This is a genomic window from Halorubrum sp. Atlit-26R (genome assembly GCF_003666015.1).
GTDB lineage: Archaea > Halobacteriota > Halobacteria > Halobacteriales > Haloferacaceae > Halorubrum.
The window spans coordinates 1-55,197 of the sequence record NZ_QPLT01000020.1; the positions used below are offsets into that span (position 1 = coordinate 1).

General features: G+C 69.1%; 53 protein-coding genes (1 of these 53 only partly in view). 21 read left to right on the forward strand and 32 right to left on the reverse strand.

All coding sequences use genetic code 11. The annotated features are described in order from the left end of the window. Positions 1-601: 601 nt before the first annotated feature. Positions 602-1,474 (reverse strand): zinc metalloprotease HtpX, encoded by an 873-nt coding sequence (htpX, locus tag DVK07_RS16815; RefSeq protein WP_121598105.1) that lies wholly within the window; start codon positions 1,472-1,474, stop codon positions 602-604. Between the two features lie 140 nt (positions 1,475-1,614). Between htpX and DVK07_RS16820 the strand changes: the two genes are divergently transcribed. After that, positions 1,615-2,553 (forward strand): NAD(P)-dependent oxidoreductase, encoded by a 939-nt coding sequence (locus DVK07_RS16820; RefSeq protein ID WP_121598106.1) that lies wholly within the window; start codon positions 1,615-1,617, stop codon positions 2,551-2,553. Between the two features lie 32 nt (positions 2,554-2,585). On the opposite strand, the gene flaJ is transcribed toward DVK07_RS16820, so the two are convergent. The 11 genes from flaJ to DVK07_RS16875 form a co-directional block, all read right to left on the reverse strand. Further along, entirely contained in the window at positions 2,586-4,322 is a 1,737-nt protein-coding gene (flaJ, locus tag DVK07_RS16825; protein WP_121598107.1) for an archaellar assembly protein FlaJ, read from the reverse strand. 23 nt (positions 4,323-4,345) lie between these two features. Then, on the reverse strand, positions 4,346-6,019 hold the full coding sequence (locus DVK07_RS16830; protein ID WP_121598108.1) for a type II/IV secretion system ATPase subunit: 1,674 nt from the start codon (positions 6,017-6,019) through the stop codon (positions 4,346-4,348). 116 nt (positions 6,020-6,135) lie between these two features. Beyond that, positions 6,136-6,885, reverse strand: coding sequence for an ATPase domain-containing protein (locus DVK07_RS16835; RefSeq protein WP_121598109.1), 750 nt, complete (start codon positions 6,883-6,885; stop codon positions 6,136-6,138). 1 nt (position 6,886) lies between these two features. After that, positions 6,887-7,381 carry a flagellar protein G gene (locus tag DVK07_RS16840; RefSeq protein ID WP_121598110.1) on the reverse strand — a complete coding sequence of 165 codons (495 nt, stop codon included), beginning with the start codon at positions 7,379-7,381 and terminating at the stop codon, positions 6,887-6,889. Further along, positions 7,382-7,855: a flagellin gene (locus DVK07_RS16845; protein WP_121598111.1), complete on the reverse strand. Its 474-nt coding sequence runs from the start codon at positions 7,853-7,855 to the stop codon at positions 7,382-7,384. Continuing rightward, positions 7,845-9,728 (reverse strand): FlaD/FlaE family flagellar protein, encoded by a 1,884-nt coding sequence (locus DVK07_RS16850; RefSeq protein ID WP_121598112.1) that lies wholly within the window; start codon positions 9,726-9,728, stop codon positions 7,845-7,847. The genes DVK07_RS16845 and DVK07_RS16850 overlap by 11 nt, the downstream gene beginning before the upstream one ends. Positions 9,729-9,897: 169 nt before the next feature. Further along, positions 9,898-10,485 (reverse strand): chemotaxis protein CheD, encoded by a 588-nt coding sequence (locus DVK07_RS16855; RefSeq protein ID WP_017343760.1) that lies wholly within the window; start codon positions 10,483-10,485, stop codon positions 9,898-9,900. Next, the gene (locus DVK07_RS16860; RefSeq protein ID WP_121598113.1) at positions 10,482-11,672 is read right to left on the reverse strand and encodes a chemotaxis protein CheC; all 1,191 of its coding nucleotides are present in this window, start codon (positions 11,670-11,672) and stop codon (positions 10,482-10,484) included. The genes DVK07_RS16855 and DVK07_RS16860 overlap by 4 nt, the downstream gene beginning before the upstream one ends. Beyond that, positions 11,672-12,028 (reverse strand): chemotaxis protein CheY, encoded by a 357-nt coding sequence (gene cheY / locus DVK07_RS16865; RefSeq protein WP_004597560.1) that lies wholly within the window; start codon positions 12,026-12,028, stop codon positions 11,672-11,674. Before cheY ends, DVK07_RS16860 begins: the two co-directional genes overlap by 1 nt. A gap of 97 nt (positions 12,029-12,125) precedes the next feature. Next, entirely contained in the window at positions 12,126-15,869 is a 3,744-nt protein-coding gene (locus tag DVK07_RS16870) for a carboxypeptidase-like regulatory domain-containing protein (protein ID WP_121598114.1), read from the reverse strand. A gap of 87 nt (positions 15,870-15,956) precedes the next feature. Further along, on the reverse strand, positions 15,957-17,387 hold the full coding sequence (locus DVK07_RS16875) for a hypothetical protein (RefSeq protein WP_147441197.1): 1,431 nt from the start codon (positions 17,385-17,387) through the stop codon (positions 15,957-15,959). 268 nt (positions 17,388-17,655) lie between these two features. Here DVK07_RS16875 and DVK07_RS16880 point away from each other — a divergent pair, with 268 nt between their 5' ends. Beyond that, positions 17,656-18,111: a zinc ribbon domain-containing protein gene (locus DVK07_RS16880; RefSeq protein WP_121598116.1), complete on the forward strand. Its 456-nt coding sequence runs from the start codon at positions 17,656-17,658 to the stop codon at positions 18,109-18,111. A gap of 25 nt (positions 18,112-18,136) precedes the next feature. Here DVK07_RS16880 and DVK07_RS16885 read toward each other — a convergent pair whose 3' ends face one another. The 4 genes from DVK07_RS16885 to DVK07_RS16900 form a co-directional block, all read right to left on the reverse strand. Then, a complete protein-coding gene (locus DVK07_RS16885; protein ID WP_121598117.1) occupies positions 18,137-18,895 on the reverse strand; it encodes a hypothetical protein in 759 nt (252 codons plus the stop codon). Between the two features lie 84 nt (positions 18,896-18,979). After that, entirely contained in the window at positions 18,980-19,663 is a 684-nt protein-coding gene (locus DVK07_RS16890; protein WP_121598118.1) for an archaellin/type IV pilin N-terminal domain-containing protein, read from the reverse strand. Positions 19,664-19,665: 2 nt separating this feature from the next. Beyond that, positions 19,666-20,262: an archaellin/type IV pilin N-terminal domain-containing protein gene (locus DVK07_RS16895; protein WP_121598119.1), complete on the reverse strand. Its 597-nt coding sequence runs from the start codon at positions 20,260-20,262 to the stop codon at positions 19,666-19,668. A 328-nt stretch (positions 20,263-20,590) separates the two neighbouring features. Beyond that, positions 20,591-20,929 (reverse strand): hypothetical protein, encoded by a 339-nt coding sequence (locus DVK07_RS16900; RefSeq protein WP_121598120.1) that lies wholly within the window; start codon positions 20,927-20,929, stop codon positions 20,591-20,593. A 186-nt stretch (positions 20,930-21,115) separates the two neighbouring features. On the opposite strand from DVK07_RS16900, the gene DVK07_RS16905 reads away from it, so the two are divergent. Further along, positions 21,116-21,454: a helix-turn-helix domain-containing protein gene (locus DVK07_RS16905; protein WP_004597591.1), complete on the forward strand. Its 339-nt coding sequence runs from the start codon at positions 21,116-21,118 to the stop codon at positions 21,452-21,454. Positions 21,455-21,481: 27 nt separating this feature from the next. Here the strand turns inward: DVK07_RS16905 and DVK07_RS16910 are convergent, their stop codons facing one another. After that, positions 21,482-22,213, reverse strand: coding sequence for an ATPase domain-containing protein (locus DVK07_RS16910; RefSeq protein WP_121598121.1), 732 nt, complete (start codon positions 22,211-22,213; stop codon positions 21,482-21,484). Between the two features lie 166 nt (positions 22,214-22,379). On the opposite strand from DVK07_RS16910, the gene DVK07_RS16915 reads away from it, so the two are divergent. Further along, positions 22,380-22,943, forward strand: coding sequence for a HalX domain-containing protein (locus DVK07_RS16915; protein ID WP_121598122.1), 564 nt, complete (start codon positions 22,380-22,382; stop codon positions 22,941-22,943). A gap of 169 nt (positions 22,944-23,112) precedes the next feature. Next, complete coding sequence (locus DVK07_RS16920; RefSeq protein ID WP_121598123.1) at positions 23,113-24,630, forward strand: molybdopterin-dependent oxidoreductase; 1,518 nt, start codon at positions 23,113-23,115, stop codon at positions 24,628-24,630. Positions 24,631-24,655: 25 nt separating this feature from the next. Here DVK07_RS16920 and DVK07_RS16925 read toward each other — a convergent pair whose 3' ends face one another. Further along, positions 24,656-26,074 carry a DHH family phosphoesterase gene (locus DVK07_RS16925; protein WP_121598124.1) on the reverse strand — a complete coding sequence of 473 codons (1,419 nt, stop codon included), beginning with the start codon at positions 26,072-26,074 and terminating at the stop codon, positions 24,656-24,658. 158 nt (positions 26,075-26,232) lie between these two features. On the opposite strand from DVK07_RS16925, the gene DVK07_RS16930 reads away from it, so the two are divergent. The 3 genes from DVK07_RS16930 (at position 26,233) to DVK07_RS16940 (ending at position 31,085) form a co-directional block, all read left to right on the forward strand. Continuing rightward, positions 26,233-27,546, forward strand: a complete 1,314-nt coding sequence (locus DVK07_RS16930; RefSeq protein WP_121598125.1) for an O-acetylhomoserine aminocarboxypropyltransferase/cysteine synthase family protein — start codon at positions 26,233-26,235, stop codon at positions 27,544-27,546. After that, on the forward strand, positions 27,543-28,841 hold the full coding sequence (gene metX, locus DVK07_RS16935; RefSeq protein ID WP_121598126.1) for a homoserine O-acetyltransferase: 1,299 nt from the start codon (positions 27,543-27,545) through the stop codon (positions 28,839-28,841). The genes DVK07_RS16930 and metX overlap by 4 nt, the downstream gene beginning before the upstream one ends. Positions 28,842-29,432: 591 nt before the next feature. Further along, positions 29,433-31,085, forward strand: coding sequence for a long-chain fatty acid--CoA ligase (locus DVK07_RS16940; protein WP_121598127.1), 1,653 nt, complete (start codon positions 29,433-29,435; stop codon positions 31,083-31,085). Positions 31,086-31,123: 38 nt separating this feature from the next. On the opposite strand, the gene DVK07_RS16945 is transcribed toward DVK07_RS16940, so the two are convergent. Continuing rightward, on the reverse strand, positions 31,124-31,582 hold the full coding sequence (locus DVK07_RS16945) for a DUF5807 family protein (protein WP_121598128.1): 459 nt from the start codon (positions 31,580-31,582) through the stop codon (positions 31,124-31,126). 336 nt (positions 31,583-31,918) lie between these two features. Between DVK07_RS16945 and DVK07_RS16950 the strand changes: the two genes are divergently transcribed. Continuing rightward, positions 31,919-34,429, forward strand: a complete 2,511-nt coding sequence (locus DVK07_RS16950; RefSeq protein WP_121598129.1) for a DEAD/DEAH box helicase — start codon at positions 31,919-31,921, stop codon at positions 34,427-34,429. 44 nt (positions 34,430-34,473) lie between these two features. Further along, positions 34,474-34,614 carry an antitoxin VapB family protein gene (locus tag DVK07_RS23720; protein ID WP_233565499.1) on the forward strand — a complete coding sequence of 47 codons (141 nt, stop codon included), beginning with the start codon at positions 34,474-34,476 and terminating at the stop codon, positions 34,612-34,614. 92 nt (positions 34,615-34,706) lie between these two features. Here DVK07_RS23720 and DVK07_RS16960 read toward each other — a convergent pair whose 3' ends face one another. Then, positions 34,707-35,795 carry a molybdopterin-dependent oxidoreductase gene (locus tag DVK07_RS16960; protein WP_121598130.1) on the reverse strand — a complete coding sequence of 363 codons (1,089 nt, stop codon included), beginning with the start codon at positions 35,793-35,795 and terminating at the stop codon, positions 34,707-34,709. Between the two features lie 61 nt (positions 35,796-35,856). After that, entirely contained in the window at positions 35,857-36,684 is an 828-nt protein-coding gene (locus tag DVK07_RS16965) for an MBL fold metallo-hydrolase (protein ID WP_121598131.1), read from the reverse strand. A 152-nt stretch (positions 36,685-36,836) separates the two neighbouring features. Between DVK07_RS16965 and DVK07_RS16970 the strand changes: the two genes are divergently transcribed. Continuing rightward, complete coding sequence (locus DVK07_RS16970; protein WP_121598132.1) at positions 36,837-37,874, forward strand: succinylglutamate desuccinylase/aspartoacylase family protein; 1,038 nt, start codon at positions 36,837-36,839, stop codon at positions 37,872-37,874. A 25-nt stretch (positions 37,875-37,899) separates the two neighbouring features. Here the strand turns inward: DVK07_RS16970 and DVK07_RS16975 are convergent, their stop codons facing one another. The 3 genes from DVK07_RS16975 to DVK07_RS16985 form a co-directional block, all read right to left on the reverse strand. Continuing rightward, positions 37,900-38,385 carry a Tfx family DNA-binding protein gene (locus DVK07_RS16975; protein ID WP_121598133.1) on the reverse strand — a complete coding sequence of 162 codons (486 nt, stop codon included), beginning with the start codon at positions 38,383-38,385 and terminating at the stop codon, positions 37,900-37,902. 136 nt (positions 38,386-38,521) lie between these two features. Further along, positions 38,522-38,995, reverse strand: coding sequence for a TRAM domain-containing protein (locus tag DVK07_RS16980; protein ID WP_121598134.1), 474 nt, complete (start codon positions 38,993-38,995; stop codon positions 38,522-38,524). A 145-nt stretch (positions 38,996-39,140) separates the two neighbouring features. Then, on the reverse strand, positions 39,141-39,488 hold the full coding sequence (locus tag DVK07_RS16985) for a hypothetical protein (protein ID WP_017343734.1): 348 nt from the start codon (positions 39,486-39,488) through the stop codon (positions 39,141-39,143). Positions 39,489-39,620: 132 nt separating this feature from the next. Here DVK07_RS16985 and DVK07_RS16990 point away from each other — a divergent pair, with 132 nt between their 5' ends. The 3 genes from DVK07_RS16990 (at position 39,621) to DVK07_RS17005 (ending at position 41,672) form a co-directional block, all read left to right on the forward strand. Beyond that, positions 39,621-39,860, forward strand: coding sequence for a hypothetical protein (locus DVK07_RS16990; protein WP_121598135.1), 240 nt, complete (start codon positions 39,621-39,623; stop codon positions 39,858-39,860). Further along, positions 39,857-40,699 (forward strand): 3-keto-5-aminohexanoate cleavage protein, encoded by an 843-nt coding sequence (locus DVK07_RS16995; RefSeq protein ID WP_121598136.1) that lies wholly within the window; start codon positions 39,857-39,859, stop codon positions 40,697-40,699. Before DVK07_RS16990 ends, DVK07_RS16995 begins: the two co-directional genes overlap by 4 nt. A gap of 556 nt (positions 40,700-41,255) precedes the next feature. Next, positions 41,256-41,672, forward strand: coding sequence for a hypothetical protein (locus DVK07_RS17005; protein WP_121598138.1), 417 nt, complete (start codon positions 41,256-41,258; stop codon positions 41,670-41,672). Between the two features lie 782 nt (positions 41,673-42,454). On the opposite strand, the gene DVK07_RS17010 is transcribed toward DVK07_RS17005, so the two are convergent. Next, the gene (locus DVK07_RS17010; RefSeq protein ID WP_121598139.1) at positions 42,455-44,356 is read right to left on the reverse strand and encodes a biotin carboxylase N-terminal domain-containing protein; all 1,902 of its coding nucleotides are present in this window, start codon (positions 44,354-44,356) and stop codon (positions 42,455-42,457) included. Positions 44,357-44,488: 132 nt separating this feature from the next. Between DVK07_RS17010 and DVK07_RS17015 the strand changes: the two genes are divergently transcribed. Next, positions 44,489-44,698, forward strand: a complete 210-nt coding sequence (locus DVK07_RS17015) for a hypothetical protein (RefSeq protein ID WP_121598140.1) — start codon at positions 44,489-44,491, stop codon at positions 44,696-44,698. A 316-nt stretch (positions 44,699-45,014) separates the two neighbouring features. Here the strand turns inward: DVK07_RS17015 and DVK07_RS17020 are convergent, their stop codons facing one another. Both DVK07_RS17020 and DVK07_RS17025 read right to left on the reverse strand, forming a co-directional pair. Then, positions 45,015-45,335 (reverse strand): hypothetical protein, encoded by a 321-nt coding sequence (locus DVK07_RS17020; protein WP_121598141.1) that lies wholly within the window; start codon positions 45,333-45,335, stop codon positions 45,015-45,017. Further along, positions 45,335-46,879, reverse strand: a complete 1,545-nt coding sequence (locus DVK07_RS17025) for an acyl-CoA carboxylase subunit beta (protein ID WP_121598142.1) — start codon at positions 46,877-46,879, stop codon at positions 45,335-45,337. Before DVK07_RS17025 ends, DVK07_RS17020 begins: the two co-directional genes overlap by 1 nt. A 319-nt stretch (positions 46,880-47,198) precedes the next feature. Here DVK07_RS17025 and DVK07_RS17030 point away from each other — a divergent pair, with 319 nt between their 5' ends. From DVK07_RS17030 to DVK07_RS17050, 5 genes are all read left to right on the forward strand, one after another. Next, the gene (locus DVK07_RS17030; RefSeq protein WP_121598143.1) at positions 47,199-47,837 is read left to right on the forward strand and encodes a 50S ribosomal protein L1; all 639 of its coding nucleotides are present in this window, start codon (positions 47,199-47,201) and stop codon (positions 47,835-47,837) included. Next, on the forward strand, positions 47,834-48,880 hold the full coding sequence (locus DVK07_RS17035; protein WP_121598144.1) for a 50S ribosomal protein L10: 1,047 nt from the start codon (positions 47,834-47,836) through the stop codon (positions 48,878-48,880). Before DVK07_RS17030 ends, DVK07_RS17035 begins: the two co-directional genes overlap by 4 nt. Positions 48,881-48,896: 16 nt before the next feature. Then, on the forward strand, positions 48,897-49,244 hold the full coding sequence (rpl12p, locus tag DVK07_RS17040) for a 50S ribosomal protein P1 (protein WP_121598145.1): 348 nt from the start codon (positions 48,897-48,899) through the stop codon (positions 49,242-49,244). 123 nt (positions 49,245-49,367) lie between these two features. Next, on the forward strand, positions 49,368-49,559 hold the full coding sequence (locus tag DVK07_RS17045) for a hypothetical protein (RefSeq protein WP_121598146.1): 192 nt from the start codon (positions 49,368-49,370) through the stop codon (positions 49,557-49,559). A 61-nt stretch (positions 49,560-49,620) separates the two neighbouring features. Continuing rightward, a complete protein-coding gene (locus DVK07_RS17050) occupies positions 49,621-49,836 on the forward strand; it encodes a hypothetical protein (RefSeq protein WP_017343722.1) in 216 nt (71 codons plus the stop codon). Positions 49,837-49,967: 131 nt separating this feature from the next. Here the strand turns inward: DVK07_RS17050 and DVK07_RS17055 are convergent, their stop codons facing one another. The 5 genes from DVK07_RS17055 to DVK07_RS17075 all read right to left on the reverse strand — a co-directional run bounded on the left by DVK07_RS17055 (position 49,968) and on the right by DVK07_RS17075 (position 54,418). Next, the gene (locus DVK07_RS17055) at positions 49,968-51,173 is read right to left on the reverse strand and encodes a DNA primase (protein WP_121598147.1); all 1,206 of its coding nucleotides are present in this window, start codon (positions 51,171-51,173) and stop codon (positions 49,968-49,970) included. Positions 51,174-51,261: 88 nt separating this feature from the next. Continuing rightward, positions 51,262-51,912 carry an HVO_2922 family protein gene (locus DVK07_RS17060; protein ID WP_121598148.1) on the reverse strand — a complete coding sequence of 217 codons (651 nt, stop codon included), beginning with the start codon at positions 51,910-51,912 and terminating at the stop codon, positions 51,262-51,264. 88 nt (positions 51,913-52,000) lie between these two features. Next, a complete protein-coding gene (locus DVK07_RS17065) occupies positions 52,001-52,654 on the reverse strand; it encodes a protein sorting system archaetidylserine decarboxylase (protein ID WP_121598149.1) in 654 nt (217 codons plus the stop codon). Beyond that, positions 52,651-53,700: an AAA family ATPase gene (locus tag DVK07_RS17070; RefSeq protein WP_121598150.1), complete on the reverse strand. Its 1,050-nt coding sequence runs from the start codon at positions 53,698-53,700 to the stop codon at positions 52,651-52,653. Before DVK07_RS17070 ends, DVK07_RS17065 begins: the two co-directional genes overlap by 4 nt. Positions 53,701-53,761: 61 nt before the next feature. Continuing rightward, on the reverse strand, positions 53,762-54,418 hold the full coding sequence (locus tag DVK07_RS17075; protein ID WP_121598151.1) for a DUF4013 domain-containing protein: 657 nt from the start codon (positions 54,416-54,418) through the stop codon (positions 53,762-53,764). 172 nt (positions 54,419-54,590) lie between these two features. Here DVK07_RS17075 and DVK07_RS17080 point away from each other — a divergent pair, with 172 nt between their 5' ends. Further along, positions 54,591-55,197 carry the 5' end (the start) of an ABC transporter substrate-binding protein gene (locus tag DVK07_RS17080; protein WP_121598152.1) on the forward strand. 731 nt of this gene lie beyond the right edge of the window, so 607 of the gene's 1,338 nt are visible here — the first part of the coding sequence; it begins with the start codon at positions 54,591-54,593; the stop codon falls past the right edge of the window.

Below are 55,197 nucleotides of genomic sequence, written 5' to 3' on the forward strand. Positions count from 1 at the left end.
CCCAGCGTGGAGTCCTATCTCGCTCCACAAACGACAAGTCGATCCACGCGATACCTTCGGTGAGGCGTTCGATTTCGGCCATAAGCACTCTGAAGTCGAACGCCTCATCCTCTAACTTTACGCGACCCGCGACTCTTCGTGATCATTTATAAATGAACTGCGGTGGCGCGTGCCTGCGAGCGGCCGCCATCGGCGGCCGCGAGTCAGCACGCGCGAGGGAGTCGGCCGCCCGAGCGAAGCGAAGGGCGGTCGACGAGGCTGGGGAGGCGTGAGGCGCGGTTGCGGTGCTGTCCGGGGCGGGACTCGAAGGGGCAGCCGGGAGGGCGGCGCAGGCGACGTAAGCACCGCAACGAGTGAGCGGAGCGAACGAGTGAGGAGCGCAGCGAGCGTGCGCCGCCCTCCCGGCTGGGGCTTCGGAGGTGTTCGTCGTCGACCTGTCCGCAACGTCTTATAAATGATCGACTGGGGCTTCGGAGGTGTTCGTCGTCGACCTGTCCTCAGCGTCTTATAAATAAGCGGCTGGGACTTCGGCGATGTCTGTCACCGACCCACGGTCAACGCCTTATAAAGGACTGACTAGAACCATCAGTCAATCTCCGTTTCAGACCGTCTCCATCTCCTTTTCCAGCTCTCGGAGCTTCTCGATGCGGTTCTCCGTCGAGGGGTGCGTCGAGGCGATCTTCCCGACGAAGCCGGCCTTGATCGGGATGATGAAGAACGCGTTCATCTCCGCCTCCTCGCGGAGGTCCTCCTTGGGCACCTTGTCCATCCGGCCGTCGATCGTCATCAGCGCGGAGGCGAGCGCACCGGGCTTCCCGGTGATCAGCGCCGCGCCGCGGTCCGCGGAGTACTCGCGGTACCGCGAGAGCGCGCGGATAAGCAGGAAGGAGATCACCCACACCAGAAGCGACGCGACGATCGCGACGATGACGGGCGCGCCCTGGCGGTTGTCGCCGCCGAGCAGCCACCCCCACCGCACGATGAAGAAGGCGATGGTCGAGAGGAACGACGCGATGGTCATCACCATCACGTCGCGGTTCTTGACGTGGGCGAGCTCGTGGGCGAGCACGCCGTCGAGCTCGTCCTCGTCGAGCGCCTGGAGCAGCCCGGTGGTCACCGCGACGGTGGCGTTCTTCTTGTTCCGCCCGGTCGCGAACGCGTTCGGCACCTGCGTGTCCGCGACCGCGACCGTCGGCTTCGGGAGGTCGGCCTGCTGGCTCAGCCGCTCGATCCGGCGGTGGAGGTCCGGGTACTCGTCGGCGCTCACCTCGCGGGCGCCCATGCTCCGCAGCGCCAGCTTGTCGCTGAAGAAGTACTGCGCGAGCGAGAACGCGCCGAACATCGCGAGCGTGAAGATGATCCCGACGTTGAACACCTCGATCAGGACGCCGATGAACACGACGTAGAGGGCGAAGAGGAGGAACATCGTGAACCCCATCCGTCCACGGAGTCCCCAGTCTGTCTTCCAGTCCATACCCGGAAGTTACCGCTCGGCGCGTTAAAGGTTGCCGGAGCGGGAGGCCGTGGTCGCCGATCGACGCCCGTGTCGACGAGCGGCGAGCGCGGCGAACCGACGAACAACGCCCTTTTTCGGGCGCTCCCCGAGGGACGGACATGGAGACAGTCCTCGTCACCGGCGGCCGCGGCGCCTCCGGGCGCTGGGTCGTCGACCGCCTCGCCGGCGACTACGAGGTCGTCGTCGTCGACTACGACCACCCGGGACTCGGCGTCGACCCGGCCCCGAACGTCTCGTTCCGCGCGGCCGACCTCGCGGAGCGCGACCAGGCCCTCGACGTCGTCGCCGCCGTCGACCCCGACGCCGTCGTCCACTGGGCCGCGATCCCCGTCGCCGGCACCCACCCCGAGGGGCGGGTGTTCGAGACGAACGCGCTCGCCGCGAAGCACGTCCTCGACGCGGCCGGCCGGGCGGACGCCCCGGTCGTCCAGGCCTCCAGCGACGGCGCCTACGGCTTCTTCTTCGCCGACCCGACGCCGTTCCCGGACGAGCTGCCGGTCACCGAGGCCCACCCGCTCCGCCCCGAGGACCCGTACGGGCTCTCGAAGGTGACCGCGGAGGCGGCCGCGGGCGCGGTCGCGCGCCGCCACGACGTGCCGGCCGTCTCGATACGTCCGTCGTGGATCCAGTACCCCGGCGCGTACGCCTGCCGCGCCGACGAGTACGTCGACGACCTCGACGCCGGCGCCGGCAACTTCTGGTCGTACGTCGACGTCCGCGACGTCGCCGACCTCGTCGCGGCCGCGCTCGCGGACCTCCTCGGCGACGACCCCGCCGTCGCCCCCGGCACCCACGAGGCGGTCAACTGCGTCGCGGGCGACAACGCGCTCGGCCGACCCCTACTCGACCTGCTGCGCGAGTCCTACGGCGAGATCCCGACCGACTGCGCGGTCGACGAGAGCGCGATCGCCGAGGGCGACGACCGCGGCGTCTACGCGATCGAGAAGGCGGCGCGGCTGTTCGGGTGGACGCCGTCGCGCTCGTGGCGCGACGCGGCGGACGCGGCGGTCGCCGAGCCGACGCTGTTCGAGGAGTGAGTCGAACGGGGCCGGAGACGGAAACCCCGCGCTCAGATCGACAAGATTGCGTTGACGAGCGTCCGCGTCGCGATGGCGGTGCCCGCGCCGAGCCACGTCAGGAGGACGAAGTGGATGTAGCCGTTCGCGGGGTTGCCGCCGTCGATCCGGCGGATCATCTGCGAGGAGAGCGCGGCGTTGAAGAGGACGACCGTCAGGAGGAGGTACTCGATGAGCGGGATGTCGTAGGCGCCGGGGTAGACGATCTGGCCGATGTCCATCTGGTCGAGCCCGAAGTCCGAGGTCAGGTCGGCTAAGATCGCGACGATCTCCAGTCCGATGAAGAAGGCGAACGTCGCGGCCGCCGTGATCCCGTACAGCAGCCCGATGAACGTCATCGCCGCCTGCCGCCGCTGCTCGCGGAGCTGGTTGACGGCGTTCATGTTCTTCGAGATCAGCTCGCCGAGCATCTTCGGGTCCCCGCCCATCCGCCGGCCGACGAGGTACATCTCGGAGAACTTCTGAATGAGGTACGAGCGCGTGTCACGCGTGAACGCTCGCCACGCTCCTTCGGTGCTGATCCGCATGTTGAGCCGGCGGTAGAGCCGCTCGATGGCCTCGGAGAGCTCGCCGAAGTTCTTGTCGCGCAGCGTCGTCAACACGTCCGTGGTCGTCGACTGCTTCGCGCTCTCGGTCGCGCCCAGCGCGCGCACGAACGAGGGGAACTCGCCGTCGCGGGCGGTGATCGCCTGCTCCTCCTGCCGGAGGACCACCCCGGTGACGATGAGCGGCGAGATGGGGACCGCGAGGTACAGCGGGAGCCGGACGTCGTCGAGGAAGAAGAGGAGGCCGGGGAGGCCGGGGCCGTATCCGAACATCCCGGCGGCCGTGATCCCGATGAGGACGAAGGTGAGCCCGCCGCCGCCGATCAGCGACCCCCACAGCTTCAGGTCGCCCGGCGACCGCTCGTCCGGGTGGTACCAGATCGGGTCGTACGGCGACGTCGCGCGGATCATCGCGTAGAAGCCGAGCTGGACGAAGACGAAGAGCACGATGACCGCCGCCACCGTCGCGGTCGGGTCGTTGCCGGTGAGGATCGGGAGGACGACGGCGAACACCAACGCGAACGTCATCGAGAGGATCATCGACATGTAGAGGTCCTTCATCACCTCCAAGTTCGAGAGCGCGGACTCGTAGCGGGTCTCGTACTGCGCGAGCATCACGTCCTGCTCGGAGACGAGGAACTCCTCGAGCGACTGGCCCGCGCCCATCGTGTAGCCGAGGCGGTCGAAGAAGTCGGCCATCGCGTCGGAGGGGACCTCCTGCGCGCGGCGGCGACAGGCGTCGTCGAGGCTCTGGTTCCACGTGTCGACGAGGTGGACGACGCGGCCGATCTCCTCGGCGGCGACGCCGTACTCCTCCTCTTGCGCCAGCGTCCGGAACACCTCCATCCGGTCGATGTTCGTCGTCGACAGCACCGTCATGTGGGTCATCACGAGGTGCAGCTGGTTGTCGATCTTCGTCTCAAGGCTTGAGAGGTAGATCTTCGGGTAGATGACGGCCGCGAACAGGACGAGCCCGCCGAACATCGGGATCGGGACCCGGGCGGCGAAGGGGAGCGGCAGCGCGACCAGGCCGACGACGCTGCCGAGGAACACGAACACGGCCGGCAGCAGCACGAGGCCGACGTACTTCCCCTTGGAGATGTCGAGCTGCTCGTACGACTCCATCACCTCGGAGGTCAGCTGCGCGGCCGTCGCGAGCCCGTCGCCGAACTGTTTCACCGCCATCGCTTAGATCGCCCCCATCGTCGCTACCTCGTGTTCCGGTGCATGTCGAAGGGGAGGCCCTCGACGCCGTCGCGCTGGAACGAGTTGATCGCGTCGTTCACCTCGTGGTAGCCGAGGATTCCCTCCTGGATCATCCGCTCGATGAGCTCCGCGCGGAAGTCGAGGTCGTCGTAGATGTCGCGGGTGTCGGCGTACCCCAGCAGGGTCGCGATCTGCTCTTCGAGCACGTAGGAGTTGTTCATCCCCTGGAAGACGATCTCGTCTTCGACGGGGTCCCAGCTGAACACCTCGCGGGTGACGACCCCCTCCATCTCCTTGGAGTACCCCTCGATCTCCTGGACGCTCGTCACGCGGCGCAGGACCTGGTCGCCCTGTTTCACGCGGTTCTGGAACAGCGCCACGTCGGCGTTGTCCATGAACGTCTCCGGGACGTTGATCGGCTCGGAGGTGAACCGCTGGATCATCGAGACGATGTCCGACGCGTGGAACGTCAGCATCACCGGGTGGCCGGTCTGGGCGGCCTGGAACGCCATGCGCCCCTCTGCGCCGCGGACCTCGCCCACGATGATGTAGTCGGGACGCGACCGCAGCGCGGCGGCGACCAGGTCGAACATGTCGACGTCGGAGGAGCCCTCGCCGCCGCCCTCACGGGTCAGGAGCTGCTGCCAGGTGCTGTGCGGCGGGATGACCTCGGCGGTGTCCTCCGCGGTGTATATCTTCGAGTCGTCCGGGATGTACGAGAGGATGGCGTTCAGCGTCGTCGTCTTCCCGGACGCCGTCTCCCCGACCACGAACACCGTCTGCTCGTTCTCCAGACAGAGCCAGAGGTACGCCGCGAGTTCGGGCGACAGCGTCCCCCAGTTGGTGATCTGGTTGATCGACAGCGGCACCTCCTCGCCCTGCCGGATGGTGAGCGAGGAGCCCTTCAGCGAGACGTCGTCGGAGTAGATGATGTTGATACGCGACCCGTCCGGCAGCGTGGAGTCGACGATGGGGTCGGAGTCGGAGAGCGGGTCGCCGATGCGCTCGCCCATGTTGCGCAGCCAGTTGTCGAACTCCTGGGGCGTCCCGAAGTCGACGGTCGTCTCCAGCATGCCGAACGTGCCGTGGTCGACGTGACACTCCTTGGGGCCGATGACGTGGATGTCCTCGTTGGCCGGGTCGCGCATCACCGGTTCGAGCGGGCCGAGCCCGACGATGTCGCGGTTGAGCCGGTAGCGGATGTTCTCGTACGTCTCCTCGGTGACCGACAGCTTCCCGAAGTTCTTCAGCTTCGAGAGGCCCTTACGCCAGCCGGAAGTGGTGTCGTCGACGTGGGTGACCTCCTCGAGCAGCTCCTCGATGAGGTCGTCGTACTCGGCCTCGTTCTCCGGCGCGGTGTGCTGGCCGCTCACGGTGAGCAGCCGGTTTTTCACCTCGTTGAGGATCTCCGCCTGCGGGCCGGACACCTCCGGCTCGATGGCGTAGTACTTCGTGTCCTGCCCGAGGTCGCCGTAGATGTGGCTGTAGATGGGGCCGCCGACCGGGTAGATGACGTTCGGCCGGGCGGACTCGTACTCGTCTTTCGGCTCCTCGATGAACTGCGGGAACTCCCCGGTGATCTGCTTGAACTCGCGGAGGTGCTCCCGGAGGTGCGGCCGCCGCATGGCCGCCTTTCGGAGCTCTTCGGACGGTTGTGCGGTGCCGTGTTCGGTCATGTCCTACACCCGGTCGTCGTGGCGGGCCTACGCCCGGTCGTCGTGGCGGGCCTACGCCCGGTCGCGGTGGTCGCGGTCCGCGCGCGCGGACCGGCTGTGCGTCGAGCGGTCATGTGTCAGGCGACGCTGCGGCTCTCGATGACGATTCCGGTTCCGGAACGGACCGAGAACCCGATCGTGTCGCCGACCTGTTCGCCCATGCCCGCGAACCGCTTCACGTTGATCTGCCGGCGGATGTCGTTGCCGACCTCGATCATCTCGAGCTGGAGGAACACGTCCGCGATCGACCGGAACGGGCCGATGGCGTCGTCGTCGACCGCCGAGGGGTCGACGGTGAGCACGACCACCTTCCCCTGCGAGATGATCTCGCGGAAGAAGGAGATGATCTCCAGGGCGGCCTGCCGCTCCTCGTTCTTCCGCACCAAGGCCTCGAAGGTGGGGTCGTTCCGGAAGATGGCGTCGAACGTGTCGAGGAAGACGACGTCGGAGTTCCACATCGCCTCGGCGTCCATCAGCCGCTTGAGCAGCTCCTTGCGCTCGCCGTCGCCGTCGGAGAAGGCGCCGCCGGAGTCGAAGTCGGCGTGGAGGAAGAGCAGCTCCTCCTGTAAGAGGGGCTTCACCATGTCGTACTCCAGCGAGTGCATCTGGTCGATGAACCCGCGGACGGTGAGCTCCGTCGACATCATCGTCACCGACGCGCCCTCCTGAACGAGCCCGTAGGCGAACCGCTGGGAGATGGCGCTTTTGCCCGCCCCGTAGTCGCCCTCCATGAGGACGATGCTGCCGCGGGGGATGCCGCCGCCCAGCTCCTTGTTGAGCCGGTCGCGGTCGCCGAGGCCCAAAGAGAGGAGGTTGTCGTGAGGCATCTCAGTTACCCCCCTCCACGCGGAACTGGAACAGCTCCTCGTCGCCGTTCACGGAGAGGTAGACGCGGTGGTCGCCGTCGACGAGCCCGCCGTCCTGCCCCTCGATCTCGCTCACGTCTATCGTGAGCCGCAACACGTCGCCGCGGCTCCACGCGTTCGCGCCGTCCGCGGAGACCAGCTCCCCGGAGAGCGCGTCCGGCCGGACGTACGCACCGTCGAAGACGACGTCGAGGTCGGAGCCGTCGGGCGCCAACCGATACGTCCCGGTGTTCTTTATCAACAGCGTGACGTTCTCCTCGGTCGCGTTGTACACCCCCGCGCTGGGGTCCGAGATGACCGTCACGTCGGTCCGGAGCTGCTCGGTCGCGTCGAGGCCGGCGTCGTCGACGGCGGCGCTCACGCGGTCGACGCCGGTCGTGATCGTGCCGACGACGCCCGCGGCGATCACAAGGCTCGCGATGAACAGGATGAGATGCGAGACGGGAACGCTGGCCATCTACGCGCCCACCTCCGTGACGGTCGCGGCGTCGCGGACGCCGGACTCGACGACGAGGACGACCCGCGTGCCCTCCTCGATCGTCGTCTCCGTCTCGCCCTGTGCGACCCTCACCGACAGCGTCTCGTCGCCGAGCCAGAGCGCGGTGTCGCCGTCGCCGTCGACGGTCGTGTCCGCGTTCGCCCCGCCCACGTCGACGTACTCGTTGCCGACGACGAGCGTCGCGTCGCCGGCGACGAGCCCGATCGATCCCTCGTTGGTGGCGTTAACAGTGAGGACGCCGGAACTGACGTTGTACGTCGCGTTCGTCACCGCGAAGTCGGTGTTCTGCCGCTCGAGCGCGCGCTCGTTGACGCCGTGTTGGGCGTCGGAGACGCGGTCGAGCCCGTTGGCCGCCACGGGGTAGAACGTCGTGAACGCGAAGAACAGCCCCGCGACGATGATGGCCGTGGACGCGGAGACGCTAACGCCCATCTCCCCACCCTCCGTCGGCCGGATCGGCGCGGTCGGAACGGGGATTCGGATCGTTCATCGGTCGCGTGGAACCGTTCCGGTCGCGCCGGTCGTCGCGGCGGTCCGCGTCCGCCTCGCGTCCCGCGCCGCCGTGGTCCGTGCCGTTCGTGCGTCGCTCGCGCTCGTCGGGCGCGTCCCGCCGGCCGGGCTCGTCGTGACCGTTCCGCTTCGATTCCGGCCGATCGTCGCGGTCGTTGCGACCGTTGCGACCGGAATCGACGCGTCCGCCGCGGCGGCCGCCGCGGCGTCCGTTGACGGGCCCGCCGCCGACCATCGAGCCGCCGGCGAGGTCGTCCCAGCGGTCCAAGAGGACCGTGTGGCTGCTGGTGCCGTTGAGCTGGGTCACGTACCGGAGGCTGCGGGTGTGGTGCTCGCGGACGAGCCGGTCGGTTCCCGGCCGGTCGACGAGGTTGCGGTCGATCGTCCCGAACCCGGAGAGGAAGTCCCGGAGCCGCGCCGCGGCGTCGGGACCGATCCACTCGATCCGCTCGTAGTAGTTGATCGCGCGCACCGCGTCGGTGACGTCGCTCTCGGAGACGAGGAACTCCAGCCACTCCATCACGAGGAGGTCGCCGACGTAGTCGCCGGGCAGCTCGGTGAGGTACGGCTTGCCGCGGCCGTTCCCGCTCGAGAGGTCGTCTTTCCCGACGTACTCGAAGCCGCCGGAGGCTTCCGCGGGATCACCGCCGGGTCGGCGGTCGGGCGCCGGCTCCGGATCGACGCCGTCCGCCGGATCCGGGTCGGCCGCGCCGCCCGCCGGCTCCGGATCCGCCGGTTCGCCGAACTCGTCGCCTCCGGCCCCGAGGTCGTCGCCGCCGAGGTCGTCGTCCCCGAGGCCGCCGTCGGCGTCGTCGAACGAGTCGGTTTCGTCGCCGGGGTCGGCGAACGAGTCGTCCCCGTCCTCGAACGGGTCCTCGTCCGCGGCGTCGTCGCCCTCCTCGGCCCAGTCGGCCTCCCCGGAGTCGTACTCTTCTTTCAGTTCGCTGAAACTCTTTCCATCGTCGTTCATGTCGTCTCCGTCGTCCGCCGTTTCGGTCTCGGACGCGGCGTCGTCCGTGCTGTCGTCGTCCAGTTCGTCGAACTCGTCGTCGAGATCGTCGTCGAGGTCGTCGAACCCGTCGTCGTCGAGGTCGTCGAACTCGTCGTCGCCGTCCGCGTCGTTGTCCAAGTCGTCGAACTCGTCTCCCTCCTCCTCTTCGTCGAGGAGGTCGTCGTCGAAGAACCCGTCCGCGTCGGCGTTCGCGACGTCCTCGTCGAGGTCCTCCTCCTCGCCGCCGTCCTCGTCGTCGAAGATGCCGAACGAGCCCTCGCCGCCGCCGGCGACGCTGTCGAAGCCGCCGGAGTCGTCGACGAACGGGTTGATGCCGCGGGTGACCATCTCGTAGATGTCGAGGAGGTTGCGGACGTCCTCCTCGATGTCGTCGACGGCGTTCGATATCTCCTCGTTCTCCGAGCGGACCGTCGAGACGGTCGAGGAGAGCGACGCGACCTCGTTTTCGAGCTCGTCGAGCCGGTTCTCCAGCTCGTCGGTGGCCGCGCCGCCGCCACCGCCGCCGCCGTCGTCGAACTCGTCGTCCCACTCGTCCATGCCGTCGAAGTCGTCGAAGCCGTCGCCGCCTCCGCCGCCACCGCCGCCGCCCATGCCGCCACCCATCCCTCCGCCGCCCATGTCGCCGCCGAAGGGATCGTCGTCGCCGTCCATACCTCCGGAACCGTCGTCGTCGGATCCGTCGTCGTCGAGGAACCTGTCGAGGACGCTCGCACCGACGAGCCCCAGCGTGGCGACTGCCCAGGCGGCGGTTGGAGCTCCCCACACCGGTAGTTCGAGGCCCATTACCGTGTACCACCCGCAGAACCCACTTCAATTCACCCCTCAAAATATCAGCCATGAGAAAGCACGGCGCAGCGTGTACATCGCTGGTTGAGGGGCACGGGCACGGAGAGATCGGAGCGCGATCGAACGCGGAAACGGGCCGTAGCCGGGACGGAACGGCCCAGTCCGGTCAGATCGCTCGTTCGAAGCCGTCCGCGGCCCGGACGACGAGCCGGCCGTCCGGCCCGAACCGGACGGTCCGGCCCACCGCGTCGCCGACGTCGCTGGCGACGACGGGGACGCCCGCGGCGTCGAGCACTTCGCCGACGCGCTCGACGTTCCGCGGGCCGACCGCGTCGGTGAGGTCCAGCATCTCGGCGCCGCCGGCGACTCGGGCTTCCAGGCGGCGGGGGTCGGCGCCGGCGTCGTCGAGCGCCCCGATCAGCGAGTCGATCCCGGTATCGACGTACTTCGCTGGCCGGGAGATCGCCTTCGTTCGTCCCTCCCCGGCGGGCAACATGGCGTGGAGGAGGCCGCGGACGCCCGCCCGCTGGTCGACGAGCGCGACCGCGACGCACGAGCCGAGCCCGCTGGTCGTCAGGACCGCGTCGTCGCTCGTGACCGCGAGCTCGCCCACGCCCACCTTGATCCGGCCGGGGTCGTCGCCAGCCGCGCCGCCGGTGACGGTCGCCGGCTCGGCGTCGGCGACCGCGTCCCCGCCGCTCTCCGTTCGGTCCGCCGGCTCGTCCGGCCGATCGTCGGAGAGCGAGCGGGTCACGGCTCCGAGAGCCGGTCGAGCGCCCGGGCCAGTTCGCGCTCGTCGGGGAGCGCGTACACGTCACAGCGCGCCTGAATCCCCTCCGTCTGGATCGCGGTGTCGATCACGAACCCGTAGTCCTGCCGCTCGCTCAGCTTCGCGACGAGCGGGCTGATCGTCGACGCGCCGATGTCGTGGACGAACTCCGGCGGCGAGTGAGTGATCGACGTGCCGAGGACGTTCGCCCACCCGTCGATAAACCCGCTCGTCATCACGTTGCCGAGCTCGCAGAGCGCGTTCTGGGCCATGTCCCCGAGCGGCTCGTCGGGCTCCATCGGTAACATTGCGTCCGCGACCGCCGCCGCCGACGACTCCTCGAAGAGGATGGCGAGGTAGCCGCTCGGCTCGCCCTGGAGCTCGAACACCGTGCCCGCGTGCGGCTCGGTGCCGACCTCCGCGGGCACGTCCGCGAGCGGGACGAACCGGAGCCGGCTCACGTCGACGCTGGTCTCTAACCCGGTCATCATCGCGATGTTGTCGGCGGCGTTCGCCGACCCCTTCTTCGCCAGCGACGAGAACGTCGACAGCGACTCGTACGGCACCGCCGTGCTCGAAGTGCCGCCGTCCGCCTCGCCGCCGGCGGTCGCCGCGGGCGCCGTCTTCCCGACGATGAGGTCGCGGAACGGCCCCGAGTCGGGCAGCATGTAGATCGAGAAGTCGAGGTCCGTCGTCGTCGCGTCGAGGCGGCTCTCGAAGAGGAACACGCCGTCACCGGCGAGCGCGCCGTCCGGCAGCACCGCCGCGCCGTCCGCCTCGAAGTAGCGCGGCGGCGACATGTCGATCGCCTTCCCGAGGTAGTTCGCCCAGCCGTCGAGGAATCCCCCGAGCGCGATGTTGCCGACCTCCGTCACCGCGCTCCGCTCCATCGACTGCCCCCCGGGGAGCAGCGAGAGCAGGGCGTCGACGTTGGCGGCGTCGAACGCGAGGACCGCCTCGCCGTCTAACCCGCCGCGGAGCCCGACGCTCACGCCGATCGACTCCCGGCCGGCGAACGACTCCGCGAGGTCCTCGCCGCTCGCGACGCTCGCGCCCGTCACCTCCACGGCGAGGTCGGTCCCGGTGAGGTCCGAGAGCGCGCCGGCGGCCTGTTTCGCCCCCCGCTCCGCGAGGCGGTTACAGGCGCCGAGCGCGCGGACGTCGACGCGCATTATACCGCCGAGCCGATGGCGTCGAGCACGTTCGGCTTCTGGAACGGCTTCGTGATGTACCCCTCCGCGCCCGCCTTGATCGCCGCCTTCATCTTCTCCTCCTGCCCGACGCTGGTGCACATGATCACCGTCGCGTCGGGGTTCTCTTCGAGGATCTCCGTCGTCGCCTCGATCCCGTCGCGGATCGGCATCACGATGTCCATCATCACGAGGTCCGGCCCGTGCTCCTCGTACATGTTCACCGCCTCCACGCCGTTCTCCGCCTCCCCGACGATCTCGAACTCGCCTTCGAGGATCTCCCGGAGGAGGTTCCGCATGAACTCCGAGTCGTCGGCGATGAGTACCCGCGTAGCCATTGTTGTCTGAAACCGGGCGCAGCGATCACTTAATCGCTCCCCCGCGGTTCTCAGCGCTGAGAACGGAGCGGGACGCGACCGGTTCCGGCCGCCGGAGTCACACCCAGTGGCCGAGGAGGTGGACGGCGCCGACGAGGACCGTGCCGCCGAGCGCCTCGCGCGTTCCAATGCCAAATGGTACCGCCGGCACTGAGTTAGATTGACTATCATCACCGTTTGGACCGTTTCCACCATCGTCTGAGTTGTTTTCGTCAGCATCAGTGCCGTTCCCGGTAGTAGATGCTGAGTTCGACGTAGTTCCGGTCGCCGGTGATTCGCTCACTGTCTGGGTAGTCCCGTTGTCACCGTCTTCCTCGGTGATGTTTCCATCACTCGTCTCCGTGACTGTCAACTGTCCTGTCTCTTCGTCATCGTCTGTCCGGAGGGCATACTCGTACTGCCCCGGTGGAAGGACAACGAACTGGTCAGAAAGATCGAGTGTCGTCGACTCCGTGCTGTCGAGTGTCGTCGACGTTTCCGTCACAGTTTTGCCATCAATAGAGAACTCAACCATCTGTCGGTCGGCAATCTCGCCCGTGTTGGTGACCTCGCCCGCTATTGAGTCCAAACGGTCGCCCTGAGCGACCGTCGTTTCTGCTGTGAGGTTGCTGACATCGAAGTAGGCCGGAGCGTCAAGATCATCAACCACGATCGCACCGCGTTTGTCCAGCAGTCTGTTCCCGACGAGCCGTTCGGGTGTGTAGAACTCAACTTCAACGCGTTCACCGGGCTCCAGGTCGGAAAAATCGTGAACGACCTCAAACCCGCCGTCCTCGTCGATGGTGACATCTTCGACGGTAATCGTCGTCGGCTCGGGACGGTCGCTCGCGATCAGCTGGACCGTGACGTCCGAGTTGGGAGCGATGTTCGTGTTCCCGGCGATCACCCCGTTCTGACTGGACGGGATCATCAGTTCCCTGTCGAGACCCGTCTGGCGGTACTCAACGTACGGCTCCTCGAAGACAAATGAGTCGTTCGTCCGCACCGTCGTGTCGTCGTCACCGAAGTACGGGTAGTGTTCGAGGGCGTTGCTCTCCTCGACAGCCGGGTCGAACGGGGCGGGTTGTTCCCCGTCGGCGAGCGAGTAGTCCTCAAACTGGTACCGTTCGTCTTCGGGAGACTCGTACGCCATCTCGAAGGCAAGCTCATCGCCGTCACGGGGTTGGTTATCGAACGGATCCGATCCACGGGTATCGATCACGAAGTAAAGGCCGCCGACGACTGGATCGTCACCGATGGCATCGCCACTCTCCCACTGGAATGCGCTGTCATCTGGGAGTATATAGAGGTCGCTGCTGGCGACATCGGTGAACCGAAGCGTCGATCCTGGGTTGTTCGGCGCACCGAGCGACTGGTGCGTGAGTTCCGCATGGATGCCCTCGTGGCGTTCGAGCAGTGTCGCGAACTGCTTAGTGCCGATGTTCCCGGGGGCGCTCTCCCCGGAATCGACGCCCTCGTTGATCGCGGGATGGTCAGTATCGCCCGCCAGAAGTGCGCCGAAGGTCCCGCTTCCGCGCACCTCGACGAGGATCCGGTCGCCGCGGGCGATCGTGTCGGTCTCGGTGGCGTCGGCGCGGAGCGACCCGATGTCGCCGAGCTGAAGCGGCCCCGACTCCTCGTCGAACCGGTCGAGCTGGTCAGCCGGGCCGGGCGGGAGGACGTACGTGTTCACCTCGCCGAGCACCGGTTGCGTGAGGACGAGGTTCGACCGGTCGACCGGGTGTCGGAAGTCGGGGACATCGTCGTCGCGGATCATCACGGTTCCGGTCCCGCCGGCGACGAGGCGGTACCGGCCGGCCTGAAGGGGACTCCCGCGCGCGGTGAGCCCAACCTCATCGCGGAACTCGGCGAGCGTGTCCGCCACCTCGGTGCCGCGGTGGTTCTGGAACGTCACGTCGGAGAACGTCCCCGCCGGGTCCACGCCCTCGTCGTCCGGGTCATTCGCGGCGCCGATGCTGTGCGCGTAGCTTGTCACCTCGCCGTCGGAGATGGGGATGTACACATCCTCGGAGGGTGCGTCGGTGCCGACGAGCCGAGTGTTGATCACGAACGACGCGTCGCCGGTCACGTGTAGGACATCGAGGTGGTTCTGGAGGCTGCGCTCTCCCGCCTCCCGGTCGCCGCCGACGAGGAGGTACGCCTCGTCAAGCGTGTCATCCATCGTGACATCGACCACGACGAAGTCACCCGCTGGCGACTGGTACCGGTCCTGTGAGAACTCGACGGCGCCGCTCTCGAAGGCGTTCGACACCGCGAACGACGACGAGGCGTTCTCGCCGAGGGCGCTGACTTCGGCGGTGTAGTCGCCGTCGTCGATCTCGCTCCGGGCCGGCAGCTGGAACGTCTCCGTGTACGACGACTCCGGCTCGTGGCCGACGGTCACCGTCCTGTTGTCGATCGTCGACGACGGCCCCTCGACCGCGACGTTCACCTTGTCTTCCACCTCCTCGTCGAAGGTGTATCTGACCGTCACCGTCTCCGTGGCCTGTCCGAGGTCCGTCCACACGTCGTCCACCGACAGCCGCACGTCGGTCGCGCGGGGCAGGTCGAAGTCTTGTTCGGTCTCCGGCTCCCCCGTCCGCCCGACCTCCACGGAGTGACTTCGGGTCTCGTAGTCGGCGTGCTCCGCGACCACCGTGTGCGTCCCGAACGGAACGTCCGAGAGCTGGTACCGCCCGTCCGAGCCGGTCGTCGCGCTGCCATCCACGCTGCCCTCGATCCGGACCGACACGTTGTGCAGCCCGTTTCCGTTCGGGCCGATGACACGCCCCGTGATGTCGTTGTCCACGTGAGTGAGATCGAAGTTCTCCGTCAGCCCGTCCTCGGGGATCGACCCCGACATCGTCTTCGTCTCGAACGTGTCGGCGCTCGCCACGACATCGCGCTGCCCGCCAGTCGTCGTCGTCGACGGGACCTTGCGTATCTCGTAGGTCCCGTCCCCGTCGGTTTCGGCTTCCAGAGAGTTCTGGTCGATACCGGGCCAGATGGTCGTGTCCGCGTCGACGAAAACCGTCGCGCCCGCAATCGGTTCCTCCTCGGTGTTTGTGACCGTCCCGTCGACGGTCGTGAGGACGGGAGCCAGATCGACGTTTCGGGTGGCCGTCCCGTCGTTCGGGACCGTCGCCTCCTCACCCGGATCGGACTCGTTCTGAGTCGAGGTAAACCCGTCCTGAGTTGCATTGACCGAGACATCTCCCGTCGGGACTTCAATCTCGTACCGACCGTCTCCGCCGGTCTCGGTCGTGATCACGGACTTATTATTCTGGTTGGTCTCGACGTGCCATTCGTACTCGTCCGCAGTGGCTTCTATGATCTCTCGGTCCGTCTCGTTGTCGTGTTGGACCGTGACGGTGACTTCGGGGAGCGGCTCGCCCCCCATCGGACCGGACTCGCCCACGATCGTTCCGGTCAGCGTTCCCATCTTTCGCGTCAGGGTGACATCTTCCGTCACCGGGGAGTTCGTCGTCGACACCGCGACGTCGGTGCCCAGCTCTTCGTACTTATCGTGGGTCACCACCAGCTGCTGTTCGTCGTACGGGACCTCGTCGATCTCATAGTTCCCGTTTTCGTTGGTCGTGTTCGTCAGGTCCGGGTGGTTGTCAACCATCACCGTCACCGTCGCGCCGGAGATCGGCTCGTCGGCGGCGTTGGTGACGGTCCCCTCAACGGTGCCGTTGGCGCCGGACTGCGCCGCGCCCGACGGGACAGACGCCGCCAGGCCGACGGCACAGCACACCAGCAGTCCAACGACCAGCAAGCGGCGGGAACCGGGGGGGCCGCCGGTCGACGTGACGGAATCCATCGGATACGGCGAGGTATCGAACGGGAGAATTTAAGATATCGGGTGCAGTTCTCGCCCGCTATAATCGGGGCGGCGGGCGTGACGACCTCAGCGACGACGCCACGCGACGACTCCGGCCCCGGACAGGAGGGTGAGCAGCGCCCCCGCGCCCAGCCGGAGATCGACATCGATCGCGATGGGACCGTCGCCACCGCCGTCGTCTTCACCGTCGCCGTCGCTGGCGTTACCGTCGTTCTCGTCACTTCCGTCGTCCTCGCCACCGCCGTCCTCGTCACCGCCGTCACTTCCGTCGTCCGATCCATCGTCGGAGCCGTTCGGGTCAGTCACCGTGACCGTCCCGTTGGCCGAGTCGCCGTCGGTGTCGACGGTGAACTCGTACTCCCTGGGCTCGCTCGGCGCCGAGAGGGTCGTGGAGACGGCGGTCGACGCGCCGGCAGGGAGGGACAGTTCGATCGCGGTCCGTCTCCCGTCGCCGAGCTGGAACGTCACGTCCCGCTCGCTCATCGTGCTCCACCGGTTCCGGACCGTGGCGGAGAGCGTCACCGTCGCGCCCGGTTCGACCGGGCTCGGGGTAGAGACCTCGGTTATCTCGAACGGACCGGTCTCGATGCCGCTCGCCGAGATCTCCGCGGTGTCCGTGACGCCCGTGTCGGACACCTCGACGGTGACGGCGCGGGGGATCGACTCGGCCTCGCCGAAGTCCGACCGGAGCCGCCCGTCGGCGAACCCGCGCAGGACGATCACGTCATCGTCGGCGTACATCCCGTAGCCGTCGCCGCGGCGATCGATCGGGGGTCGGTCAGCGTGCGGCGCGTTCCGGTCCCTGAGCAGGCGGTCGCGGATGAACGCGGACTCGAGATCGTCGAACGTCAGGCCCGGGGCAGTGACGTTCACGTTGTACCGGGCGCGATTCGACGTCAGCTCCAGTTCGAGGTCCGTCTCGACGGTCCCGTTGCCGGTGCCGCTCCCAACCAAGCGCACGTCGAGCGTCTGCACGAGCACCTCGAACGGGGCGGCCGACTCCGCCTCGGTGGTTCCGGTGATCGTCCCATTGTCGACCGCGACCGCGCTTGTCCGCTCCCCCGCCGGGACGAGGACATACGTGCCCTGAAGTGACGCCGTGTCGATCCGAACCGGGCCGTCGAGCTCGAACTCGCGGACAAGGGCTCCCAACTCGTCCGCCTCGTCGTCGTACTCCCGGAGGTGTAGTCGGTCACCCTCGACGATTCCGTTGGGATCGTCGAACGCGACCGTCTGTCCCTGCCAGAACGTCCCGCCCGAGCTGAGATTTCGGTCCGCGTCGTCGATCGTGTGGAAGCCGTCCGTACCCGCCGCGTGGAGGGGAGCCGTCCCGTCGGCGCGATCGAGTCCGTGACCCGCCGCCGCAGCGGTCCCCGAGGCGAGGGCGAACAGCACGACCAGCAGCAAGAGGAGCAGCGTTCCGACGGCGCGCTCAGACATGGTCACGCGATCGAGGGCGTCCCGCCGCGCGTCGAAGTTCCGACCGAGCGCGGTCACGGTCTGAGAGTCCGGGCATCCGGTCCGGAGGGACGATAACCGGTCGCATGGGTCGGACCCATCGTCGCCGCTCGTTTCGCGAGGTCGATACCGCTGCAGCGGGTCCATCTGCGTCGACGTGCGGGAGTAACGAATTAAAATGTACGGCTTCGAATATTACGGTTGATAACCGACCCGGACCGGCGGAGGGAGAGAACCCGAAAGTCAGAGATGGGCAAGCGACGGTCTTCCGAAGAATTAATCCGGACCGTCTGCCGTACACACTACGATGAAGACCTGTCCCCGGTGCGACTCGTCACTCGACGACGAGGCTCGCTACTGCGTTGAGTGCGGCACCCCCCAGACGGAGGACGCCGCGGATGAACTCAACGAGTTCGTGCAGCGGCAGGCCCAGCAGGTCGCGGCCGAGTCCGAGGGCGGTGTCGACGGCGACGAGGACGGCGGGTCGGGCTTCGTCCCGACCGAGGAACTCACCGACCGCGAGCAGCTCTGGCGCCGCGGGTGTTACGTCCTCGGGTACGGAACGATCGTCGTCGCGCTCACGCTCGTTCAGAACAATCCGCTCAGCGCCTTACCACTGATCCTCGCCGGGATCGCGATCCTGCCGCCGATCCGGCGGCTCACCGCGGAGCCGCTCGGCAGCCCGCTCAAGCGCGAGGTGATGGCGGGGATCTACGCGGTGTTCGCGCTGATCGGAATCGCGCTGTTCGTGCTGTTGGGGTAGCGGGCACGTCGCTCTCTCCCCCGTATCACTCGATCCTGAACCCGCCCTCTTCCTCGGCCGCCCGAACTAGGTCGCCGATGCTGTCGCTCGCGGAGAGTCCCTGACTCGCCGCGAACCGTTTTATCATCACCGGTGGGATGTCGACGGTCGTCTCGGAGGCCGCAAGCAGCAGCCCGATCGCCTCCGGCGTCGGCGAACTCGGGCCGGCGTTCGACGCGAACCACGTGACGAGCGTGTCGAACGTCGCCGTCACGTCGTTCGACACCATCCGCTGGCGGGTGGTGTCGCCGTTCGCGTGGAGCGTCGCGTCGATGCCGTAGTCGAAGCCGTCGCCGTCGAAGGAGTTGGCTAACCACCGGCTCACCGCCTGTCGGTCGACCGCGTTACCGCCCGCTGCGGCCTGGTTTCGACGCCGTCCCTGCGCGTTCGGCGGTGGTTGGCCGCCGCCGGGCTGTCCGCCGCCGCCCGGTTGGCCTCCGGACTGCTGGCCGCCGCCGGGCTGTCCGCCGCCGCCCTGCGGCCCGCGCTCGCCGACGCCGGGCCCGGCTGCGCTCGACCGCGGGTCGTCGCCGGCCGGGCGCCGCTCCTCCGGGCTCGCCGGGTCGGCGGCAGTGAACCCGGAGGCGTCCTCGGGCGGGGCGCGGCGCTGCCCGCGCGAGCGACCGACGTTGGGGCGGCCGTTCGTCCCGACGACGTAGCGGCCCTCCCCGATCTCGACGACGTTCTCGTCGTCGGTGAAATCGAGCTCGTCCGGGTCGGTCGGTACCGCATCGTCGTCACTCATGGGTCGTGGTAGCGCGCGCCGAAAAATAGGTGTTGCGGGCGGCCGAGCCGCCGACGTTGTGGTTACCGCGCTGTTCGAGGCTCGCTAGAGCCGGACCGCTTCGCCGCCCTCGGTGAAGAGGTCGGGCGCGCGGAGGTCGACGCTGGTCGTCGCGCCCGAGGGCGAGACGATGTCGAGCGACGACTGCTGCCCCTGACTGAAGGCGTCGTCCGTCTCCCCGAACGGTTCGGTCTCGGGGTTGAAGACGACCGTGAACCGCTCGTTGTCGTTCAGAACCGCTTCGGACGCGGTTGTGTAGTTACCGGTCGAGTTTTGGACCGCGAACGTACCCTCTGGAATGTCGCTGACTCCCATAGAGGAATCATCTAGGAGCGTATCGCCATTGTCAGCCCCATTCCCCGTGGCGTTGTCATTGTCGGTGAAGATCAGGTTCTCCTGTCCGTTAGGCCCGACCGCCTGTATCGTCGCTGAACTCAGGTCGATCTGATTGGAGCCCGCCGCACCGGCAACGCCGACGCGGATCTCGGAGAGAGTCTGCGGATCAGTATTATCGTTGACAATACCGACAGTACTCGTCACGTCGATCCGCTCGGAGACGAGGTCAGTGCTCTCTTGTCCGGTCGCTTCCGCCTGTGACTGGAGGAACCCAGCCGTGTTGATCAGGACGCCGGCGGCGATCGCAGCGACAAGCACCATCGCGATGAACACGATGAGCGTGCCGATACCGACCTGGCCGCGGTCGTCGTCGTTGTTAATGAACTCGAACATTGTTACAGCCTCACCGAAGTCTGGTCACTCGTCAGCGTCGTCGGGACACGAATCTCCGTCGTCGTCGTCGCGCCCGAGGCGGTCGTGAACGTCACCGATAGCTGGTCGCCGGATTCGAGGTTCGCGTAGTCGACGTTCGTCGCCGTCAGGTTGACCCGAACCTCCGCCCGGTCGCTGCTGTCGGTCAACACGACGTCGCTATTCCCTGGATCGGTGAAGATCTGTACTGCGGCATTTCCGTTGACGTCCCCCAACTCACTGAGCTGGAACGACTCCTGACCGTTCGCTCCGATGAGCTGTGTGCTCACCTGATTGAGGTCGATGCTGCCCGCACCGGGAGCCTTTGCGACAACGAAGTCGATCTGGTCAACCTCTTGTGCGTCGGTCACGTTGCCCGACTGACTCACGACCTGAATCCGGTCGGAGACCTGACTTGTACTCTCTTCGCCCGTTGCTTCCGCCTGCGTCTGGAGGAACCCAGCAGTGTTGATCAGAACGCCGGCGGCGATCGCCGCCACCAGCACCATCGCGATGAACACGATGAGGGTCCCGATCCCCACTTGACCGCGTTGTTCCTCGTCCGTGATTGCTTCGAACATTGGTTGTGTTGCGTCGGCCCCCGGCCTGCCCGGCGGGCGTTATCGATAGCGATGGGGAATTCCTACTTAAGATCACGTACCCGGTTATCCAGTTTGATAAACAACTTACGTCGTTCGGTTTTCGTGTTTATTGTGGCCAAGTAATTACAGAACTAATTAACGAAATCGACGACGGATTCTCAGGGTTGGATCTGAGGAGCCCGCGCGTGTCGCGGGCGCTCGGCGACGAACCAGCGGGGAAAACGGACGGAGACCGGCGACGAGGAACGAAGACCGACGGCCGCGGTCGCAGGAGGGGAGAACGGTTCCCCTCCTATGCCGCTCGGCTTCACCGATCGCGGAGGCGCGACAGCTCCGACTCGGGGATAACGAACTCCCGGGTCCCCGGCTCGTAGACGGCGAGGCTCCCGGCGACGAGCGCCATCGACGCCGCCAGCAGTCCGGTGTTGACCAAGAGCAGCGCCTCAGCGTTACCGAATTCGGTTCGGAAGGCGGCCGCGGGCGTCCCCACCGCCGCGACGACGACGAGTCCGAAGCCGACCGCCAAGTACGCCATCGCCGTGCGGCCGGACGAGCGGTACGCCGCGACCGCGAACGCGACGAGCGTCGCGCTCGCGCCGGCCAGCACGGTGGTCGTCATCAGGTACAATCCCTCGATGAGCTCCATACCCACTCTGCTCGAACGCCGGTGATAAACCCACGGTGGCGGGTATCAGCGGCGATAACACGACTCGACGGTTCGGACCGTCGAAGCGGTCGCGGTCCCCGCCCCGCACGGCGAATCGGGACGTTCGCCGGATGAGACAATCACCGGTACCATTATAAGAGATAAAAATCAATCTCGATAACGTGAATGGTGGGGGACGATCTGATTACCGTACTCGGTAACAAATACAACACGGACATCCTGACGGCGACGGGCGACGCGAAGTCGGCGCAGGACCTCAGCGACCAGTTGGACGTCCCGATCGCGACGTGTTATCGACGCATAAACGAGCTGGAGGAGGCGGACCTCCTCGAACTACACGACCGGCCGCTCTCGGACGAGCACCGACGCGTGAAGGTGTACCGCCGGAAGGTCGACGGGGTGGAGGTCGACTTCCGCGACGGGCTCACCGTCGAGGTGGAGGAGCGGTCGGCGGTGAAGAACCGCCTCGACGACGTGTGGCGCGACCTCTCCTCTCGGGAGTAGCGAGGTGGCCGGCCGGCGACCGGACCGTCAGAACGACGGCTGGTCGTCGGAGCCGCCCATCATCGAGAAGCCGCCCGCGCGCTCGTGGACCGTGATCCCGCCCTGCCCGATCTCCATCGGGAAGATGTCGGTGTCGATGTCCTGTTTCCGCATCTTCGCCACCCAGACGTAGCGGTTGACGCCGGAGTCGGTCGGCGTCTGGATGAAGTAGATGTTCCCGTCCGTGAGGAAGTTCTCTAATCCGACCTCCGTGTCCGGGAAGACGGCGCCCTGCTCGTTGATCAGCAGCGAGGTGAGCCCGTTGGCCTTGAGGATGTCCGAGAACTTCAGCAGGTACGTGCGCTTCTCCTGTTCGGCGTCGAAGAACAGCTGGAACATCGACAGCGAGTCGAGGACGAGCCGGTCGAACTCGCCGTCCTCGACGGTGTCGAGCAGGCGGTCGACCGCGGTCGAGAAGTCGGTCTCCCGTAACATCTCGCGCTTGTCGAGGATGACTATGTCGCCGTCGTCGACCATCTCGTCGAACCCCTCGAAGCCGACGGACTCGGCCGCGCCGCGGATGTCGGCCTCGTCCTCCTCGAAGGAGACGTAGACGCCGCGCTCGCCGTGTTCGGAGACGCCGTGGTGGAGGTACTGGATGCCGAAGATGCTCTTGCCGGTACCCGGGTTGCCGGAGACGAGGACCGTCGACCGCTGGGTGATGCCGCCGGTGAGAATGGAGTCGAGCCCCTCGACCCCGGTGGAGACGAGTTCTGACATTCGTCTCCCCCTAGACGGTCGGAGTATATAAAAGACGGTTCAGTGCGTCGGAACGGATGGCTCGGTACGTCGGGCGCACGAAGGGCGACAGTTTTATCTCTCGACACGCCGCCCGTTCGTGTATGCCCGGTGAAGCGTGTCCGGTCGCTCCCGGCGGTGATCGGCGGTGAGCGACCCGTCGGTACTCGTCGTGGAGGACGAGCCAGACATCGCGGCGCTGTACGCCGGCTTCTTGGAGGAGCGGTACGACGTCGACGTCGCCGAGACCGCGGCCGAGGCGATCGACCGGGTCGACGCCGCCGTCGACGTGGTGCTCCTCGATCGCCGCCTCCCCGACGGGAGCGGCGACGACGTCTTGGACCACATCCGCGGGGAGGGGTACGACTGCCGCGTGGCGATGGTCACCGCGGTCGAGCCCGACTTCGACATCATCGACATGGGGTTCGACCTCTACCTCACCAAGCCGGTGAGCCGCACGAAGCTGCTCGCGGCCATCGACACCCTCCTGACCCGCAGCGAGTACGACGACCTCGTCCAGGAGGCCGCCGCGCTCGCCAGCAAGCGCGCCGTGTTGAGCTCGCAGAAGCCGGCCGCACAGCGCGAGGGGAACGACGCGTACGCCGACCTCGTCGACCGGTTAGAGGAGCTCGACGCCGACATCGACGACCTCGGCGAGTCGCTGTCGACCGACGACTACCGCGCGATGTTCCGCGACCTCGGCGAGGCCTGACGCGACGCCGTCCGTCTCGACGTCGCTCGCCTCAACGCGATCGCTCGCGGCGCTCGCTCCGACCGCTTTTCTCGCCGTCGCGGCTGTGCGTACTCCGGCAACGCCGACGGTACTGTAGGGGGTTTCGGCCGAGGCCGCAGTTCAAGTGACTGTGGCCCTAACGCTACTCGTGATCAACGTTACCGAGCGGCGGGAAACGCTCCTCGCCGCGGCCGCCGGCGCGGCCGCGATCTCCGGCTCGTACCTCGTCGCGGGGTGGACGCCGTCGTTCGTCGTCAGGCCGGTCGACCAGACCGTCGTCGACCTGACTCCCGGACCGATCGTGACGGCGACGATCGAGACGCTCGGCGAGGCGGGCCACCTGATCCACATCGCGCTGGCGTTCGCGGTCGCTGTCGGACTGTTCGGGGCGGTCGCGTTCGCGGGCCTTCGGCTCGCCGCGCGCACGGACCGGCGAGCGGTCGGCGCCGCGGTCGCGGGAGGGGGGTCCTGGCTGCTCGCGGCCGGCCTGACGAGCGTCTCGACGGGCGCGCTGGGCGCGGCGCTCCCCGCGGCGGCCGTCGTCGGGGTCGGGTGGCTGCCGTCGTCCGCAGCCCCGTCCGGAGGCGACACCGACGCAGTGAGGGACGCACCGGCCGTCGTCGACGCGGTGCGCCGGCGGACCCTCGGGCTCGTCGCCGGGGCGCTCGGGTTCGTCGCCGCGACCGCGGTGGGCCGGCGAGCGCTCGCGTCGGAGGACGAGCCCCTTCCCGACGCCCCGCGGTCGGAGGGCGCGGCCGCGCGGCTCCGAGAACTCGGATCGGCGTCGCTGGCGGTCGAAAGCGACGGCCTCCAGGGGATGGTGACGCCTATCGGCGAGTTCTACAACGTCGACATCGCGGAGTTCGACCCGGAGGTCGCCGCCGAGGAGTGGTCGCTGACGTTCACCGGCGAGACCGGCTCCGAGCGGACGGTCGACTTCGACGAGCTGATCGAGCGCCCCGCCGAGGACCGCGCGGTGACGCTGCGGTGCGTGGGCGAGGACCAGAACGGCCGCCGTATCGGCAACGCCGTCTGGACGGGGACGCCGATCCGCCCGCTGCTCGAATCCGTGGACCCCCAGGGCGACTGTAACTGCGCCATGCTGCGCGGCGAGGACGGGTACTACGTCGAGTTCCCGGTCGACGTCCTCGCCGAGGGGTTCCTCGCGTGGGGGATGAACGGGAAGGAGCTCCCGACGAGCCACGGCCACCCGGTCCGGGTGTTGATCCCGGGCCACTGGGGCGAGACGAACGTGAAATGGCTCTCGGAGATCGAACTGCTGAACGTCGAAGACGACGGCTACTGGGAGGAGCGCGGCTGGGAGGGAACCGGCGAGGTGACCACCGTCGCCAAGCTCTGGGACGAGGGGGTCACGGAGCTCGGCGACGGCCGGATCGAACTGGCCGGCCACGCCTACGCCGGGACCCCCGGCGTCGAGCGCGTCGAGGTGTCGACCGACGGCGGCGACTCGTGGACCGACGCCGAGCTCTCCGATCCGCTCCCCGACGCGGACGTCTGGCGGCAGTGGCGCCACGTCTTCGAGGCCGACGGGGAGCGCGAGGTCGTCGTCCGCGCGGTCGACGGCGAGGGGACGCGCCAGACCCGCGAGGAGTCCGGCCCCGTCCCGAGCGGCGCGTCGGGCTGGGTCCGCCGGACGGTCGGGTGACGACCGGGCGTCGTCTGCGTCCCCGTTAAGAGAGCTGTTCGCCGACGATCCGGTCCGCCTCGGCGAGGAACGCGTCGCGCTCGTCGATCGGGATGGTCGCGCCCGCGGCCACGTCGTGCCCGCCGCCGTCGCCGCCGACGGCCTGGCTCGCTTCGCGCATCACTACAGAGAGGTCGAGCCCCTGCCGCACGAGCGCGTGCGAGCCGCGCGAGGACACCTTCAGTTCCTCGGCGCTCTCCTCGGCGAAGGCGATCACCGGCTTCGAGCGGTCGACCGCGGGCGAGCCGACCGCCATCCCCGCGACGATACCGACGATGGTCTCGCGGATGCGCGATCCGGCGTCGAACCACTGGAGGTGCTCCTCGTGGGTGACACCCTCGTTTTTGACCCACTGGAGCCCCTCAGAGAGGTTCTTCCGGTGGGTGCGGAGCAGCCGGCGCGCCTCCGCGAGCGCGTCGCCGCGGTCGCCGAGACATACCGCGAGGCCCACGTCGCCGCGCTCGTAGCGCGCGGTCGCGTTGAGCAGGGTGGAGAACTCGCTGACGTCGCGCAGTTCGGTGCCGGGCTCCTCGTCGACGAGCGTGTAGGAGGTCCCGACGAGCGCCTCGATCCGCTCGGACGGGACGCCGGAGGCGACCGCGCGGCGCATCAGCGCCGACGCGAGGGCCTGTCGCTCCCCGCCGTCGAGGTCGACCCAGCGCCGCCACTCCCCGTCGCGTTTCACGTCGATGTCGAGGTCGGTGAGGAAGGAGATCGCTCCCGCCTCGTCGTTCGAGATCCCCGGGATCTTCACGTCGGAGGCGTACTCCAAGAGCTTCGGGAGCGGCCGGGTCTGTCTGCCGTACAGGTCGAGGTCGGTCCGGGCCTCGACGACGCCGGCGTCGACGCCGTCGGCGACGATCGACTCGTTGGCGCCGACGAGTTCGCCGTCGGAGTCCTGCATGTCGCCGACCGCGCCGACGACCGCGAGCGCGGCGAGGTCGCGGTTGTCGCCGTCGGGCCCCTCTAAGGCGCGGGCGAGGAGGTAGCTCGCGCCGGCGCCGGAGAGTTCGCTCGCGCCGTCGATCCCTTCGAGCAGAGGGTTGAGGTGGTAGCGCGTGTCGCGGTCGGCGGGCTGGTGGTGGTCGGCGATGACGGAGACGAAGTCGCCGCGCTCCTCGTGGTCGGCGATGACGTCGAGCTGGCCGGAGCCGAAGTCGGTGAAGAGGACGACGTCGAACTCGCGGGCGGCGATCCCGGCGATCGCGTCGTCGTCGAGCTGCTTCTCGAAGACGACCTCGTGGTCGATCCCGGCCCGGGCGAGCGCGGTGGACGCGATCGCGGCGCTCGTGATCCCGTCGGCGTCGATGTGCGACGCGAGCAGGGCCCGGCCGGCCTCGCGCAGCCGATCGGCGCAGTCGGTCGCGCGGTCGTCGAGGTCGGGGACTGGGGCGGCGACTGCCATTACCACCGGTTGGCGCCCGACCGGTCATAAACGCACGCTTCGGGGAGACGAGCGTGGACCCGCACGGCGGGCCCGACTGGACACCCGTCGCTCGGCGAAGGGGCATCAATTGCCGTAACTGAGGGTTATAGAAGTGCGTAGACGTATGAGCAACAAACATGACACGTGGGTTCAACACCCGGAGTCTCCACGCCGGCGCCGAGCCCGATTCGACGACCGGCGCCCGCGCCACGCCGATCCATCAGACCACGTCGTACGTCTTCGACGACGCGGACACGGCGGCGGAGCTGTACGCGCTCCGGGCGGAGGGCCACGTCTACTCGCGGCTGTCGAACCCGACGGTGAACGTCTTAGAAGAGAGGATCGCCGACCTCTCCGGCGGGTCGGACGCGGTCGCGACCGGCGCGGGGATGGGCGCGTTCGACGCGATCACGACCGTCCTCGCGAGCGCGGGCGATAACGTCGTCGCCAGCTCGGAGATGTACGGCGGGACCGCGGCGTACCTCACGAGCATCGCGAACCGCCGCGGGATCGAGTCGCGGCTCGTCGACACGCTCGATTACGAGGCGTACGCGGACGCGATCGACGACGACACCGCGTTCGTCCACGTCGAGACGATCGCGAACCCCTCGCTCGTCACGCCCGACTTCGAGCGGCTCGCCGAGATCGCTCACGAGAACGCGGTCCCCCTCGTCGTCGACAACACCTTCGCGACGCCGTACTGCTGTCGGCCGTTCGAGCACGGCGCGGACGTCGTCTGGGAGTCGACGACGAAGTGGATCACCGGCAACGGCACCACCGTCGGCGGGGTCGTCGTCGACGGCGGGCAGTTCCCGTGGGGCCACCCCGACGCCGACTACGACGAGCTCGACGGGGAGTCGCCCGCCTACCCGATCGACTTCGTCGAGCGGTTCGGCGACGCCGCGTTCGCCAACGTCGTTCGCCAGCGCGGGATACGGCCGACCGGCGGCCAGCAGTCGCCCTTCGACGCGTGGCAGACGATCCAGGGGCTGAACACGCTCCCGCTGCGGATGGAGCGCCACTGCGAGAACGCGCGGGAAGTGGCCGAGTACCTCCGAGAGGACGAGCGCGTCGACTGGGTGAGCTACCCCGGCTTCGAGGACCACCGGAGCCACGACAACGCCGCCGAGTACCTCGACGGCTTCGGCGGGATGGTAACCTTCGGCGTCGACGGCGGCTACGAGGCCGCCAAGGCGTTCTGCGAGTCGGTCGAGCTGACGAGCTTCCTCGCGAACATCGGCGACGCGAAGACGCTCGTCATCCACCCGGCCTCCACGACGCACGCGCAGCTGGACGCGGAGCAACAGCGGTCCGCCGGGGTCTACCCGGAGATGCTCCGGCTCTCGGTGGGCATCGAGGACGCCGACGACGTGATCGCCGACCTCGACGCGGGGCTGGCCGCGGGCGAGCGGGCCGCGGGGGGAGAGCGCGGCGTCGGGGGGGAGCGATGAGCGCCGTCCCGACCGACCATGGGGTCGCCTCGCTCGGCGAGTTCACCTTCGAGTGCGGGCAGTCGGTGCCCGACTTCGAGGTCGCCTACGAGACGCACGGCGAGTTCGACGGCGACAACGTCGTGTTGGTCTGCCACGCGCTCACCGGGAGCCAGAACGTCGCGCGCTCGCCCGAGCCGGAGCGCGACGCCGAGACGACCGGGGCCGGACAGGCCGGACAGGCCCGCGCGTGGTGGGACGACGTCGTCGGCCCGGGGAAGGCGATCGACACGACCGAGTACTACGTCGTCTGCGCGAACGTCCCCGGCTCCTGTTACGGGACGACGGGGCCGGCCAGCGAGCGGCCCGCGGACCTCGACTTACGCGAGGAGCCGGACCACGACCGGTGGGGGACCGCGTTCCCGCCGGTTCAGGTGGAGGACTGGGCGCGCGCGCAGCGGCGCCTGCTCGACCACCTCGGCGTGGGGCGGCTGCGGGCGGTCGTCGGCGGCAGCGTCGGCGGGATGAACGCCTTAGAGTGGGCGAAGCGGTACCCCGACGACGTCGACCGCGTGGTCGCCATCGCGACCGCCGGGCGGCTCGACGCGCAGTGTCTCGCGCTCGACGCGGTCGCGCGCCGGGCGATCCGCGCGGACGCCGACTGGAACGAGGGGAACTACTACGGCGACGACCGCCCCGACCCGACCGAGGGGCTCGCCATCGCCCGCCAGATCGGGCACATCATGTACCTCTCGAAGGCGTCGATGGAGCGGAAGTTCGGGCGCCGGTCGGCCGGCCGCGACTCCCTGACGCGCGAGGACGGCGACCTCGGGCTGCCGCCGGAGCCGACGGCGGGGTTCTTCCCGTACCGCGAGGTGGAGTCGTACCTCGACTACCAGGCGGAGGGGTTCGGCGACCGGTTCGACGCGAACAGCTACCTCTACCTCACGCGCGCGATGGACGAGTACGACCTCGCGGCGGGCCACGGGACCGACGCCGACGCGCTCGCCGCCTTCGAGGGCGAGACCCTCCTGATGAGCTTCACCGCCGACTGGCACTTCACCGTCGAGCAGTCCGGCTCGCTCGCCGACGCCTTCCGCGAGTCCGGGGTCCCGGTCGCGCACCACGTGATCGACTCCGACCACGGCCACGACGCGTTCCTCGTCGAGCCGGAGCACGTCGGCCCGCCGGTCCGCGACTTCCTCGCCGACGGCGTCGACGGCCGCGCGGTCTCCGACGAGGGCGGCGACGGCGGCGACGACCCGCGACCCGACTCCGACCACGCGCCCGTCCACGCGAGCCTGTTTCGGGGGTAATTACCCTTTTAAATAGAATATGTGCGGTGGCGCGTGCCGGTGAGCGGCCGACAGGCCGCGAACCGCACGCGCGAGGGAGTCGGCCGACCGGAGCGAAGCGAAGGGAGGCCGACGAGGCTGGGGAGGCGCGAGGTGCCGTGCGGGGCGGGACTCGAAGGGGCAGCCGGGAGGCGGGCGCAGGCGACGCAAGCACTGGAGGGAGCGAACGGAGTGAGCGACCGAAGCGCGCAGCGAGCGTGCGCCCGCCTCCCGGCTGGGGCTTCGGCGGTGTTCGTAGCGATCCTCTATTTATAAGATCTACCGTCGTACAGCCGAGCGGCTGGGGCTTCGGCGGTGTTCGTAGCGATCATCCATTTATAAGATCCACAGTCGTACAGCCGAGCGGCTGAGGCTTCGGCGGTGTTCACCGTCGAACTACCGGCAGCCGTTTATAAATGATCGACTGGGATTTCGGCGGCGCTCACCGACGATTGGCGGTCAACCGTTTATAAATGACCTGTCGAGGCGAGACGGGCGCTCTCCGAGTGTCCGCGAAGATTCACGATCAATCATGATAACGTTCATAGTTCCCGACCACGTGGTGTGTGAGGTATGCCAGGCGGACACGCGCAGACCCTGCGACCGTTCATGTGGCGCGCCGAACGACTGTACCCCGACACCGAGATCGTCTCGCGCACCCACGAGGGGCGCACCCGGCACACCTACAGCGAGTACGCCGACCGGACCGCGCAGCTCGCGAACGCCCTGGACGACCACGGGATCGAGCGCGGCGACCGCGTCGCGACGTTCTGCTGGAACCACACGCGGCACTTCGAGACGTACTTCGGCGTGCCGAACACCGGCGCGCAGCTCCACACGATCAACCCGCTGCTGCCCGACGAGCACATCCAGTACATCGTCGACGACGCCGACGACGAGATCATCTTCGTCGACCCGTCGCTCGCCGAGAAGATCGCGGGCGCCGCGGAGGGTGCCGAGGAGTTCGACGGCGTCGACTTCGTGGCGATGGGCTCCGAGGGGATCGACGCGCTCGACGCCCCCGCCTACGAGGAGTTCATCGCGGACCACTCGACCGAGTACGACTGGCCGGACCTCGACGGCGACCAGCCCGCCGGCCTCTGTTACACCTCCGGCACCACGGGGAAGCCGAAGGGCGTCGAGTACACGCAGTCGATGCTGTGGAGCCACACGATGGCCTCCCAGACGCCGCAGGGGATCCCGATGGAGGACTCGGACGTCGTCATGCCCGTCGTCCCCATGTTCCACGTGAACGCGTGGGGGATGCCGTTCACCGCGGCCGCTGCGGGCGCGAAACACGTCTACCCCGGGCCGTCGCCGGACCCCGCCGACCTCGCGGCGCTGATCGAAGAGGAGGGCGTGACGATCTCCGCGGGCGTGCCGACGGTGTGGCTCGGCCTGCGCGAGTACGTCGAGGAGGGGAACGACGTGGACCTCTCGACGCTCGACACCGTGATCATCGGCGGCGCGGCCGCGCCGCAGGCGCTCATCGAGTGGTACGACGAGCGCGACGTGGAGGTGCTCCACGCGTGGGGGATGACCGAGCTGTCGCCGATCGGCACCGTCTCGCACCTCAAGAGCGACCTGCGCGACGCCGACTACGAGACGCAGGTGAACAAGCGCGCGAAGCAGGGGCTCGTCGCCCCCGGCTTGGAGTTCGAGGTAATCGACGAGGACGGCGAGGAGATCCCGTGGGACGGCGAGGCGTTCGGCGAACTCCGGATCCGCGGCCCGTGGGTCACGAAGGAGTACTTCAAGCGCCCGGAGGCCAACGAGGAGGAGTTCGTCGACGGCTGGCTGAAGACCGGCGACGTGGTCACCGTCGACGAGGACGGCTACATGCAGCTCGTCGACCGGACGAAGGACGTGATCAAGTCGGGCGGCGAGTGGATCTCCAGCGTCGAGTTGGAGAACGCGATCATGGCCTACGACGGCGTCAGCGAGGCGGCCGTCGTCGGCGTGCCCCACGAGCGCTGGCAGGAGCGCCCCGTCGCGTTCGTCGTCGTGGCCGACGGCGTCGACCGGGAGGAGATCGTCGAGCGGATCGAGACCGGCCTCCGCGACGAGTACCCCAAGTGGTGGGTGCCGGACGCGGTGGAGTTCATCGACGAGGTGCCCAAGACCGCGACCGGCAAGTTCTCGAAGAAGGACCTCCGGGAGCAGTACGGCGACCAGTCGCTCGTCGACGGGGCGGTGCCTGAAGACGACGCGCCCGAAGAGGAGTAGGGCCGAACCGGGCGAATAGCCGGTCGTTCGGCGGTTTTTCAGTCGTCGCGGTCGCCGATGACCCACTTGTGCGAGTAGCTCTCGCCGCACGTGCAGTGGGCGTACGCGTGGACCACGTCGCCCTCGGCGTAGAGGCCGCCGACCTCCTCGTTTTGCGCCTCCGCGAACGCGAAGACGAACTGAACGTCGTGGTCGTCGTCGGAGCCCTCGTCGGCGTCGGTCGCGTCGTCCGCGAACGGACACGCCCCGCCGTCGAGCGAGCGCGCTATCTCGCCGTCGGCGCCCATCGCCGTCTTCGCGAACTCCATCGCGCCCATGCCCGTGCCGGCCTGAAACGCGGACCGACCGGTCTCGCCGTCGAGGATCAGGCGGACGCCGCCGTCCGTCTCCTCTCCGACCTCGCGCAGCCGGGAGTCGTCGTCGAGGTACGCGTCGCTCAGGTAGAAGACCACGTCGTCGAGCCGCTCGCCCGCGAGGAACTCGTCGAGGTTGCTCATGCCGGCCGGAGGCGCGTGAGCGGTAAAAGGCGTGCGAGTCGGCCCGAGCGGCGGGCGGCCCCTCCGACCCGAGGCGGCGCGCGTCGCGGCCGACCGACCGTCGGGATCCGACCGGACCCGTGCTAATTCATGCAGAATCGGGGTAACTGTTAAGACGTACCACGGAGATCCGTCGCGTGATGAGTACGCAGACCAGATCCGGTGACCGGCTCGCGGAGTGGGCGCAGCTGGTCGACGAGGACGTCCCGGAAGAGCTCCGAGAGGAGCGCTCCGGCGACCGATAACTTTCACCCCGGTTCGCGAAGGCTTTAGGCCGGTGCCGGCCAAGAGCCGCCGATGGCGACCGAGGCCGCCGGAATCGACCGACCCCTGCTCGTCGACGACTTCCTCCAGCGGCGCCGCTACCAGCTCCAGTTAGCGGACGCCGCCGCCGACGAACACACGCTGGTCTGTCTCCCGACCGGCCTCGGCAAGACGACGGTCAGCCTGCTCGTCACCGCCGAACGCCTCCACGAGGCGGGCGGGAAGGCGCTCTTTTTAGCCCCCACCAAACCCCTCGTCCAGCAGCACGCCGACTTCTACCGCGAGGCGCTACAGATTCCGGACGACGAGATCGTCGTGTTCACGGGCGACGTGAAACCGGACGACCGCGCCGCGCTCTGGGAGGACGCCCGGATCGTGATCGCGACCCCGCAGGTCGTCGAGAACGACCTCGTCGGCAACCGGATCTCGCTGCGCGACGTGACTCACCTCACCTTCGACGAGTGCCACCGCGCGACCGGCGACTACGCGTACGTGTACATCGCCGAGCGCTACCACGCCGACGCGGCCGACCCGCTCGTCACCGGCATGTCCGCCTCGCCCGGCGGCGACACCGAGGAGATCGAGACGGTCTGCGAGAACCTCGGGCTCGTGAACGTCGAGGTGATGACCGAGGAGGACGCCGACGTCGACGAGTACACCCACGACACCGACGTTCAGTGGGAGCAGGTCACCCTCCCGGACGAGGTGCTCGACATCCGCGACGCGCTCAACGAAGTGATCACGGACCGGTTAGAGAAGCTGAAACGGCTCGGCGTGACGAACACGACGAACCCCGACCTCTCGCAGAAGGACCTCAACAAGATGCGGGGGCAGCTGAAGCAGATGATGGACAACGACCAGTCGGACGGGTACAAGGGGATGTCCACCCACGCCGAGGTGATGAAGCTCCGGCGCGCGACCGAACTGGTCGAGACGCAGTCGGTCGAGTCCGTCCGGCGGTACTTCGAGCGCCAGCGCGAGGCCGCCCGCTCGTCGGGCGCGTCGAAGGCGAGCCAGCGCATGGTCGCGGACCCCAAAGTGAGAGAAGCGATGCGGAAGGCGGAGTCGTTCGACGGGCTCCACCCGAAGTTCTCGAAGGCCCGGATCCTCTTGGCCGAAACCCTCGGCATCAACGAGGGGGAGCGCGCCATCCTCTTCACGGAGTCGCGCGACACCGCGGAGGCGCTCGTGGAGTTCCTCTCCGCCAGCTTCGACGTGCGGAAGTTCGTCGGGCAGGGCGACAAGGAGGGCTCCGACGGGATGAGCCAGAAACAGCAGCAGGAGACGCTCGACGAGTTCAAGGCGGGCGAGTTCGAGGTGCTCGTCTCCACCTCGGTCGCCGAGGAGGGGCTCGACGTGCCCGAGGTCGACCTCGTCTGCTTCTACGAGCCGGTCCCGACCGCGATCCGGTCGATCCAGCGCAAGGGCCGGACCGGACGGCAGGCCGAGGGGAAGGTCGTCGTCCTGATGGCCGAGGACACCCGCGACGAGGCGTTCTTCTGGATCTCGCGGCGCCGCGAGAAGAAGATGGCCAGCCAGCTCGCCGAGCTGAAGGAGGCCACCGACGACATCGAGGAGACCGTCGGCGACGACGGGCAGGCCGGCCTCGACGCGTTTGCCGGGGGATCCGAGGAGTCCGACGACGACGCCGACGCGACGAGCGACGAGGGCGAGGGCGGTGCGGTAGACGGCGCCGAAGCGAACGACGGCGCCGCAGCGAGCGACGACGACGCCGGCCTCACCGACTTCGCCGATGAGGTGCGCGAAAGCGACGACGGGGAGGGCGACGACGGAGAGAGCGACGAGGCGGAAGCGACCGGCGACGCCGGTGAGAGCGAGGAAGCCGCGGCCGATTCCGACGACGACGGCGTCGTCGCGACCGCGGGCGTCGAGGACGGGGTCGAGGTCGTCGTCGACCAGCGCGAGCTCGACTCCTCGATCGCGAAGGACCTCTCGACGCGCGACGGGCTCGTCACGCGGCTGGAGACGCTCGCGGTCGGCGACTACGTGCTCTCCGACCGCGTCGCCGTCGAGCGCAAGTCGGCGGCCGACTTCGTCGACTCGATGCTCGATTCCGACCGGTCGATGTTCGAGCAAGTGGGCGAGCTCTCGCGGGCGTACGCGCGTCCGGTGATGGTGGTCGAGGGGTCGAACCTCTACGGCCAGCGCGACATCGACCCCAACGCGATCCGCGGCGCGCTCGCGTCGCTCGCGGTCGACTTCGACGTGAGCGTGCTCCGCACGGAGGGCGAGGAGGACACGACGGAGCTGCTCGCGACCATCGCCAAGCGGGAGCAGGAGACGCGCGACCGCGAGGTGAGCGTCCACGGCGAGAAGACGACAAAAACGCGCGCCGAGCAGCAGGAGTACGTCGTCTCCTCCATCGCCGACATCGGACCGGTCACTTCCCGGTCGCTGCTGGAGCACTTCGGCACCGTCGAGGCCGTGATGACGGCGCGCGAGGAGGACCTCCTGGAAGTCGACGGCGTCGGGAAGGTGACCGCCGAGCGCATCCGCGAGGTCGTCGGGAGCGAGTACGAGTGATCGACCGGCGAAACGGTATTGGAATGGAGCCATAACGCGTTCGCATGTCGAAGCGTATCTGCGTCGGCGAGGAGGCGCACGCCGCGCTCGCGTCGCTGAAGGGCGACGACGAGACTTTCGACGATCTGCTAACGCGGTTGCTCCGCGAACGCCACGACGGTCCGCAGCCTGGGGCCGGTCTCTAGGAAGGGAGCGACGCACCCGAGCGCGCACGCGAGACGCGTCGGGAGCTGAAATACGGAATCGACACGCGGGACTCGGAGTCCTGATCGCGGAGTTAATCGAACCCGCTCACGAGCGTCACCACCCACTGTCCGAGATCGTACTCGGCCCGGACCTCCACGCGCGTCACCCACTTCACCCACTGGAACCCCCGCCGGTCGGGCGCGACCAGCCGCGCCGGCGCGCCGTGGCCGTGCGAGAGGCGCTCGCCGCCGACGTGCGTCGCGAGCAGGGCGTCCTCAGCTTCCTCCAAGGGAAGGCTCCACCGATACCCCGTCACGGAGGAGAACCGGACGTAGGCCGCGTCGTCGTCGAGTTCGCCGGCCGCGTCGAGCAGGTCGCCGACGCGGATCCCGCCCCACTCTTGGACCGTGTACCAGCCGCTCGTACAGTCGAGCAGCGCCTCCGTCTCGTGGCCCGCGGCCAGTTCGTCGGCCGCCAGTTCGACGGGATCGCTCACCAGCCCCTCGACCGCCAGCCGGTAGTCGTCGCGGTCGATCGGGTCCGGGTCGTCCGCGACCCACGAGGTGATCGGGAAGGCGGCGTTCCCGTCGCCCTCCCGGGGCTGTGACCCGGTGAACCGCCGGTCCGCGCCCGCGGTGTCGAGCGCGTCGTTGACCCCCTGCTGGAGGCGGTAGGTCGCGCCCCCCGCGGCCAGCAGCGCGAAGTAGCGCACCGCGGTCCGCCGGCGCTCGAAGTCGACGCGGCGGGGGAGACGGAACCGGGTAGACGCGTGCGCGGCCACAAGCGGGACCAAGGCGAGCCCGAAGCCGACGTGGGCCGACAGCAGCGTCCAGTAGGAGATCCGCACGTCGAGGCCGAACACCCACGCGATTCCGGTCGCGAGCGCGCCGAGCGCCGCGACGAGCGTCAGGACGGAGAGCGCGGTCGACCGCTGCCACAGATCGGGGTCGGTGAGCCGGCGGCGGACCCGCGCGAGCTTCCACCCGAGCAGCGCGATGATCCCGAGCCCCAGCGCGCGGTGGAGCCAGAACAGCGGCCACCCCTCCGGGACGCCCACGGTGAACGAGACCAGCCCGGTGCCCGCCTCGGCGACGACGAAGGCGAACAGCGACCAGTCGACCGCGCGCGGCGGCGGCTCCAGGCGGTCGAGCGCGGTCCGGAGTCGGTCCCTCGCGGCCATCTGCGGTTGATACGTGCTAGCGAAGCAAAAGGGTACAGCCCGCTGAGGGGCGTCGAGCGCGTTACAGTTCGTACACTTCGCCGTCGACCGCCAGCGGCTCCTCGAACGCCTCGTCGGCGGGGTAGAAGTGCGCGAGGTGGACTAGGCGGGTGCGGTCGGCGTCGAGGTCGTCGGCGAGCGCGAGCGCCCCCTCCCGGGTCATGTGCTTCGTGCCGAAGGTGCGCGGGACGCCGTCCGGCCCCGCGTGGCGCCCGCCGATCGGGTGGTGCTCGCACAGCGAGGCGGGGACGATGGCGTCGGCGAGCAGCAGGTCCGGGTCGGCGAGCGCCTCGCGCGAGGCCTCGGGGACGTCGTAGCTGGTGTCGCCGGTGAGCGAGAGCTTTGCGCCCGTCTCGGGGTCCTCGATGACGACGCCGTAGCACAGCAGCGGCGGGTGGTCGACCGGGACGAACCGGACCTCGAACCCGCAGGTCTCGAACGGCTCGAAGGGGTCGCGGGCGTGGACGCCGATCCGGTCTTCGAGGTAGTCGTACTTGTCGCGGATCGTCTCCGCGACGCTCTCGTCGGTCGCGGGGTCGGTCTCGTTCGGCGCGTGGACCGGAAGCCCGTCGACGAGCCGGTAGACGTTACCGAGCCCGTCGAGGTGGTCGAAATGGATGTGCGTCACGAGCCCGGCGTCCGGGAGCGGGACGTCGGCCGCGAGGAACTGCTGTCTGAAGTCGGGACTGAAGTCGACGAGCAGCGACTCGCCGGTGCGCTCGTTGGCGACGTGGACGGAGAAGCGCGACCGCGACACCCCGCGCTCGCGGGCCCGTTCGCAGGTGTCGCAGTCGCACCCCACCGTCGGCGTCCCGGTCGTGTCGCCCGTCCCGAGGAGGGTGACCCGCATGGATCGCGGTGCGCGGGCCACGGCCTTAGCGTCCGCGGTCGGGAGCGGCCGCGTCCGGGGGAGCGGCGGACTCCGGGGAGCGCCGCGACCGCGCCGGGCGCGTACCGCGACCGACCCCCGACGTATAACTCCGAGCCGCCCGGATCCGAACCATGCACACCAGTCGGACCCTCACCCTCGCGCGGCTCCCCTCGGGCGTGCCGATCCGGACGACCGTCCACGCGTACGGCGAGGGCGAACTCGTCGACGGCGACGACAGTCCCGAACTCGACGCCCCCGAAGAGGGGCCCGTCGTGTACGCGCAGGCGGCCCAGCACGGCCGCGAGGTGAACGGGACCGCGGTCCTCAGGCGGCTCCACGAGCGACTCGTCGGTGAAACAGCCGGAGGAGAGAGCGAACCGACGGCGGCCGACCTCGACGGAACCCTCGTGACGGTCCCCGTCGCCGACCCCCTCACCTTCGATCGCGTCTCGTACACGACGCCGGAGTCGCTCGACTCGCGGCAGCCGAACATGAACCGCTGCTGGCCCGGCGACGCGGAGGGGTCGCTCCACGAGCGGATGGCGGCCCGGCTCTGGGCGTTCGCGGGCGCGGCGGACGCGATCGTCGACCTCCACACCGGGTCGCCGTCGATGGCGACGCACACCGTGTGCATGCGCGGCGACGAGGCCTGCCGCGGGCTCGCGGAGGCGTTCGGCGCCGACCTCCTGCTCGCGGAGGCCGCAGGCGACGACGCCGACACGGAGTGGGACGAGCGCGGGTTCGCCGGGAAGCTCCGGGTCGCGGCCACGCGCGAGGGGATTCCGACGATCACGCCCGAACTCGCCCACAGCAAGGAGATCGTCCCGGAGGCGGTCGCGGCGGGCGTGTCAGGGATGATCGGCGCGCTGCGGCACGAGGGCCTCCTGGCGGGCGAGCCCGACGCGTGGGACGGGGTCGTCGCGCGCAACCACCTCGGGCGCGTCATCGCCGACGACTCCGGGCTGTTCGTCCCCGAGCCCGACCTCGCCGTCGGCGACCGGGTCGCGGAGGGAGAGCGCGTCGGCGAGGTGTTCGACCCGACGACCTTCGAGACGCTTCAGGTCGCGCGCGCCGACCGCGACGGGATCGCGTACTCGGTCGCGCGGGAGGCGACCGTCACCGCGGGCGCGACGCTGGTCGGCGTGGCGGAGCGGATCGACGAGGAGTAGCGCGGGAGGAGCCTGAAACGCCGTCTTACGGCCGCCGAACGCGGATCTGCCCGTCGGCGGCGACCGTGACGAAGAGCCGGCTGCGGACCTCGCGGCCGCGGACCGCGTCGCCCGCGCGGTCGCCGATCGTCTTCATCAGCTCGGGCGCGGTCTGATTGACCTTCACGCCCGCCTCGTCGCAGGCGTCGTACACGCGCTTGGGCGCGTCGTAGAGGTCGGTCCCGGCCTCGATCTCGACCCGGACCGGCGCCGACAGCGCCTCGGCGAACGCGACCGTCTCGCGGGCGCGCTCGACGTTGTCGCGGGCGCTCGCCTCGACGCTGGAGACGTTCGCGCGCGAGGTGCCGAGCCGGTCGGCGATGTCCGACTGCCGGAGCCCGCGCTCGCGGAGCGCCAGCACCTCCGCCTGCCGGCGGGTGAGCACGCTCTCGTCGGCGTCGAAGCCGGCCCGTTCCAGAATCGAGTCGGCGTCGACGTCGGCGGGGTCGGGTCGCCCGTCGTCTGCGGCCATGTGGTCACCGACGGGCCGGTCGCTCAAAAAACGGCGGTTTCGCGCGGCGGGCGCGAGTGAAAATATCGGGCGCGGGCCGCCCGAGAAATCGACGGCGTCCGGACTGTCCGTGGGGCGGGGCTCCCCCGGGAGGCCGTCACTTGCCCCAGAAGTTCTCGCGGCTGCCGAGCCGTTCGCGGTCCGGGCGGTCGCGGCGGGTGCGCTCGTCGTCCTCGTCGCCCTCGTCGTCCGCCGCGTCGCCCTCGGCGTCGTCTCCTTCCTCCGCTTCCGGGTCGTCGGGGAGGCGCTCGATCACTTCCTCCGCGGTCGCGTGGCTGGACTTCACGCGGTGGATCTTGACCTCTGCGCGCGCCGGCGGGAGGAGGCCGTCGACGAGGACGATGAAGCCGTCGTCGGTGCGGCCGACGCCGGCGCCGCTCTCGTGGATGTCGTCGACCTCGACGACGACCGCCTCGCCGGGCTGGACCGGCTGCTGTTTCAGCTCGTAGATCGGCATGTCGTAGTGGTTACACCACTCCGCGCCGCCTTTGTTGCCGTAGTGTTGACACCCCATCCCCTCGATTCGTTCGTCGAAGCTGGGGCAGTCGTCGGCGAGTGGACAGTCCGCCATACCGTAGGGGAGACCGGCCGCCGTTGTAAACGTTTTCGACTCTCAGGCCGAAATTTGCGAAAACGGCCGATTCACGCGGCTCAGCGGCGGCTGATTCGATACGGTCAGCGAGCGCGAGGACCGCGGGGCCCGGACCGAAGCGGCCTCACAGGAACTCGCGGACCTCGGAGTACCACATGTCGTGGTGGTCGACGGCGTCGAGCGCGTCCGCGACGTCGACCGCGATGGCGTGCCAGCAGCGCTGGTCTGGGTCGTCGGCGTCGAGGTTGTACGTCGCGTCCGCGCAGTTACACTCGCCGTCCTCGACGACGTACTCGTCCTCGTGGCCGACGACGACGGTGAAATCGCGGTAGCGCTTCACGCGCCCCTCGCCGACCGCCTCGATGGCGCGCTGCCCGCGGTCGCCGTGGGCCTCGACGATGGCCGCCGCGATCGGGCCGGTCAGCTCCCCGGCCTCGTCGATCGCCGACCGCCAGTCGTCGACCGGCTCCATGGCCACCCGTTCTCGGGCGTTCGGTTAAACAGCGTCGGTCGGATCGGGGCGAGTCGGCCGGACCAGACGGTGTTGGGTCTGGTCGACGCTCCCGACGCGTGGTTTCAAGCCGCTTCCCCGCCTCCGTCCGCCATGGACGAGACGTGCCAGCACCTGTCGTATCGCGAGGAGGGCGACGGGAAGTCGTTCGACACGGCCCGCGCGTTCTGCACCGTGACGGAGTCGTTCGTCCAGCCCATGCGCGCCGACGTCTGTAACGCGCGGTACGACCTCGACCCCGCGACGGACTGCGAGTTCTACGTCGAACGGGACGCAGAGACGACCGACGGCTCGGACACCGACGCCGACCGCGGGGACGGCGAGGCGGAATGACCTACGACGACTACCTCGACGGGAAGCCCGCGATCGTCACCGCGGCGCTCACGGGCGGCGTCCACGGGAAGGAGGCGCACCCGGACCTTCCGGAGACGCCCGCGGAGATCGCCGCGGCCGCGGCGGCCTGCGAGGAGGCGGGCGCGAGCGTGCTCCACCTCCACGCGCGCCGCGACAACGGGGAGCGCGCCTTCTCGACGGAGCGCTTTCAGGAGGTGGCGGACGCGGTCCGCGAGGCGACCGACGACGCCGTCCTCCAGCACTCGACGGGCGGGACGGCGGCGCCGGACGCGCTCCGGCACGAGCCGCTCCGGACCGATCCCGCCCCCGAGATGGCGTCGCTCGACATGGGGCCGCTCAACCGCTACGACCGGCTCACCTCGGAGAACACCCGGGAACTGGTGTCGTCGCTCCACGCGGAGATGAAAGACAGAGGTATCAAGCCCGAGTTAGAGGTGTTCAACGACGGTCATCTCAACGAGTCGCTGGCGATCCTCGACGACCTCGGCGACCCGCCGTACCTCAACTTCCTGTTCGGCGGCGGGACCACGTCGCCGCCGCACCCGCGGAACCTGATGAATCGGGTCGAGGCGCTCCCCGAGGGCGTCGAGTTCAACGTTATCGGGTTCGGCCCGCACCAGCTTCCGATGACGACCCAGTCGCTGCTGCTCGGGGGACACGTTCGGGTCGGATTGGAGGACAACCGGTACTACGAGAAGGGCGAGCTGGCGACGAACGGGCAACTGGTGGCGCGTGCGGCGCGGATCGCCGAGGAGTTGGGGCGGCCCGTGGCGACGCCCGAGCAGACACGGGAGCTGTTGGGGTTGCGCGGTCGATAACGGGAGTTCGGGTCGGGGACCTCGATAGCGATACGATATTTAAAGAGAGCGAGGGACGGCGACGACTATTTATAAATGAACGACGCGGTGGCGCGTGCCTCCGAGTGGCCGCCGAAGGCGGCCGCGAGGAGCACGCGCGAGGGAGTCGGCCGACCGCAGGGAGGCCGACGAGGCTGGGGAGGCGTGAGGCGCTGTGCGGAGCGGTGCGGCGTGGGACTCAAAGGGGCAGCCGCGAGGCGGGCGCAGGCGATGTAAGCACCGCAGGGCGGGAGCGAGTGAAACGAGCGACCAACCGAGGAGCGCAGCGAGCGTGCGCCCGCCTCGCGGCTGGGGCTTTGGTGGTGTTCTTCGCCGATCCGCAGGCAGCGGTTTATAAGCGAGTGACTGGGGCTTTAGTAGTGTTCGCCGCCGATCCCCCAGCGGCCATTTATAAACGAATGTTTCCCTTGAAACCCAATTTTCAGATATACTTTCAGCTGAAATGGCCGGTCGATGAGGAGCGCGAATCAGTCACGTCGTGATTTTTAGTTTTCCGGGCATAGAAAGGGGATCGTGTATGGTCCCCGTCGACACCCGAACCCTCCTACTGGGTGAGGATCGAAAGCGAACGAGACAGTGGAGTATCGGTGCCGGAATACTCTTCCTCGCGTCGATCTCCTACTTCGCAGTGATAAGGACAGTAGGTTTTCCTCAGATCCATTTGCTGCTATGGTGGCAGGGGTACGCCGTGCTGCTCACGATCTTCGTTGCGGTCCAAGCGTACTCCAACGGGGGGATCGGGGTGAGTTGGTTGCTCGTGTTCGCTGCGGTCGCCGGAGTCATCCTGAACTACGGTGGTATCGGACTGAGCGGAGCCAAACCCGGACTGCTGTGGCTCGTCAGATACGCCATCGTCGGAAGCGCAGTTGCCGCGGCGATCGTAGGGACGCTCGGCTTCGGCATCGGAACCGCGGTCCGACGAATTGCTGGATAGGCTCCCCGTACTGAACACTCTACGTTTGACACCTCCGGGATTGCGCGACTGAATCAACCGCAAAAGCGCTGACTTCCCGATCGGTAGCGGGAGTACGTGTAGTACGTCGTGAGCGAGGTCGTTTATAACTAGAATCTCGGTTTTGCCGTTGGCTGTTTATAAATGACTGACGCTGCTGGGATGCCGATCTCCAAAGCCCCAGTCGCGACGGCTCGCGCGCCTTGCTGTGCTCCTCGCTCGGTCGCTGTCGCTCCCTCGCTGCGGTGCTTGCTGCGGCGTGCTTCGCCCTCGCGACTGCCCCTTTGAGTCCCGCCCCGCACAGCACCACCGGAAGACGGTCCTGCTCGCTCACTCCGTTCGCTGCGCGGGCTGCGACTTCCGTACTCCCGCTCGCTCCCTCCGGTCGCTCACGGGACCGCAGCCTCACGCCTCCCCAGCCTCGCGGTTCGCTCGGGGCTCCCTTCGGTCGCCCACATCGCTCACCGCGTCCCTCGCGGGCTGGCTCGCGGCCGCCGGTGGCGGCCGCTCGCAGGCGCGCCACCGCACCCCATTTATAAGCGCTCGTCGCCGTCGATCGTGGTTATTTAGATACGACATCGCGGCCGCAGATCTGCGATACCTACTCCCGAAATCGCTCGTCGCTACGTCTGTACGACCGGCGGGGGCGACGTATATCACTCACTGGGGATTTCAACGAAGCCAGTGAACAGATACGCCCCAGAACCTCTCACCGCAGCGCCGTCCACTATTTATAAACGACCGCGTCCGGAGAACGCTCGATCCTACTCTAACGCGATCAGCACGTCGCCCATGTCGACGCTGTCGCCCTCGCCGACGTGGACGCTCGCGACGGTGCCGCCGCGCTCGGCGACCACGTCGTTCTCCATCTTCATCGCCTCGAGGACGCAGACCACGTCGCCGGCGGCGACCTCGTCGCCCTCGTCGACGTCGACCGAGAGGATCGTCCCCTGCATCTCCGCGTCGATCGACTCGCCGCCCTCCGCGACGTCGACCCCGTCGTCGCCGCCGTCGTCGGATTTCGCTTGGGGCGGGCGCTGGCCGCCGCTCCCCCCGCCGGCACCGCCCTCCGGCACCGGAATCGCGGGCGCGCCGCGCTCCTCTAACTCGACGTCGAAGCGCTTGCCGTTCACCTCGACGGTGAACTCGCGCTCGGTGACCTCCTCGTCGTCGTCCCCCGCGGACGCCGACTCGGTCCCCCACTTCTCCTGCGCCTCGGCGACCAAGTCGCGGTCGAGCTCGTCGTCGAGGTACTTCGTCGTGTGCGTCCCGTCGACGAAGCGCTCGTCGTCGAGCATGAGCCGGTGGAACGGGACGATGGTGACGACGCCCTCCAGGTCGTACTCCGCGAGCGCGCGCTTCGAGCGGGCGAGACACTCCTCGCGGTCCGGGGCCCAGACGATCAGCTTCGCGATCATCGAGTCGTAGTCGGTGACCAGCTCGTCGCCCTGCCGGAGCGCGTCGTCGACGCGGACGCCGATCCCGCCCGGCGGGTCGTACGTCTCCAGTGCCCCCTCGTTGGCGGGCTGGAAGTCGTTCGCGGCGTCCTCGGCGTTGATCCGGAACTCGATCGCGTGGCCCTCGAGCTCCACGTCGTCCTGCGAGACGGAGAGCCCCTCGCCGCTGGCGACCCGGAGCTGCTCTTTGACGATGTCGATCCCCGTCAGCTCCTCGGTGACGGTGTGTTCGACCTGAATCCGGGTGTTGACTTCGAGGAAGTAGAACGGCGTGTCGGGACCGAGCGGCTCCGACGGGTCGCGGTCGGGGTCCTCCTCGACGAGGAACTCGACCGTCCCCGCGTTGGTGTAGTCGGCGGCGGCGACGCCCCGGCGGGCCGCCTCCCCGATCTTCTCGCGCAGCTCGTCGGAGAGCGCGGGGGAGGGCCCCTCCTCGATCACCTTCTGGTGGCGGCGCTGGAGCGAGCAGTCGCGCTCGCCGAGGTGGACCACGTCGCTCTCGGTCACCGGGGCGTCGACGTCGCCGCTTCCGCCGTCGGACCCCGCAGCAGCCGGGTCGTCCGCGACGATCTGGACCTCGACGTGGCGGGGGGTCTGGAGGTAGCGTTCGAGGTACACCGAGTCGTTCGAGAAGTACGCCTCGCCCTCGCGCTTGGCGGACTCGAGCGCCTCCTCGGCCTCGTCGGCGCTCTCGACGACCTTCATCCCGCGGCCGCCGCCGCCGCCCTCGGCCTTGATCGCGACCGGGTAGCCGTGCTCGTCGCCGAACTCGGTGACGGCCTCGACGTCGGTGACCGGCTCCGTCGTCCCGGGGACGATCGGCACGTCGGCGTCGTCCATCACGCGCCGCGCGTGCGTCTTCTCGCCGAGGCGCTCCATCGCGTCGCTTTCGGGGCCGACCCAGGTGATCCCCTCGGCGGCCTCGACGCGGGCCGCGAAGTCGGCGTTCTCCGCGAGGAAGCCGTAGCCGGGGTGGATCGCGTCGGCGCCGGCCGAGCGCGCCGCCTCGACAACGGCCTCGCCGTCGAGGTACGAGTCGGCCGCGCGTGCGGGCCCGACGTTGTACGCCTCGTCCGCGTACCGGACGTGACCGCCGTGCTTGTCGGCGTCGCTGTAGACGGCGACCGTGTCGACGCCGAGCTCTTCGCAGGCCCGCATCACGCGGACCGCGATCTCGCCGCGGTTCGCCACGAGAACCTTATCGAACATTCCTGTCGGTTCTTCCACGAACTGCTACCAAACTCTGTCGGTCCGTACCGAGACGAGCGCCCGGTCCGTGCTGGGACGAGCAATCGATCCGTGCCGGGACCGTTAAGGGGGCCGCGGGCGCCACGTGGAGGTATGCTCGACGCGGGAAATCCCTACGTACTGCCGTCGGTGCTGGTCGGCGCCGCCGTCTATCTCGGCCTCACGGTCGCGACCGACGCGTCGCTTCTGGTCCGGATCGGCGCGCTCCTCGTCTTCGTGGCCGTCGTGCCGGTGGTCCTCAATCGACTCCTCGGCGGCCGAGGCGGGCCGACCCCCGACGACGGCGACAAGACGGCGGAGTAACGACGACGGACGCGCCCGCGCGACGGCCGGTGCGGACGACATCGACGAGCGCCCGCACCGGCCGACCGCGTGAGCCCCTACCACAGGTATATATGTCAGCGGACGTATCTGCGAACGCGCCCTGAGGCAGGGCCGGGTCGACGGCGCAGCGGTTCGACGCCGCGCTGTCGGGGGAATGTACGCGGCCGGACGCCCCCGCGTCCGGCGACGCCGTTCGACGTGTCGATTACCCGACCAGCGACGCTGCTCGTGACCGAGTCGGCAGAATCAGCGCGGCGCGTCCGGGGCTCAGAACCGGTCGCTGCGACCGGCCGGCTCAGAACCTGTCGCTTCTGCCCGCCGCGGTCCACGGGTCCGCGGGCGCGTCGGCGGGAACGCGCACCCGGCGGCGGTGGAGCCGGTCGATCCGGCCGGCGAGCCCCCAGCGGTCCTCCTCGCGCCCCTCCACCCCGTCGCTCGCGGCGGCCGCGGCGGCGAGTTCGGCGTCCCGGAGGTGCGCCGCGACCGCCGCGGCGATGGCGGCCGCCTCGTCGTCGCCGGCGTCGTCGGGGATCGAGAGGCCGGCGAGCGCGGCCGCCGGATCGGCGGTCGCCGGATCGGTCGCCCCCGCCTCGCCCGGGTCGTCGTCGGCCGCCATCAGATCGGGATGTTGCCGTGCTTCTTCGCGGGCTGGTCCGAGCTCTTCCCCTTCAGCATCTTCAGGTCCTCGACGAGGCGCGCGCGCGTCTCGGTCGGCTCGATCACGTCGTCGACGAAGCCGCGGTCGGCGGCGGTGTAGGGGTTCGCGAACTCCTCGCGGTACTCGTCGATGAGCTCCTGCCTGCGCGCGTCGGGGTCGTCGGCCTCTGACAGCTCCTCCCGGTAGAGGACGTTGACCGCGCCCTTCGGCCCCATCACCGCGATCTCCGAGGTGGGCCACGCGTAGTTGACGTCGCCGCCGATGTGCTTCGACGACATCACGCAGTAGGCGCCGCCGTACGCCTTCCGGGTGATGACGGTGAGCAGCGGGACGGTCGCCTCCGAGAAGGCGTACAGGAGCTTCGCGCCGTGGCGGATGATCCCGTTGTGCTCCTGGTCGGTGCCGGGCATGAAGCCGGGCACGTCCTCGAAGGTGAGGATCGGGATGTTGAACGCGTCACAGAAGCGGACGAAGCGCGCGCCCTTCTGGCTCGCCTCGATGTCGAGCGTGCCGGCGTTCACCCGGGGATTGTTGGCGACGACCCCGATAGAGTGGCCGTCGAGGCGGGCGAAGCCGACGACGATGTTCTTCGCGAAGTTCTCGTGCACCTCGAAGAAGGAGCCCTCGTCGGCCACGCTGCCGATCACGTCCTTCATGTCGTACGGCTTCCGGGGCGCGTCGGGGACGATCGACTCCAGCTCCTCGTCGGCGCGCTCCGGGTCGTCCCACGGCTCGACGCGCGGCGGGTCCTCCACGTTGTTCGCGGGGAGGTACGAGAGCAGGCGCGCGATGTCGTCGAGCGCCTCCTCCTCGCTCTCCTCGGCGAAGTGCGCGACGCCGGAGGTCGACGAGTGCGTGACCGCGCCGCCGAGCTCCTCGAAGCTCACCTCCTCGCCGGTGACCGTCTCGATGACGTCCGGCCCGGTGATGAACATGTGGGAGGTGTCCTTCACCATGAACGTGAAGTCCGTGATGGCGGGCGAGTACACCGCGCCGCCCGCGCACGGCCCCATGATCGCCGAGATCTGGGGGATCACGCCCGAGGCCTCCGTGTTGCGCCGGAAGATCTCCGCGAAGCCGCCGAGCGAGGCGACCCCCTCCTGGATCCGGGCGCCGGCGGAGTCGTTGAGGCCGACGACGGGCGCGCCCACGTCCATCGCCTTGTCCATCACCTTACACACCTTCTCGGCGAACACCTCGCCGAGCGACCCGCCGAAGACGGTGAAGTCGTGCGCGAACACGAACGTCTTCCGCCCGTTCACCTCGCCGTAGCCCGTCACCACGCCGTCGCCCGGGATCTGCTGTTCCTCCATCCCGAACGTGTGGTTGCGGTGGGTGCGGAACCGGTCGAACTCGTGGAAGGTGCCGTCGTCGAGGAAGTAGTCGATCCGCTCGCGGGCGGTCATCTTCCCCTTGTCGTGTTGCGACTGGATCCGGTCTTCGCCCCCGCCCTTCGCCGCCCGCTCGCGGCGCTCCCGGAGGTCCTCGATACGGTCGTCCATCGTCACGGCGGACCACCCTGAGTCATTACCTCCTCGGTCGGACAGCGGCGTCAAAAGGGTTCCCCTATCCGACGTTTTCGGCCTCGACGCGCGTCGAATGGCGGGCCGGGGAAGCGGCGGCGGAGCGACGGGACCGCTGTGGCGACGCGGAGGGGAACCGCGCTCGACCCCGCGACCGCCGCGGAGCGGCCCTGCCTCCGGTTCACACGGCGACCGGCGGTTCGACGCTTTTAAACCTCCGATGGACCACTCTCCGGTGAGACAGGCTTCGCCTGTTTCACTGACCCGTAGGAGCGACCTGCGTACTACGGAGGTGAAAATGGCAGACACAATACAAGAGGCCGTAACCCTCGCACTCGACGATGCGCCCGAGCGGAACTTCCGCGAGACCGTGGACATCGCGATCAACCTGCGAGACCTCGACCTCAACGATCCGTCGAACCGTATCGACGAGTCCGTCGTGCTGCCGGCTGGAACGGGGCAGGAGACACAGATCGTCGTCTTCGCGGAGGGCGAAACCGCCGTCCGCGCAGAGGAGGTCGCTGACGAAGTGCTCGACAGCGACGACCTCGAAGACCTCGGAGACGACGACGACCGCGCTAAGGACCTCGCCGACGACACCGACTTCTTCGTCGCCGAGGCCAACCTGATGCAGGACATCGGTCGGTACCTCGGTACCGTCCTCGGTCCGCGCGGGAAGATGCCTACCCCACTACAGCCGGACGACGACATCGTCGAGACCGTCAACCGGATGAAGAACACGGTGCAGCTCCGGTCGCGCGACCGGCGCACGTTCCACACCCGCGTCGGCGCCGAGGACATGGGCGCCGACGCGATCTCGGACAACATCGACGTCATCGTCCGGCGGCTCGAAGCGAACCTCGAGAAGGGCCCGCTCAACATCGACGGGATCTACGTGAAGACCACGATGGGTCCCGCGAAGGAGGTGCCCGTATGAGCTCGGCCCGCAAGACCGAGACGATCCCCGAGTGGAAACGGGAGGAGGTCGACGAGCTCGTCGACTTCATCGACTCCTACCAGTCCGTCGGGATCGTCGGCGTGGCCGGCATCCCGAGCCGGCAGCTCCAGGCCATGCGCCGGGAGCTCCACGGCTCGGCGGCCGTCCGCATGAGCCGCAACACGCTCACGAACCGGGCGCTCGAGGAGGTCGACGACGGCGTCGAGGCGCTGACGGAGTACGTCGGCGGCCAGGTGGCGCTCGTCGGCACCAACGACAACCCGTTCGGCCTCTTCAAGCAGCTCGAAGCCTCGAAGACCCCCGCCCCGATCAACGCGGGCGAGGTGGCCCCCAACGACATCGTGATCCCCGAGGGCGACACCGGCGTCGACCCGGGACCGTTCGTCGGCGAGCTCCAGACCGTGGGCGCGTCCGCGCGCATCATGGACGGCTCGATCAAGGTGACCGAGGACTCGACCGTGCTGACGGAGGGCGAGGTCGTCGACGACGACCTCGCGAACGTCCTCGTCGAGCTCGGCATCGAGCCCAAGGAGGTCGGCCTCGACCTGCGCGCCGTCTACTCCGAGGGCGTCCTCTTCGAGCCCGACGAGCTCGAACTCGACGTCGACGAGTACGAGGCGGACATTCGGTCCGCCGCGGCCGCCGCGCGCAACCTCTCCGTCAACGCCGCGTACCCGACGGCCGCCACCGCCGGCACCCTTCTCGCGAAGGCGTCCGGCGAGGCGAAGTCCGTCGGCCTGTTCGCGGAGATCGAGAGCCCGGACGTCGTGCCCGACCTGATCGGGAAGGCCGACGCCCAGCTGCGCGCGCTCGCAGCCCAGATCGACGACGAGGAGGCGCTCCCCGAGGAGCTCCAGGGCGTCGAGGCCGCGCCGGCGACGGAGCCGGCGGCCGACGACGCCGACGAGGAGGAGGAACAGGCGGACGAAGACACGGAAGACGCCGAGGAGACCGACACCGACGACGACGCCGACGACGACGGCGACGACGGCGGCGAGGGACTCGGCGCGATGTTCGGATAACACGAGGTACACACCAATGGAATACGTTTACGCTGCGCTCATCCTGAACGAGACTGGCGAAGAGATCAACGAAGACAACGTCACCGGCGTGCTGGAAGCCGCCGGCGTCGACGTCGAGGAGTCCCGCGTCAAGGCGCTCGTCGCCGCGCTGGAGGACGTCGACATCGAGGAGGCCATCGAGACGGCCGCCGCGGCCCCGGCCGCCGGCGCGTCCGCGGGCGGCTCCGCGGACGCCGACGCGTCCGCCGACGAGGCGGACGACGACGACGATGACGACGACGAGGCCGAGGCCGCCGACGAGGCGGCCGACGACGACGAGGAAGAGGGCGACGGCGGCGAAGGGCTCGGCGAGCTCTTCGGCTGAGCCGGCGCGCGACTCCCCGACGCCGACCGCGTCGACCGATCACCGATTTTTCGCGACGCGCCAGTATCCGGAGTGATAACGTCGTCCGCGATTTTATATACCGATCTCGGGAACGGAGAGTCGATGAAGATCGTCGACGGCGACAAGGCGGAGTGCGACCGGTGCGAGTCGGTGTTCCCGCTCGCGGACGTCTCCCTGCTGGAGAAGGAGACCAACCGCGACTACGAGCGGGTGCTGTGCGAGGAGTGTCTGAAGATCGTCGGCGTGCCGCGGGGGTACACCCTGCGGCGGGACATCACGCACCTCGCGACGTGAGCGCCCCGCGGGCGGGACGCCCATCGAAGTCCTTTTTTAGCGGCGACGGGAAGCCGCACTCATGGAAATCGACGCGGAGCTCCGTCGGCAGATCGCGGTCTCGCTGGCGGCGGCCGCGGTGTTCATCGTCGGGCTGATCGCCATCGGGGTCACCTTCGGCGGGTCGACGGTCCTCCCGGAGGCGGGAGCGATCGCGCTCATCGCGCTGTTGGCCGGGTTCGTCCTCCTGATGGCCGGCGTCGGGACGTACCTGATGCGCGCGAAAGACGAGTCGTAGCCCGCCCGGGCCGTCGCCGCTCTCTTAAATTGTCTTCCGCGTTCGGCGCGCGGCGTTCACGCTTCGTCCGCTCCGTCAGTCCTCCTCCGTCCCTCAGTCTTGCTCCGTCCCCTCAGTCCTCCTCCGCCCCCTCAGTCCTCCTCCGACCCGTCAGCCTCGCGTCCGTCCCGCCAGTCGGTCACGTCGTCGGCGGCGGCCACCCGCTTCTCGTAGTACGAGAGGGGGTCAGCCGCGACCTGCATGTGGTCGTCCTCGTTGTGGCAGATCCCGTAGTTCGCGAGCGTCTCGCAGGTCGGCGGGGGGTACTGGGTCCCCCGGTCGTCGGTCAGGTACTCCGTCTGGTAGCGGATCCCCTCGGCGTCGAGGCTCGTGTCCGCGCAGAAGGCGACGACCTCGTCGGGCGTCATGCCGATGCCGACGAGGAACGCCATCAGCGCGAACGACTCGGCCGCGGAGAGCGCGGCGTCGCGCTCGGCCTTCTCGATCAGGTTCGTCATACAGGGCGGGAACAGCTCGGGAGCGACGACGTCCGGCGGCTCGGCGTACGTCCGCTCGGAGAGCAGCCGCCGGAGGTCGGCGACGCGCGACTCCAGCGCCGCGGCGATCTCCTCGTCGGCGCCCAGCTCGAAGGGGAGCCCCTCGGCGACCCGGGCCTCGACGGCGGCCTCAAGCGCCGAGAGCAGTTCCTCGCGAGAGACGCGCACCGCGCCGTCGGCGAGCGCGCGGTTGACGAGCCGCCACGAGTCCCCCCACTCGGGGGAGGTGAGCCGGAGGTACGGGCCGACGTCGATCCGGTAGTGGTCCGGGTCGCGGCGGGCGCCGCTCCCGGCCGTTCCGCCTCCGGTCGCGCCGTCCCCGGCCCCGCCGCCCGTCCCGCCTCCCGCGCCGCCGCGGACGCCAGCCGGCGCGGTCGCGTCGGGGCGCACGGCGTCAGCGAGGTCGAACTCCGCGAGCAGGTCGTCGAGCCCGACGGTCGCGGACGACACCGACCGCAGCTCGTCGTCGGTCTCGAGGTCGCGGCGGACCCGCTCCATGGCGGTCGCCGCCTCCGCGGCGGCGTACTTCTCGATTGCGGGGTCGGAGTCGAGCAGGGAGACGAGGATCCGCGCGATGGGGTACGAGAGCAGCTCCGCCTGCGCGTCGGACGCCGACTCGCCGGGGAACTCGCCGCTCTCGGCGGCGACGGTCCCCTCGAGGAGGGCGCGCTCGACGCGTTCGCGGGCGCGCTCGACGGCCGGGGCGTCGGCCGCGACGAGCTCCGGCAGCGACACCGCGGCCTCGGCGACCGCCTCGCGGGCGCTCGCGAAGAACGGGTACTTGGCGTCGAGCGCGTCCATGTCGGCCCGAGGTAGTGAGGGCCGGCGAATAAGCGGTGCGGTCCGCGGGCGCGGCGCGGGCGTGATCGAACCGAGACGAAGTCGAGAGCTACTCGTCCGGCTCCTCGACGGTCGCGCCCGGCGCGTTCGACTTGACGCTCTCGAGCCCCTGTTTCGCCTTCTGCTTGGAGGCGTACCCCTGCCCGGAGTCGGAGATGATGTTCCCGTTCTCGTGGCGGAGCCGCCAGCGGTACTCGTCCGCGTTGTCGCGGAACAGCTCGAACGTGGCGTCGCTGCCGCCCTCCTCGGGCGGCTCCTCGTCGCGCGAGACGTCGACGACGTACGCGCCCGGCGCGTTCCGCTGGACGCTCTCGATCCCCGAGCGGGCGTCGCGCTTGTCGGCGTACCCCTCGCCGCCGTCGGCGACGATGTTGCCGTTGTCGTGGCGGAGCCGCCAGCGGTACTCGTCCGCGCTGTCGCGGAACAGCTCGAACGTCGCCTTGCTCGCGGCCGCGTCGTCGTCGATCGCGGCCGCCTCGTCGGGCCACTCCATCTCGACCTCGAAGTGCACCGTCCCGTCCGCGCGCTCCAGCTCGACCTCGACGTCGCCAGTCGCGGCGGGCTCTACGGTCACCGTTCCCCCCTCGTCGACCGGCACCGGCTCCCCCCGTCCGAGCGCTCGGGCGATCCGCCGAAGGTACGTGGCTAACTCCTGTCGGCTCCGCGACCGCCTCGACTCGTGGATGGTGTCGTCTGACATGCGCGAGAAGCATCACCGCCGCGAAACAAAAGTGTACGCCCGAACACGGGCGTCTCGCGTGACAGCCCGGTTGTTCGGCGTCCGACGGTCACGCCGCGGGGTCGGCCGCGTCCGGCCGCTCCGCGATGATCGTCTCGCCCGCGCGCACGCTGTCCCCCTCGGCGACGAGCAGGTCGTCGCGGCCCACGTCCGCGGGCAACACCACGTCGGCGCGGGAGCCGAACGAGACGTGGCCGACGCGGTCGCCGCGCTCGACGCGGTCGCCGGCCTCGACCGACGGGTGGATCCGGCGGGCGAACCAGCCCGCGATGACGAGCAGCTCGTACTCGCCGCAGTCGATCGCGACCTGCTCGTTGCGGTCCGACTCCTTGTCGAACGCCGGGCGGTTGGCGCCGGGGCGGTGGCGGACCTCGCGGACCTCGCCCGCGAGCGGCGCGCGGTTGACGTGGACGTCGGTGACGTTCATGAACACGCCGACGCGGAGCCGCGAGCCCTCCTCGCGCACCACGGAGACGGTGCCGTCGGCCGGTGAGACGACCGCCTCGTCGCCCGTCGGCGGCTCGCGCTCGGGGTCGCGGTGGAACCAGAGGACCCCGACGGCGAGCGCGACGAGCGCGGCGCCGACCGGCGGGACGAACGGCAGCGCGACGGCGCCCGCGAGCGCCGGGACGAGCGCGAGGTCCCACGCGGCGTCGACCACCGGGAACGGGAGGAGCCGCGAGAGCGGCGGCGCGCGGCTCACGGCGCCACCTCCGCGTCCCGCAGCTCGGGCGAGAGCTCGGTCCGGCCCGCCGCCCACGCCGCGAGCAGGTGGACGAGGTGGGTCGTGTCGTCGAGCCCGTCGGACATGTCGAGGTCGGCCTCGCCCGCGAGCGCGTGGAGCCGCGCGAGGTCGTCGCCGCCGTACTCGGAGCCGGCGCGGGCGACGCGGAGCGTCTCGCGGAGCAGCTCCCCCCCGTCGTACCCCTCGTCGAGGAGGTCGTCGAGCGTCGAGCGGGCGTCCTTCAGGTCGCCGCTGCGCGCGTCGGCGAGCGCGTCGCGGAGCGCGTCGTCGTCGCCCACCTCCCCGAGCGTCTCGTAGGCGGTCGACATGGTGATCTCGCCGCCCTCGACCGCGGTCGCCTGCGCCGAGAGGATCGCCTCGCGGAGGTCGCCGCCGGCCGCGCTGGCGACGAACTCCAGCCCGTCGCCGTCGTAGTCGACGCCCTCGCGGCCGCAGATCGTTTCGAGGACGTCGATCGTCTCGTCGGTCGTCGGCGAGCGCACGCGGACCGGGAAGCAGCGCGACCGGATCGGCGCGATGAGCTTCGAGGGCTGGCGGGTCGCGATCACGAACTGGGTGGTCCGGTGGTGCTTCTCCATCACGCGGCGCAGCGCCTGCTGGAAGTCCTCGCGGATCGCCTCCGCGTTGTCCAACAGGACCGTCTTGTACTCGCCGGACATCGGCGCGTACGACGCCGACTCCTTCAGCACGCGGTTTATCATGTCGCGTTTCGCCATCGAACTCCGCCCGGCGAGGAAGCCCTCGAACCGCGGGTCGGTCCGGATCTCCTTTTTCGTCCGGCCGAAGAAGTCGGCGACGTTGATCTCGATCAGGTCGGCGTCCGGGTCGGCGTGCGACGCGTCGGCGAGCGCCCGGGCCGCCGCGGTCTTCCCGACCCCCGGCGGCCCCTGGACGACGAGGTTCATCGGCTCGTCGACGGCCCGGCGCAGGCGGTCGCGGGCCTCGTCCTGCCGGATCTCGTCGAGGTCGGGCGCGTGCGTGTCTATCCACAGCGGTCCGTCCATGCCGTGTGGGTCGGGTCCGGGCGCTCAAGAATCGGTCGGTCGCGGCGCCGGGGCGGGCGTCCTACCGCCGCTTCGCGCGCTCGACGGCGCGGCCCCAGAGGTACGCGGCCACGAGGAGGCCGTACGCGAGGACGAACGTGCCGGCCAGCGGCCCGAGACGCGACAGGGTGAACAGCGCGCCGCCGACGCCGACCGTGACGACGAGCGCGGTGAACCCGAGCGTCCACCCGAAGAAGTAGGCGGCGTGGCCGGCGACCGGTCGGAGGGCCGCCGGCGAGAACGCCCGGCGGAGCGACCCCTCGCGGCCGTAGGTCGTCAGCGATATCGGGGCGAGGTACGTGCCGGCGATGCCGAGGAAGAGGACGGCCGTCGAGCCGGCGAGGATGCGACCGACCGGCGGGTTCGAGCCGGGTTCGAGGCCGACGACGCCGTAGAGCGTCACGAGGAGGGCCGCGAACGGAACGCCGAGGAAGACCAAGCAGACGGCCGTCCCGCCCAGCGACCGGCGGACGAGCGTCCGCCCGTCCGAGAGGAACGCCGGGATCGAGTCGCCGCGTTCGCTGGCGGTCAGGACGCGGACGAGGTAGCCGACGACCGGCAGCGCCGGGAGGACCGGGACGACGACGGACAGCGCGAACAGCAGCCAGACGGCGAGGAGGGGCCGCTCCCGGGCGTCGCCGGCGATCGGGTACGTGACGGCGGCGATCGAGGGGCGCATGGGTACGCTCATCCGCCGGACCGTAGTATGCCCGTCGGTCCGTTCCGGTCGTCCGGGCGTAAAGAACTCGGAATACCACCGGGTAGTGACGGGTGAATGAGTATTTCAGAAATTGTTCTGGAGTAATGAGTAAGTATATATGCCAAACGTCCATTGACCATCGTGAAGTACCATGACAGACCAAGACTCGCGGTTATCGCGGCGCCACTTCGTCGGCGCGACTGGGGCAGCGACGCTCACAGGACTCGCCGGCTGTTCCGGCGGTAGCGACGGCGGCGACGGCGGTGACGGAAGCGACGGCGGTGACGGGTCCGACGGCGGCGACGGCGGCGACGGCGGAAACACGCTGGAGGTCCTCCACGCGTGGACCGGCGGCGACGGCGCGCGCGCCGCGGAGGCGCTGGTCGCGGCCTTCGAGGAGGAGTATCCCGACATCGAACACGAGTTCAACCCGATCGGCGGGGGCGGGAACCAGAACCTCGACGCGGTCGTCGCGAACCGGCTCCAGAACGGCGACCCGCCGAGCTCCTTCGCGAACTGGCCCGGCCCGAACCTCCAGCGCTACGAGGGCGTGCTGGGCGAGGTCGGCGGCGTCTGGGAGTCCGAGGGCTTCGAGGACGTGATGGTCCAGGAAGCGGTCGACCTCCACCAGTACAACGGCGCGTACCGCGGCGTCCCGCTCGGTTCGCACCGCCTGAACTGCCTGTTCTACAACACGTCGGTCGTCGAGGAGGCGGGGGTCGACCCCGACTCGCTGACGAGCGTGTCGGCGCTGATCG

What these genes read in the sequence shown, in the direction of transcription:
- DVK07_RS16910 (WP_121598121.1), bottom strand. Translation starts at nt 22,213, where the DNA reads ATGTCAGAACTCGTCTCCACCGGGGTCGAGGGGCTCGACTCCATTCTC.
- DVK07_RS17050 (WP_017343722.1), top strand. Translation starts at nt 49,621, where the DNA reads ATGGAAATCGACGCGGAGCTCCGTCGGCAGATCGCGGTCTCGCTGGCG.
- DVK07_RS17035 (WP_121598144.1), top strand. Translation starts at nt 47,834, where the DNA reads ATGAGCTCGGCCCGCAAGACCGAGACGATCCCCGAGTGGAAACGGGAG.
- DVK07_RS17015 (WP_121598140.1), top strand. Translation starts at nt 44,489, where the DNA reads ATGCTCGACGCGGGAAATCCCTACGTACTGCCGTCGGTGCTGGTCGGC.
- DVK07_RS17010 (WP_121598139.1), bottom strand. Translation starts at nt 44,356, where the DNA reads ATGTTCGATAAGGTTCTCGTGGCGAACCGCGGCGAGATCGCGGTCCGC.
- DVK07_RS16885 (WP_121598117.1), bottom strand. Translation starts at nt 18,895, where the DNA reads ATGAGTGACGACGATGCGGTACCGACCGACCCGGACGAGCTCGATTTC.
- DVK07_RS16945 (WP_121598128.1), bottom strand. Translation starts at nt 31,582, where the DNA reads ATGAGCAACCTCGACGAGTTCCTCGCGGGCGAGCGGCTCGACGACGTG.
- DVK07_RS16970 (WP_121598132.1), top strand. Translation starts at nt 36,837, where the DNA reads ATGCACACCAGTCGGACCCTCACCCTCGCGCGGCTCCCCTCGGGCGTG.
- DVK07_RS17045 (WP_121598146.1), top strand. Translation starts at nt 49,368, where the DNA reads ATGAAGATCGTCGACGGCGACAAGGCGGAGTGCGACCGGTGCGAGTCG.
- DVK07_RS16860 (WP_121598113.1), bottom strand. Translation starts at nt 11,672, where the DNA reads ATGCGCGTCGACGTCCGCGCGCTCGGCGCCTGTAACCGCCTCGCGGAG.
- DVK07_RS16895 (WP_121598119.1), bottom strand. Translation starts at nt 20,262, where the DNA reads ATGTTCGAAGCAATCACGGACGAGGAACAACGCGGTCAAGTGGGGATC.
- cheY (WP_004597560.1), bottom strand. Translation starts at nt 12,028, where the DNA reads ATGGCTACGCGGGTACTCATCGCCGACGACTCGGAGTTCATGCGGAAC.
- DVK07_RS16830 (WP_121598108.1), bottom strand. Translation starts at nt 6,019, where the DNA reads ATGACCGAACACGGCACCGCACAACCGTCCGAAGAGCTCCGAAAGGCG.
- DVK07_RS16850 (WP_121598112.1), bottom strand. Translation starts at nt 9,728, where the DNA reads ATGGGCCTCGAACTACCGGTGTGGGGAGCTCCAACCGCCGCCTGGGCA.
- metX (WP_121598126.1), top strand. Translation starts at nt 27,543, where the DNA reads ATGAGCGCCGTCCCGACCGACCATGGGGTCGCCTCGCTCGGCGAGTTC.
- DVK07_RS16925 (WP_121598124.1), bottom strand. Translation starts at nt 26,074, where the DNA reads ATGGCAGTCGCCGCCCCAGTCCCCGACCTCGACGACCGCGCGACCGAC.
- DVK07_RS16835 (WP_121598109.1), bottom strand. Translation starts at nt 6,885, where the DNA reads ATGCCTCACGACAACCTCCTCTCTTTGGGCCTCGGCGACCGCGACCGG.
- DVK07_RS16960 (WP_121598130.1), bottom strand. Translation starts at nt 35,795, where the DNA reads ATGGCCGCGAGGGACCGACTCCGGACCGCGCTCGACCGCCTGGAGCCG.
- DVK07_RS17020 (WP_121598141.1), bottom strand. Translation starts at nt 45,335, where the DNA reads ATGGCGGCCGACGACGACCCGGGCGAGGCGGGGGCGACCGATCCGGCG.
- DVK07_RS17075 (WP_121598151.1), bottom strand. Translation starts at nt 54,418, where the DNA reads ATGCGCCCCTCGATCGCCGCCGTCACGTACCCGATCGCCGGCGACGCC.
- DVK07_RS16995 (WP_121598136.1), top strand. Translation starts at nt 39,857, where the DNA reads ATGACCTACGACGACTACCTCGACGGGAAGCCCGCGATCGTCACCGCG.
- DVK07_RS16900 (WP_121598120.1), bottom strand. Translation starts at nt 20,929, where the DNA reads ATGGAGCTCATCGAGGGATTGTACCTGATGACGACCACCGTGCTGGCC.
- DVK07_RS16990 (WP_121598135.1), top strand. Translation starts at nt 39,621, where the DNA reads ATGGACGAGACGTGCCAGCACCTGTCGTATCGCGAGGAGGGCGACGGG.
- DVK07_RS16870 (WP_121598114.1), bottom strand. Translation starts at nt 15,869, where the DNA reads ATGGATTCCGTCACGTCGACCGGCGGCCCCCCCGGTTCCCGCCGCTTG.
- DVK07_RS16880 (WP_121598116.1), top strand. Translation starts at nt 17,656, where the DNA reads ATGAAGACCTGTCCCCGGTGCGACTCGTCACTCGACGACGAGGCTCGC.
- DVK07_RS16985 (WP_017343734.1), bottom strand. Translation starts at nt 39,488, where the DNA reads ATGGAGCCGGTCGACGACTGGCGGTCGGCGATCGACGAGGCCGGGGAG.
- DVK07_RS17005 (WP_121598138.1), top strand. Translation starts at nt 41,256, where the DNA reads ATGGTCCCCGTCGACACCCGAACCCTCCTACTGGGTGAGGATCGAAAG.
- DVK07_RS17025 (WP_121598142.1), bottom strand. Translation starts at nt 46,879, where the DNA reads ATGGACGACCGTATCGAGGACCTCCGGGAGCGCCGCGAGCGGGCGGCG.
- DVK07_RS17060 (WP_121598148.1), bottom strand. Translation starts at nt 51,912, where the DNA reads ATGTCAGACGACACCATCCACGAGTCGAGGCGGTCGCGGAGCCGACAG.
- DVK07_RS16930 (WP_121598125.1), top strand. Translation starts at nt 26,233, where the DNA reads ATGACACGTGGGTTCAACACCCGGAGTCTCCACGCCGGCGCCGAGCCC.
- flaJ (WP_121598107.1), bottom strand. Translation starts at nt 4,322, where the DNA reads ATGGCGGTGAAACAGTTCGGCGACGGGCTCGCGACGGCCGCGCAGCTG.
- rpl12p (WP_121598145.1), top strand. Translation starts at nt 48,897, where the DNA reads ATGGAATACGTTTACGCTGCGCTCATCCTGAACGAGACTGGCGAAGAG.
- DVK07_RS16905 (WP_004597591.1), top strand. Translation starts at nt 21,116, where the DNA reads ATGGTGGGGGACGATCTGATTACCGTACTCGGTAACAAATACAACACG.
- DVK07_RS16890 (WP_121598118.1), bottom strand. Translation starts at nt 19,663, where the DNA reads ATGTTCGAGTTCATTAACAACGACGACGACCGCGGCCAGGTCGGTATC.
- DVK07_RS17055 (WP_121598147.1), bottom strand. Translation starts at nt 51,173, where the DNA reads ATGGACGCGCTCGACGCCAAGTACCCGTTCTTCGCGAGCGCCCGCGAG.
- DVK07_RS16965 (WP_121598131.1), bottom strand. Translation starts at nt 36,684, where the DNA reads ATGCGGGTCACCCTCCTCGGGACGGGCGACACGACCGGGACGCCGACG.
- DVK07_RS16950 (WP_121598129.1), top strand. Translation starts at nt 31,919, where the DNA reads ATGGCGACCGAGGCCGCCGGAATCGACCGACCCCTGCTCGTCGACGAC.
- DVK07_RS23720 (WP_233565499.1), top strand. Translation starts at nt 34,474, where the DNA reads ATGTCGAAGCGTATCTGCGTCGGCGAGGAGGCGCACGCCGCGCTCGCG.
- DVK07_RS16845 (WP_121598111.1), bottom strand. Translation starts at nt 7,855, where the DNA reads ATGGGCGTTAGCGTCTCCGCGTCCACGGCCATCATCGTCGCGGGGCTG.
- htpX (WP_121598105.1), bottom strand. Translation starts at nt 1,474, where the DNA reads ATGGACTGGAAGACAGACTGGGGACTCCGTGGACGGATGGGGTTCACG.
- DVK07_RS16975 (WP_121598133.1), bottom strand. Translation starts at nt 38,385, where the DNA reads ATGGCCGCAGACGACGGGCGACCCGACCCCGCCGACGTCGACGCCGAC.
- DVK07_RS17030 (WP_121598143.1), top strand. Translation starts at nt 47,199, where the DNA reads ATGGCAGACACAATACAAGAGGCCGTAACCCTCGCACTCGACGATGCG.
- DVK07_RS16980 (WP_121598134.1), bottom strand. Translation starts at nt 38,995, where the DNA reads ATGGCGGACTGTCCACTCGCCGACGACTGCCCCAGCTTCGACGAACGA.
- DVK07_RS16940 (WP_121598127.1), top strand. Translation starts at nt 29,433, where the DNA reads ATGCCAGGCGGACACGCGCAGACCCTGCGACCGTTCATGTGGCGCGCC.
- DVK07_RS17070 (WP_121598150.1), bottom strand. Translation starts at nt 53,700, where the DNA reads ATGGACGGACCGCTGTGGATAGACACGCACGCGCCCGACCTCGACGAG.
- DVK07_RS16820 (WP_121598106.1), top strand. Translation starts at nt 1,615, where the DNA reads ATGGAGACAGTCCTCGTCACCGGCGGCCGCGGCGCCTCCGGGCGCTGG.
- DVK07_RS16840 (WP_121598110.1), bottom strand. Translation starts at nt 7,381, where the DNA reads ATGGCCAGCGTTCCCGTCTCGCATCTCATCCTGTTCATCGCGAGCCTT.